This window comes from Lacibacter sp., from assembly GCF_057361365.1.
In genome coordinates this window covers 1-48,938 of record NZ_JBMQSG010000018.1, presented here as the reverse complement: position 1 = coordinate 48,938, position 48,938 = coordinate 1, and the positions used below count along the sequence as shown (strand labels likewise).

The following is a 48,938-nucleotide window of genomic DNA, read 5'->3' as shown; positions in this document are numbered from 1 at the left end:
TTACTCTCCCGCAAACAAGGCCTTCAACTCTGCTGCGTCATGTGGCTTCATTTTACCCCCAAGTATCAAACGCAGTTGACGGCGGCGTAATGCACCTTCAAATAATTTTTGTTCTTCTTCTGTTTCGGGAACTAATTCTGGTACTGGTTTAGGTCGGCGGTTAGGGTCAAGAGCCACAAACGTATAATAAGCTTCGTTACTCTTGTAGCGGTATTGCTGCACGGTATCTTCGCCCCACACTTTCATATGCACTTCCATCGAGCTGTTGAATGCTCTGGTAACTTTTGCTTCAATATGAACAACGTTACCCAGCTTAATAGAACTTTCAAACGAAATATTGTCGACGCTTGCAGTAACAACTGGAGAGTTACAATGTTTGCCTGCTGCTAATGCCGATGCAATATCCATCCAATACATTAAACGGCCTCCCATGAGATTACCAAATACATTGGTATCGTTTGGAAGTACCAACTCTGTCATTACGATAAACGATTCTTTTGCTGTTTTGCTGTTCATGTCAATAAGTTTGGCTGCAAAGGCGCTAAGCCGCAAAAATAATGGAAGAAACTTCTTTGTGTTGCATTAAACTGTGTAGAAAAAAAATCCCTCTCGCAAGGAGAGGGATACTATCATTAGATCACCAGCATCGCATCTCCATAACTGAAGAAACGGTACTTGTCTTTAATTGCTTTTTTATAAGCTTCCATTGTAAGATCGTAACCTGCAAAAGCACAGGTCATGATCAGCAAACTTGTTTTCGGCAAGTGGAAGTTTGTTACCAGTGAATCAGCGATATTAAAATTGTATGGAGGATGAATAAAGATATTCGTCCAGCCTTCGCTTGGTTTTAATAATTGCTGTGCAGTAAAAGATGTTTCTAAAGCACGCATAGTAGTGGTGCCAATAGAACAGATACGATGTTTCCCTTCTTTTGCTTTGTTTACAATTTTGCAGGAGAAGTCATCGATCTTATAATATTCAGCATCCATCTTGTGCTTGCTGAGATCTTCCACTTCAATTGGACGGAATGTACCCAGGCCTGTATGCAAAGTTACTTCTGCAAAACGAACACCTTGAATTTCCAAACGCTTGATCAACTCCTGGCTAAAGTGCATACCTGCAGTTGGGGCCGCAACCGCACCTTCGTGTTTTGCAAACACAGTTTGGTAACGCTCACGATCTTCATCATCTGGTTTGCGCTTAATATATTTTGGAAGTGGTGTTTCGCCCATGTTGTATAAAACAGCACGGAACTCTTCATCCGTTCCCTCAAACAGGAAGCGAATGGTACGGCCACGTGAAGTTGTGTTGTCGATAACTTCAGCAACCAGGTCTTCTGTATCGCCGAAATATAATTTGTTGCCTACACGAATCTTCCTTGCGGGATCAACAATTACATCCCATAAACGGTTTTGCTTATTTAATTCACGAAGAAGAAACACTTCGATCTTTGCACCTGTTTTTTCCTTGCGGCCATACATGCGGGCTGGAAATACTTTTGTGTTGTTCACTACAAAAACGTCTTTATCATCGAAGTATTCCATGATATCACGGAACTGGCGGTTTTCGATTTGGCCTGTTTTGCGGTGAACCACCATCAAACGGCTGTCTTCACGTTTTTTTGTAGGATTTTGGGCAATGAGGTTGAGGGGTAGGTCGAACGTAAACTGTGATAACTTCATACTGCGTTTTAGAATTTTAGTAACGGTGCAAACGCAGCCTTGAGAGATGAGTAGTTGGGAGTGACTCTCCAAACCCCGTCTTACGGCACCGGGTTTGAACCTGTTACTTTTTAATGGCTGCAAAGGTAATGGAAATAGCGGAAAACTGGTGAAACTTATCCACAGTAAGGCTGCCTCGGTTAACCGCATTATATTGGCTGAACTCTGCCCGGTATTGCAGCCAGAAGCTGCCGGGTGTAAGCCGATTGGGGACGTAACCAAATATCTTCGGCAGTTCCCATTTCTTCTATCTGGCCTTTGTTCATCACAATGATCCGGTCGCAGATGTACCGCACCACCGAAAGATCGTGGGAAATAAAGATGGAGGTGAAATTGAATTCTTTTTTCAGATCGTTCAGTAGATTTAATACCTGCGCCTGTACACTTACATCCAGGGCTGAAACGGATTCGTCCCACACAATAAAGGAGGGATGAAGTGCCAGTGCCCGGGCAATAACGATCCGTTGACGCTGACCACCGCTGAATTCATGCGGATAGCGGTTAAAATGCTCGGAGTTGAGATTCACTTTTTCCAGCAACTCAATCACTTTTTCTTTCGCTCTTTTTTGATTTGGCTGGAGTTTGTGTACCAGCATAGGTTCCGCTATAGCATCGCCAATACTGATTCGTGGATTCAAAGACGAATATGGATCTTGGAAAACGATCTGAAGATCTTTGCGTTGTTGCTTAAATGCAGACGTGGATTTTTGCAAAATGTTTTCGCCATTCAGCAGAATAGATCCTGAAGTAGCGTCAACCAAACGGAGTAATGCTCTGCCTAATGTTGTTTTGCCGCACCCGCTTTCACCCACAAGTCCTAAGGTTTCGCCATGGTAGACCTCAAAACTTACATCATTCACCGCTTTTATGAAAGATGATGATTCGCCAAATAGTTTCTTCTGTTCGGGAAACCAAACGTTGAGATTTTGAATTTGAAGAAGTGCTGTTGGGAATCGGGAATTTGGAATTGGGGTGTTGGGATTTGGGTTCTCGTTTTCCACTTTCCACTTTTCGTTTCCCACATCTAAGAAATCGCTCACCACGGGCAGGCGTTTTCCTTTTGGATGCAGTGCCGGCCGGCAGGCAAGCAGAGCCTTTGTGTATGGATGTTGAGGATGATCAAAAATTTCACTTACAGAACCCTGCTCAACAATTTGCCCCTTATACATCACCACAATTTTATCAGCAATATCATGCACCACGCCAAGGTCATGTGTAATAAACAAAACACCCATCCCTGTCTCTTGCTGTAACTCTTTTATGAGTTGAAGAATGGTGTTTTGTACAGTAACATCTAATGCTGTAGTTGGTTCATCGGCGATTAATAAAGATGGGTTACAACTCATCGCCATTGCTATCATTACACGTTGTTTTTGCCCGCCACTTATTTGATGCGGGTAACGGCTAAGCATAGCTGCGGGGTTAGGTAGCTTTACCTTTTCAAATAATTGTAATGTTCTTGTTTTAGCTTCTTCTTTATTTACTTTTTGATGAAGTTGAATTGCTTCCATTACCTGCATGCCACATGTGAACACGGGATTAAGTGAAGTCATTGGTTCCTGGAAGATCATGGCAATTTCATTTCCACGAATGTTTTGCATTTCTTTTGGAGATGCTTTAAGCAGATCAATAACAGTTCCGTCTTTTTTACTGAAATGAATTTGGCCGTTCGGGTAATAAGCAGGTGGTTGTGGAATTAATTTCAACGCCGAGAGTGCAGTAACAGATTTGCCCGAACCTGATTCGCCCACTACTGCAACCGTCTCCGCTTTACCAACGCTGAATGAAATGCCATGAATGGCTTTCAGCAAACCTTCTTCCGTTTTGAAGTTCACTTCAAGGTTTGTGATATCAAGGAGCGGTTTTGTCATTAATCAAAACGAAGATGCTTAACCGTGTTGCCGTTGTTGATGAGTTGTTTCAGCGAATCAATGCCGATTTTGATGTGCTTTTCAACATAATTGGTCGTTACTTTTTTGTCGCTCTCTTCTGTTTTTACGCCTTCAGGTGTCATAGGGCTATCGCTCACCAATAATAGTGCACCCGTGGGAATATGATTTGCAAAGCCAACCATAAACACAGTTGCTGTTTCCATATCAATAGCCATTGCTCTTATTTTTTCGAGATAGCTTTTAAACTCCACATCATGTTCCCATACACGACGGTTGGTTGTATATACAGTTCCCGTCCAGTAATCGCTGTCGTAATCACGAATAGTAGTGGAGACAGCTTTTTGCAATGCGAACGCTGGTAACGCCGGCACTTCTGATGGAAAATAATCACGGCTTGTACCTTCACCACGTATAGCAGCAATAGGAAGAATAAGATCGCCGATTTTGTTCTTTGATTTTAATCCGCCGCATTTACCCAAAAACAAAACAGCTTTTGGTTGAATGGCTGACAAAAGATCCATGACTGTTGCTGCAGTAGCACTACCCATTCCAAAATTGATGATGGTGATGCCTTCGGCAGTTGCACATTGCATGGGCTTATCAAGGCCCGTAACTTCAACATTGTTCCACTCAGCAAACAGCTTTACATAATTACTGAAATTTGTAAGCAGTATATAGTCACCAAATTCTTTGAGTTGTTTACCAGTGTAACGGGGCAGCCAGTTCTTTACAATGTCTTCTTTTGTTTTCATGTATTCTTGACGATTGATGACAGACGATTGACGATGATATCAGCCTGTCTTTTTATTAATCACCGATCTTTGAGATGAAAGATTGCAGCATTTTCACAAGCACTTCACATTCCAGGTAATGCTTTTGAAAAATTGTTTCATCAATGTAATTTCTACTTCGGGCTTTATGAAGGCAAGTTACAACTTCCAACGCTGACCGATTTGCAATTCTAAGGAATCTTTTCTGTTCCGCATTTGACCGACCTGTTGATCCTTCTGAAATATTAAGTGCAACACTATCGGCAGATCTTCGTATCTGCTGTTTCAAATTGAAATCTTCATTTTTTATGCAATTGATCTGCAAGAGAATCCATGTCTTCACCAAGGTCCATAGCAAGTTGCCCTACTCGAAGGTTTTCAAATTTGAATGACATTTTTTTTTCAAAATACAATTTTGGTGTCACTGTGGCAATATCGGCATCTAATTGTCTGTTGTCTGCTGTCTATCGTCCTTTTTTCATTTACTTTGGAGCATGGTTAAGGTTGATTTTCCAGCACCCTCATTTCGAATAAAAGACGAAGATGGTAAGGAATTAATTTTTGATGAGCTTCGTAAACAATGGTTGCGGTTAACGCCTGAAGAATGGGTGCGTCAAAACTTTATTCAATACCTGTTGCAGGTAAAGCAATATCCATCCGCATTTATTGGTATCGAAAAAGAAATTCTGTTGGGCGAGTTAAGAAAGCGTTTTGATTTGCTCGTTTTCAATCGTAATCACGAACCTTGGATGATGATCGAATGCAAAGCGATGGATGTTGATTTAACGCAAAAGGTGTTAGAGCAAGTCATTCGATACAACATGTCGGTTCCGGTAAATTACCTTGTGATCAGTAACGGAACTTACACCTACGCCTGGATAAAAGAAGAAAACCGGCTCGTCAGTATTGCTGAGTTACCGGTTTTTGATTAGCTTATCGTTGATTCTACAAGTGTTTCGGCGCTCGCTTTAAAAATAGGTGTGTGGAGCTTAAGGTTAGTAACGGCTTTTGGTAATGCAAATCTACTGATGCAGTAACCTTCGTAAAAAGGTGTTTTAACGGTTTCTTTCTGGAGCAAACAACCGTACGTCATTATAAAAACATTTTAACGCTGAGCGGAAATGTGCTTTGTTCCTCAAGTATCTTTGCTTTGTTGCTTTTCAGTTCAGTAGTAATACATCAATCATCAACATCATGGATGTAGAGATTCTTTCCCGCATACAATTCGCTTTTACCATTGCTTTTCATTACATCTATCCGCCAATGAGTATCGGGTTAGGATTGATACTTGTTATCATGGAAGGAATGTATTTAAAAACAGGGCGAAAAATATATGAAGATGCTACCCGTTTCTGGATAAAGATATTTGCACTCATTTTTGGTATTGGTGTGGCAACAGGTATCATCATGGAATTTGAATTTGGGACCAACTGGGCAACTTATTCAAAATATGTCGGCGATATTTTTGGGAGTGCACTTGCTGCTGAAGGAATTTTTGCTTTTGCACTCGAGTCGGGCTTTTTAGGTATTCTCATTTTTGGTTGGAACAGGGTTAGCTCTCGTGTGCATTTCTTTTCCACCATTATGGTATTTCTGGGTTCATTATTTTCCGCTATCTGGATCGTTGTAGCAAACTCATGGCAGCAAACACCGGCCGGTTATCATATTGTTGGTGAAGGCATGAATGCAAGAGCCGAGATCACAGATTTTTGGGCGATGGTATTTAATCCATCGAGTGTTGATCGTTTAACACATGTGTGGATCGGTGCATTTCTTTCGGGAGCTTTTTTGGTGTTGAGTGTAAATGCTTACTATATCATTCGCAAACGTCATCTTGAAATAGCAAGACCTTCTTTTAAAATTGCATTGATTGTTGCTACTGCCTGCTCTTTGTTTCAGTTGTTTGTTGGGCATAGAAGTGCAGATGGAGTTTCAAAATATCAACCAGCAAAACTTGCTGCACTTGAAGGGCACTATGATAGCTCGTCAAAAGCTGATATGTTTTTGCTGGGTTATGTCAATAACAGAACACAAGAGGTGAGTGGATTGAAAATTCCCGGTGGCCTTTCATTTTTAATTCATGGTAATTTTAATGAACCGGTGAAAGGATTAAATGCATTTCCTGAAGAAGATCGGCCTACACAAATCAATTCTATTTTCCAGTTCTATCATATGATGGTGGCATGTGGTATGAGTATGATAGCGCTCACATTATTTGCGGTATGGCAGTGGAAACGTAATCGCTTGTTTGAAACAAAATGGTTGATGTGGATTTTTGTGTTTAGTGTACTTCTTCCGCATATCGCCAACCAGGCAGGATGGTTTGCAGCAGAAATGGGACGGCAACCATGGGTAGTGTATGGTTTGTTGCGCACTTCGGATGCATTGTCGAAAACAGTAACTGCAAACCAGGTTTTGTTTTCACTCATTCTTTTTACTGTCGTATATGTAATGCTGCTGCTTTTATTCCTGTATTTGCTTAACAAGAAAATCAAACATGGCCCGGTTAGTGATCATGCAAAAGAAGAATTGGAAGAAAGCAGTAAACGTAACAATCCAATCATGCAACAATAATTATGGAAACATTTCTGGGGTTAGATTATAATGTCTGGTGGTTTTTGGTGTTCGGCGGCGTTATCAGCGGCTACGCCATTCTTGATGGATTTGATCTTGGTGCAGGTGCACTTCATCTATTGTTAAATAAAGAGCAAAGCCGCCGTATTGCCATGAATGCAATTGGTCCTGTGTGGGATGGTAATGAAGTATGGCTCGTAATTGGCGGCGGTGCATTATTTGCAGGTTTTCCTGTGGCATATGCTGCTATCTTTTCCGCATTTTATGTGCCGTTTATGATTTTTTTGGTGGGCCTGATCTTTCGTGCTGTTGCTATTGAATTCCGGAGTAAAGAGCCCATGCTTTGGTGGCGCAAAACATGGGATGTGGTTTATAATATTGCGTGCATCGTTATTGCACTTTCATTAGGATTGATGTTGGGCAACGTAGCTTACGGTATTCCTTTGAATGAAGAAAAGGAGTTTGCAGGGAACTGGATGTCATTCTTTCATCCATTCCCCATTATGGTATCAATTACAACCCTGGCACTTTTCTTGATGCATGGTGCTATTTATCTCACCATGAAAACGGAAAACAGGTTGTACACAAAAATGCATTTACTGGCAAATAACTTCACGGTGTTTTTTGTGTTGAGTTTCGTGATCACTACATTATACACTTTACTTTATATTCCTCACCTGAGTGATCAATTCAAACATAATCCCACATTATTCCTGTTGCCCGTGTTTATGATACTTGCAATTGCCAACATTCCTCGGCAGATCAAAAAGGGTTTATACCGGTATGCATTTATCAGTTCAGCAATTACCATCGCTTTATTGCTGATAATGGTAGCGGTTGAAATATTTCCTTATTTGCTTTATGCAAGTAACGATATCAATAACAGTATTACTATTCATAATGCGGCTGCATCGCCCAAAACAATGAAAATACTACTGATCATTGCACTTATTGGTACTCCGTTAGTAGCCCTGTACACCGCCTTTGTATTCTGGACCTTTAAAGGAAAAGTAAAGTTGGATGAGATGAGTTACTAAGGAAGTTCAATAAACAACTGCTTGCTGTTTGTTACAGTAAGAAAAAGTAAAAATGAAATAAGCAGTTGGAGTTGATTGTTTAATCAATCGTTATGATCGTAATGCAGGTGCTGTTTGTATGCTCCCGCTGCCACATGCAAGGCAAACGCTGCAATGGCAGTATCCTTTAAGAGATTGATCAATGCGAGTTGCCGCATTTCAGGCGCACCAGCATTCATCGAATTAGGGAAATGAATCACTAAAACAAAAAAGAGTAACATACCTGCCAGCAAGTAGCCTGCAATCTTTACAAATTTGTTTGTGATGAACGAGAGACCTGCAAGTATAAAAGCAGTGCCTACTACATATACCCAAAGTACTCCACCCGGTAAACTATCGGGTACATAAATCAACAGATCATAGGGATTTTTGTAATGAAAAATGCCAAAGGCAATCAGTATTACCGAAAGTAAATAAATGGCAATGCGTGAGACGATGTGGTAATGTTTCATAACAGAAGACTTTAGATGAAAAAAAATATGTCTGTCGTCAACTTTTTCTCTGTCAATGCTACTAGGTGCTGTAATGAAACCGTTTCTTATAGTAATTTAAGCATTTTATTCGATGAATAAAAAAAGGAATTGCTGTCTTCTGCAAAAAAAGAAAAAGTTAACAACCATCTTGACGGGGAATTGCAATCAATAGTTGGGGGGATCTATACACGTTTGGATCGCTGGATATTTTTATAACGACAGCAAGAAGGCCATCACATCAACTCCATCGGCATATTCCATAAGGCTTGGTTGCTGGGCTTGCCCAAAAGGCAGGAAACCTTTACCCACTATTGCCTGCACCTGGCCTTTTGTTTTAAGATCGTTTACGATAGTTGCCTGGTCATTATAATAACTGTAATGCAAAGTGCCAATGGGTGAGAAAACCTGTTCGTTCTCAATCAACACTATGCAATCGTTCGTCATGTAATAGATATTGTTCATAAGATAAATAGCTAACTGGTAATCGTAATTGTTCCGATACTTATGATGATCGAACATCCAGCTATATTTCTTCAAGGAATTTAGTAATGGAACAAAATCATAACCTGCCGGTACATATAGCTTGGTAATGTTGCGGCAACCTAATCCAAAATACTGCATCACGTCATCGGCCAGTAACGACAAGTCGTCTTCCGATTCATTGCCATCTAATATGGCAACAGAAGTTCTGTTTTTACGGATAATGGAAGGGTAGCGGCCAAAATAATAATCAAAGTAACGGGCACTGTTATCGCTGCCTGTTGCAATGTAAGCGTCGCAATCTTTCAGCATGCTATTGAATTGAACAACGTCAGCAACGGCAGGATTCCATTCTATCATTTTTGTTACAAGATGTTTCAGCAGCACATCATCTTTCGATGAAAGTTTAATCATTTGCTTGTGTCCGCTTACAAACACGCAAAGAAAATCATGAAACCCAACAAGAGGAATATTTCCCGCCATTACGATGCCAACTGTCTTCGGATTTATGTTGTCATCGAGATGATAGTAATCAGCCCACTTACGTAAAAGATCATTGTTTAAAAAATTTTCGGCAATGGCATTTGTTGCCATTTGTATAAACTTTTGTGTAAACCAATTGTTTAGTTGTTCTGCTTGCCTGCAGGCATTTTGCCACGAAGTTGGTTGTGCAGAAATATATTGATGGAGTTGCGATAAAATTTCCAGCCTTTGTTGTAAATTCATTCAGCGCTTTGCTTTACATTTGAAATGCAAATGTAATTCAAAACTAACCCTAAAATTTACTAAGAGTATGGCAATAAAAATTACGGAAGAATGTATCAATTGCGGTGCATGCGAACCTGAATGTCCGAACAATGCAATTTATGAAGGCGGAGTAGAATGGGCGGTAGCAGATGGAACAACAGTAAAAGGAACGTATACTTTAATTGATGGTTCTGTGGTAGATGCTGCTGCAAAAAATGCACCCGTGAGCATAGATACTTATTACATTACACCTAACAAGTGTACAGAGTGCCAGGGTTTTCATGAAGAACCGCAATGTGCTTCAGTTTGCCCGGTTGACTGCTGTGTGCCCGATGAGATGTATGTAGAAACGGTAGAACAACTCCTGGCACGTAAAGACAGATTACACGTTTAAACAATTTTCTCTCTGATGGATGAGTTCCCGTAAGAACGATTCCGGAATACAGCGGGTGATATTTCCCGTTAAAAAAAGGTGAAGGCTTGAAAACCTTCACCTTGCTTTTTATATCTTGCACGCATGAAGAAGTTATCGCTTGCAGTAGTATTTACGTTGGTTTTTATTTCGTGCCGCTGGGAATTCAATAAAAAGGAGAAGCCTGAAAATGCTGCCGCTACTGAACAACAATTGCAGGAATTGGTAGATGCAGACAAAGCTTTTTCCGCTGCCAGCGAAAAGAACGGCATGAAAAAAGCATTTCTTGAATATATTGCTGATGATGCTGTGTTGCTGCGTCCGGGCTTTTTACCAATAGTAGAAGGCGATGTTATTAAGTTTTTGAACGCACAGGAAGATACCTCTTTTACCATGAGCTGGGAACCACAGGGTGGCGATATTGCCGCATCGGGAGATATGGGTTTCACTTATGGTGTGTACAAAGTGGCAACTGCCGACACGACATTAAAAGGTACTTACCTAAATGTTTGGCGCAAACAGGAAGACGGCAAATGGAAATTTGTGATCGATACCGGTAACCCCGGCGTTGAAAAAGAAACGATCGAATAACATCAATTACTGGCAGGATTCTTGACAAATAAGACTGCCTGAAAATAAAAACAGCGGTTCATTAAAACCAGCTGAAGCAAAATAAACCATCCGGTAAATGAATCAACCATTGAATATCGCCCTCGTAACGGGCGGCTATAGCGGCGAAGCAGTCATTTCTTACAAAAGCGCAACTACCATTTACAATCATCTCGATAAATCAAAATTTAATGTTTTTGTCATTGATGTTACATCCGAAGGTTGGCATTACAAAGTAGGTGATGAAAAAGTAGCACCAGTAGATAAAAACGATTTTACGGTTACGGTTGACGGTAAGAAGGTCAGATTCGATTGTGTATTCATTGGCATGCATGGCACACCAGGTGAAGATGGAAAACTACAAGGCTATTTTGATGTATTAGGGTTGCCCTACACTTCCTGCAGTTCGGCAACATCTGCCATTACTTTCAATAAACGATATACCGTAGCCGTTGCTGCATTTGCAGGCATCAACGTTGCGAAAAGTATGCATCTTTTCAAACATCAGCCGGTAAATGCAGGCGATATAAAACTCAAGTTGCCGGTATTTGTAAAACCCAACAACGGCGGCAGCAGTATTGGTATGAGTAAAGTAAGTAAGCAGGAAGATCTGCCTGCTGCTATTGAAAAAGCATTTAATGAAGACAGCCAGGTATTGGTTGAAGAGATGATCACCGGCCGTGAGTTTACCATTGGTGTGTTTAAGCATAAGGCAGAAATTATAGCTATGCCGATGACTGAAGTAAAAGCCGATGCTGATATGGAGTTCTTCGATTTTGTTGCAAAATACCAAGGGAAGAGCACAGAAATAACACCGGCAGAAGCAAGTGATGATGTTTACGAAAAAATCAATGACACAGCCAAAAAAGTGTATGCAGTATTTAACTGTGCAGGTGTAATAAGGATCGATTTTATTTACAATGAAGAGCGCAACGAACCGTTTATGCTTGAGATCAATACCATTCCCGGGCAAAGCGATGCGAGTATTGTGCCCCAACAAGTGAGAGCAATGGGTTGGAAACTTGAAGATTTTTACGCAGCTTTAATTGACCAGGCAATGGCCGATCATCAAACAAGATAGTATTCATCAAATTCAATACCCGTGTTTCAATTCGTTACAAACCGTTCATTTTTTGTCAACCTGCTCATCGCCATCGTGGTGGGCCTGTTAGTGGTGTTGATATTTTTTCAGTTACTCGATCGTATAACGCAGCATGGCAAATATGTAAAAGTGCCGGAGGTGAAAGGAAAAAACATAAACGATGCCCGTGCTTTGCTGGAGCAACAGGGTTTCGAGGTGGAAGTGCAGGATAGCATTTATTACGACAGTCTTCCACGTTTATCGGTTGTAAAACAATCACCGGTTCCTGATGAATTGGTGAAGGTCAATCGCACCGTTTACCTTACCGTTAACCGTGCTCAGCCGCCATTAGTTACAATGCCCAATTTCGTTGGTCAAACGTACAGGAGTGTATTACTGCAATTAAGTGCACTCGGATTAAAACTGGGCGATACTTCTCAACGACCTGATTTTGCTGTGGGCTCAGTACTTGAGCAAAATTTCAATGGTAATATTATAAGGCAGGGAACAAAAATTCCTATGGGTAGTCGAATAAGCCTCGTACTTGGCGGTGGTATAAAACAAACAGAAGTGCCCGTGCCTGTTTTGCTTGGACTTACCTTTGCAGAAGCGAAAGTATTGCTGGAAAGTAATGACTTGTTACTTGGTGCGGTAGTAGTTGATGGAGCAATTGCAGATAGTTCGTCTGCATATGTTATAAGGCAAAATCCTCCCGTGCGTGACGATGAAGGCAGGCTGATACGCATAAGGGGAGGGCAATTGATTGACCTTTGGATTAGCATGGATCGTTCAAAAATAGATAGCATTCAACGCCCAAAACCAGTGGTGGTTGAACCAAAAGAAGGAAACGAGTATTAATCATAATAATAAAAAGATAGATGAAGACTATTACTGCTGAAGAATTAAAAGCAAGAATTGACGCCGGCGAGCAATTAAACATTGTTGATGTGCGTGAACCACATGAACACCAGGAATTCAATATTGGAGGAACATTGTATCCGCTTGGACGCATTTTATCAATGGATGTTGATGAGCTGGAAAATTTAAAAGACAAGGAAGTGATTTTTTATTGCCGTAGTGGTAACCGCAGCGGACAGGCATGCATGTTTGCTGAAACAATGGGTTTTACAAATGTTATCAATCTCACAGGTGGCATGTTGCAGTGGAGAGAAAAATTCAGCGTTTAATTTCTTGAACTGAAATAAAAAGAAAGGGCACTTATTTAAGTGCCCTTTCTTCATTTATAACTTAATATTTATCCCTGCCATGAAATTAGTTCCGGCCATTGGGTAATAATAATTCTCAGTAACGGTTTGTGCTGCATAAATGTAACTGAAGCTGTAGCCGTTTGTTTCATACATCTTATTAAACAAGTTGTTTAACTGGAAGGTAACATTGATTTCTTTTACTCCTTTAAAGCGCAAGGCATAGTTCAAGCGAAGATCACTCACAAAAAAAGGATCAATACTTCTTGCCTTGTTACCTGTATTATCGAGGTATTGACGTGATACATATTTGTTCAGCAAACTGATCTCGCCATTTTTAAGCGGAATAAAGTTGAAGGTGAAGCCTGCAACTGCAGTAGGAGAGAAAGCAAGTTTCGGATGTTCAAAGAAATTTTCTTTTTGTCCGCCGTTATCATAATCATCCACATACTCTGTGAAGTTGAGAATGCGGTTATCACTCAATGTAAGATTACCTGTAATGTTGAACCATGATGCTGGTTTTACTCCTGCCTGCAATTCAACACCGGCACGATAACTTTTTGGAACATTGATACGGTTATAAGCTCCTACATCATTCACTTTTCCCGTAAGCACAAGTTGATTCTTATAATGCATATAGTAACCGCTAACGCTCCAGTTATACATCGGTTTGCGCTGTTCAATATTTACTTCAAGATCATAAAGCGTTTCATGTTTTGGTTGTTGATTAACACCCGCTTCAAAATCATCACGGTTAGGTTCTTTATTGCCGATGCTGAATGATGCAAAGCCCAGCCAGCCACTGCCATCAGCATAAGAAATGCCAATTTTCGGATTAACAAAATTGAAGTTGCCACCCGATTGTAGTGATGGGTTTTTGCGGAATCCTTTTATCACATGATTCACATTGCGGTATTGCACATCTGCAAATGCTTCCCAACGGGTGTTGATGCGACGTTGATATTTTGTATAAAAATTGAAATCAGTTTTATAAGCCGTAAGATCATACCATTTATAATCTTTTGTAACTGGTTCTTCGCTCCAGATGATTTTGCCATAATGCTTTCCGTCATAACGGGTAAATGCACCGCCAAAAGTTAATTGATCATTATTGCGTTTGTATTGTGCTGAAAAAGTAGTTCCATAGAACCAGTTATCTAACCAGAGCTGACGAATGATATCCGATTCCACTTGTGCTAGTCCATAATCATCCAGTGATTCATTGCGTTTATATTCTTCGTAATAACCTAATCCACGTGTAGCAAATAATGCAGCATTGATATTCCAGTTCTTGTTCACTTCATGATTCAACAATAGTTGGTAATGGTCCTGCCGATAGTTGTCGGTTTGATTGTTATAACGGAAGTAATTATAAGTGCGGTTATTGTTCGGGTTGAAAAGATTCGCTGAGTCTTCAGGCGTATCATACAAATAATAATTGTTGTTGTAATGCTCCAACAGTTTTGGCTCGTTACCTCTTAATTTGGCTTCGGGAATTCCATTCCATGATTGGTAAGTTTTTTCTTTACCTGTGAATGCATTCAGGCGAAGAGAAGTCTTTTCATTAATGTATGCAGCAGATAAATAGGCTGAACGAAGATTGGATGAACCTCGGTCGATAAAACCATCGCTTTTAATTAATGATACACGACCATCAATGGTAAAATGCTTGCCAATTAAGCCTGAGCCTGCCTTAATCGTATGTCGCCAGCTGCTGAATGTTCCGAATCCATTGTTCAATTCAGCATATGCCTTTTCATTAAACTCATTTGTGCTAAGGTTGAGCGTGGCACCAAAAGCGCCGGCGCCATTTGATGAGGTGCCAACACCCCGCTGTATCTGGATAGAATTAACAGACGACGAAAAATCGGGAAGGTTCACAAAAAATAAACCCTGGCTTTCTGCATCATTATAAGGTATGCCATTCAAAGTTGCATTGATCCTTGTTGCATCGGTACCACGTATGCGAATGCCAGTGTAGCCAATGCCATTGCCCGCATCGGAATTAATAACAACTGATGGTGTTTGATTTAAAATGAAAGGGAGATCCTGCCCCAGGTTCATCTTTTCAATTTCTTTTTTATTAAGGTTGGTTTTAGCGAAAGGCATGCGATCGCTGGCACGAATAGCCGAAACCTCTACCGGCTTCAGGAATAAAGGCTGTACTTCCAATGTTGCCGCCAGTTTTGTTTCCCTTTCTGTAACGGTTACTGACTGCTCAAATTCTTTAAAAGCGACCGTACTAATACGTACAAGATAGGTTCCCTTCTGGCGGAGTAAAATGGAGAACTTGCCTTCGCCGTCGGTTTGTGTTGTGCCATTGCCTGCAACTTCAACGGTTGCGCCGGAAACTACCTGTTCGTTGTTTTTTTCTGTTACAGTACCACTCAGTTTGTACTGAGCCATTGCGAGTTGTTGTGAAGTAATCATCAACATTCCCAGCATCAATTTTTTCATTTCTAAATCACTTTTACGGTTGAAAATTGAATTGGAAATGCTGCGTAACGGAGAGAGGAATATGCATGTAGGAACCTCCTTCCCTGCGCAGGCATTACCCTGATCAGGTTCTACGGGTTTGATCTCAGCCTCCGTACTGGTTCCGGGCCCTGGAACCGACGGGTAAGCACCCCGGGGAATCTGTGTCAAAAACCGGCTAACCGCTTTTTTGACGGAGCAAAGATAAATTCTTTCAGGTTTGCTGTAACATTTTCTTAAGACTTACCGTATAACTATCAAATAACAGTTACGATGGTCGCTTTCGGCTTCACAATCCAGATCAATCAACCGTAAATGTTTTGCAGGCAGGCGCCATCGTTCTATTAACCAGTAAACCTTATTTAAAAAATTAGTTGTTATGCAAAAAGTATTCAGTTTAATCATCGCCATGATCGTGGCCATTTCGTTTGTTTCTGCACAGGAAACAACTGTCATTAATGATAAAAATGCAGAGCCGAGGAAGGTAACCAGCTTTCACGCCATTAAAATTTCAAATGCATTTGATGTTATTATTAAGCAAGGAAACGAGGAAGCAGTGGTTGTAAGTGCCAGTGAGGATAAATTCAAGGAACGTATTAAAGTAAACGTTACAAATGGTGTTCTGCATATTTCTTATGACAACGAGAAAGTATGGAAGTGGAGCAATGAAAACAAGAAGCTCCGTGCATACATTTCGGTAACAAATATTGATAAGCTCGACATTTCAGGGGCTACAGATATTAAGATTGATGGAGTTTTGAAAGGTAGTAACCTGAAAGTCGATTTGAGCGGTGCTTCAAGTTTAAAAGGTGCAATCAGTTATACAAGTGTAACTGTTGATCAAAGCGGTGCATCCAACTCAAAATTATCCGGCACAGCAACAAACCTCGATATAGATGTAAGTGGTGCAAGCGATTTTACAGGCTTTGATCTTATTACAGAAAACTGTAGGGCCGATGCTTCAGGAGCTTCAGATATCAAGATCACAGTCAATAAAGATCTGAAAGTTGATGCAAGCGGTGCAAGCGATATACAATACAAAGGCACAGCTTCTGTAAGTGATTTTAAAACCAGTGGCGCTTCCAGCTTAAAGAAACGTACCAAATAAATTTTCGATAATTATCCCGATGATGAGTATAAAGGCAGAAATTTTTTTCTGCCTTTATACTTTTTCTTTTGGGTGCTAACATGATAACCCTTAATTTTGCACTCCATTCCGCGAAGTAGAGCAGCGGTAGCTCGTCGGGCTCATAACCCGAAGGTCGGGAGTTCGATCCTCCCCTTCGCAACAACGGTCCCTCGCTAAAGCGGGGGACTTTCTTTTTTAGCTAATAGCTTGTAGCTTGCAGCAGGAGGCCTTTTTATGAAAGTTGGATTTGTAAACATATTTGGTAAACCCAATGCCGGCAAAAGCACACTAATGAATGCATTGCTGGGCGAAAAGCTGGCCATTGTTTCATCAAAAGTGCAAACAACCAGGCATCGTATAAAAGGTATTCTAACCACTGCCGATTATCAATTAGTATTCTCTGATACTCCCGGCATCATTGATCCGAAATATAAGTTGCAGGAAAAAATGATGGCAAGTGTAAAAAGTGCGTTGGAAGATGCCGATGTAGCATTATTGCTGCTAGATGTAAAAGATAACTGGCACGAAAATGATGAACTGTTTACATCCCTCAAATTAAAAGTGCCATCGATTGTTGTTCTTAATAAGCTCGATCTTGTTGACACAGTTAAGCTGGAGGAAGCAAAAACTTTCTTTGAAGGAAAGCCTTATTGTAAAAAAGTGGTGACGATATCTGCCTTGTCGGGCGTAAATAAGAAAACGTTCATCAATCATATTCTTGAGTTTGTGCCGGAAGGTGAGCCATTCTTTGAAGAAGACCAGCTAACGGATCTCAGCACACGTTTTTTTGTTGCAGAACTGGTTCGTGAAAAAATATTCGATTTGTTTTCGGAAGAGATTCCCTACCATACAACTGTGGTTGTTACGGCCTTTGAGCAAAAGCAAACGCTCATAAAAATTTCAGCCGATATTATTGTGCAACGTGAAACACAGAAGGGCATTTTACTAGGCACAAAAGGTGAAATGATCAAGAAGCTGGGTTCACTTGCCCGTGCGGACATTGAAAAATTTGTTGATTCAAAAGTGTTCCTTGAGCTGTTTGTGAAAGTGCGTCCGAAATGGAGAGACAGTGATCTCTTTTTAAAAGAATACGGTTACAATTAATCATTTTTTATCTATTGGTTAACGTGCTGATGAAGGCGTGATTCATATGCTTTCTGTTTAAATCAGTACCTTCGCCAACTTTATTTGTTTTATTATGGCTGGTTTTACAGTAGCAATTGTGGGCAGACCCAACGTGGGGAAAAGTACATTCTTCAATCGTTTATTGCAGGAGCGTAAAGCGATTGTTGATGATGTGAGCGGTGTTACCCGTGATCGTCAATATGGCGTAGCAGATTGGAATGGAAAATCGTTCAACCTGATCGATACCGGTGGGTTTGTACCTGACAGTACAGATGTATTTGAAACAGAAATTCGCAAACAGGTTAAAATTGCATTGGATGAAGCGAATGCAGTTGTTTTTATGTGCGATGCTGCAACGGGCATTACTGATCTTGATGAAGCAATGAGCGATGTGTTACGACGCACAACAAAACCTGTTTTTCTTGCGGTAAACAAAGTTGATAATCATGAACGTTTACTGGAAGCAAGTGAGTTTTATGCGCTGGGTATTGAGAAAATATTTTTCATCAGTAGTATGACCGGCAGCGGAAGCGGTGAGTTACTCGATGCTGTTGCAGAAATTATTCCTGACGACAAAGCCGAGGTTGAAGAATCAACGATTCCCAAATTTGCTATCATTGGTCAGCCCAACGTTGGTAAATCTTCTTTGTTGAATGCATTGCTGGGTGAAGAACGCACAATAGTAAGCGATATTGCAGGCACAACAAGAGACACTATTCATACGCATTACAATCTTTTCAATAAAGAATTTATATTGATCGATACTGCAGGTATTCGCCGTAAAACAAAAGTGAACGAAGATCTGGAATTTTATTCAGTGATACGTGCCATTCGTGCATTGGATGAAGCTGATGTTTGTTTGCTTGTGCTTGATGCGGAGAAAGGTATTTCGCAACAGGATCTTAACATCTATTCATTAGCAGTAAAGAAAGGAAAGGGCATTGTTGTATTGGTAAATAAATGGGATCTCATCAAAAAAGAAACCAACACAGCACGTGATTATGAAAAGGAGTTAAAACAACGTCTTGCTCCATTCAATGATGTGCCCATCCTGTTTATTTCTGCTGCAGAAAAAACACGAATCATGCAGGCAATTGAAATGGCCCTTCAGGTGGTAGAGAACAGGCAGCGAAAAATTTCTACTTCGGAACTGAATGAAGCAATTCAGAAGTCGATCCAGGCATATCACCCACCTGTAGTAAGGGGTGTGCCGGTAAGTATTAAATATGTAACACAGTTGCCAACTCCTGTTCCTTCTTTTGCGTTTTTCTGCAACCATCCCGATGATGTGAAACAGCCATACAAGAATTACCTGGAGAACCAATTGCGCAAAGCATTTCAATTTACAGGAACGCCCATGCGGTTGTTCTTCCGTAAAAAATAAGAACGGTTTTTGCTTAGTGATCATTCGAAAAATAAAATCATAATAAATGAAAAAACTTTTTATCATTTTGGCTGCTGCAGCTTTTTTAACTGCCTGCAACAACGAATCAGAAAAAACAGACAACCAAAAAGCAGATACATCCTCTGAGGCAGCCGACGCTGCTGATACTACCAGCTTAGTAGATAAGGCGCAGGAAGGAATGAATGAAGTGATCGATACACTTCAAAGCAAAGGAGGGAAACTTGCGGATACACTAAAAAAGAAAGTGGTGGAACCCGTAAAGACCGAAGTAAAGAAAGCTGCTGAAAAAATAAAAGAGAAAGTAGATGAGCAATAATTTGTTGAAATCTTAATAGGAAAGGGTTGCTGTCAGCAACCCTTTTTTGTTGATTTTGTTTTAGCATTTATAGAAACATGATGAAAATCAGTTTGGATAGTATTATAAAATAAAATTAATTTACGCCCAGATTGATTGCTGTGCCAAATAACAAATCCCATAAAAGTATCAAAGATCTTCAGCGACAGATTGCTGTTTATGAAGATGAAGCGGCCTACAAGGAGCTGTTTTTTATTCTCTTTAATTCACTTACCCGTTTCGCCACAGGCATACTTCAATCAAAAGAAATTGCTGAAGAAGTTGTATCAGATGTTTTCATCAGCATTTGGACCGATCGTGCCAAACTTAACGCAATTGACGATCTGCAGCTTTACATCTTTATTGCCGTAAAGAACAATTCTATTCATAAGCTGAAACAGCAAAACAGACGGACCACTGTTTCAATTGATGAAATAGATGTGGAGATGGAATCAATTTATCAAACTCCAGAAGAAAGAATATTATCGACCGAAAGCCTGGGCCGCATTGAAACCGCCATCAACAGTTTACCCCAACGGGCTCGTCTTATTTTAAAACTGGCTAAGGAAGATAAAATGCGTTATAAGGATATTGCTGTCTTGCTGAACATATCCGTAAAAACAGTAGATAACCAACTGGCAATTGCGCTAAAAAAACTTACCACTGCCTTGGGCACCCCGTTCAGAAAAAAAATCTGATTTGCTTTAGGGGATTTTTTCTTTTTCGTACTCCTTACTATTACCAAACTATGAGCAGAGACAAAATCTGGCATCTGTTTTCCCGCAAACTGGCTAAAGAAGCCAGCACAGAGGAGTTGCATGAACTGCAATTGCTACTGGAAGATAATCCCTCCCTTTTTCATGAAATGGAAGCTATTGAGCGTTTATGGAATACCGAAACGCAACAAGACGCCGACTACCTGGAAGCAACCTATCATCTTCACTACGAAAAAATGAAAAAGCTCGGAGTTGAGCCAAAGCATATTGAAGAGTATGAAGCAGCGGAAGAAGAAATAAATGCGTCTTTTTTTACGAGCAGGAGAAAGAAAACCATTGCAATGCTGAGTTTATTCACTGTAGCTGTGGCAGCTTTCTTTTTTGTAAAAAGGCCTGTTGCCGAAGTGCCCGTTGCCGATGTTGTCCTTATTCCAAAAGAAGTGGTAACCAAAAATGGCGTTAGTACTAAAATGGTTTTGCCCGATGGTTCAACTGTGTGGCTCAATGCCGGAAGTAAACTGGATTACACACGTATCGGTTCAACTGGAAACAGGGAAGTGCAATTAACAGGTGAAGCTTTTTTTGATGTGGTGAAAAATCCTGAGCGTCCTTTTATCATTCATACTTCAAAAATTGATGTAAAGGTATTAGGTACCAGGTTTAATGTAAAAGCTTACCCGGAAGATAAAACAGTTGAAACTAGTTTGGTGCAGGGTAGTGTGGAAGTGTTTGTAAAAAACAGACCGGGAGAGAAATATTTGTTGAAACCAAATCAAAAATTGGTGTTACTTAATAATACAGAAGCCGATGATGCATTACCAAAAGCGACGTTGAACAAAGCCACCAAACTCCCCATTATTGCAATAAACCATTTAACCTATAAAGGCAACGACACTATCTCAATGGAGACTTCGTGGATGCAGAACAAACTTGTTTTTGAAGACGAAGCATTTGCAGAAGTGGCACGAAAAATGGAGCGTTGGTATGATGTGCGAATTCAATTCCGCAACAGAGCACTGGAGAATGAATTACTGAATGGCGACTTTCGTAAAGAAACACTTAAGCAGGCGCTTGATGCATTGCGGATTACCACTGACTTCAGATATAAGATAGAAGATAAAACTGTGCTTATTTATTAATAACCAAACTGCAACTGATTATGATCCCACTTCAAAATTCTTCGTAATAAGCGGCAAAAAAACAGACGGGAAATGCGCCAACATCCCCCGTCGTAGTAGTACATTTTTCTTTCACCGGGAAGCCGATTGCTGTCTGTAAGAAACGGTTTCCTTTATTTATACTACCAAAGCTTAAAAGTATGAAAAAAAGGACTTCGATTGCTAAGGCCTTGTATGCCTTCAAAAAGCCGCTATTGATTATGAAACTAACGATCCTACTGGTTGTGTTGTGTACGTTTCATGCCTCGGCAGGGCTCACTGCACAAACAATTACACTCAAAATTCAAAACACGGAAATTTCGCAGGTGCTTAACAGCATCCAAAAGCAAGGAGATTTCAGATTTCTCTACAATTCAAAACTCAAAGACCTTAAACAAAAAGTAACTGTTGAATTCGAGAACCTGGGCATAAAAGACGCCATGCAACAATTGTTTGCTGGTACAAGTCTCACTTATGTTCAACTTGATAACAATCTTGTTGCCATACGTTCTTCAAATCCTGAAGAAAAAGATATACGTGTAACCGGGAAAGTAACAAGCGAAACCGGCGAACCGATTTCTGCAGCTTCAGTTATTTTAAAAGGAACGAACAATGGTACCGTTACTGATGGCGACGGTAATTTTGCTATTACTGTTCCTGAAAATGCAGTGTTGGTAATTTCTGCCGTAGGTTACCTGTCAACTGAGGTTTCGGTTGCAGGAACGCAACAACTTTCTATTAAGCTGGTGCAATCAACTCAAAAAATGGATGAGGTGGTTGTTATTGGTTATGGTACTGCTTCCAAAAGAGATTTAACGGGCTCTATTGTAAAAGTAAAAGGAAGTGATATCGCATCACAACCAAACACCAATCCCTTATCATCATTGCAATCAAAAGTAGCCGGTTTAAATATTGTGAATAGCGGTATTCCCGGATCAACGCCTGATGTGCGTATTCGTGGCACCATCAGTGTTGGTTCTATCAGACCGGTTTATATCATTGATGGTATTTTTAGTGATAACATGGATTTTGTTAATCCAAGTGAAATTGAAAGTGTTGAAGTATTGAAAGATCCTTCTTCACTTGCCATCTTCGGTATTAAAGGTGCGGCAGGTGCAATTGTTGTTACCACTAAGAAAGCGAAAGCAGGGCAGGTTAACATCAACTTCAATACAACTTATGGCGTAAAAAGCCTGGTTGATAAAATTGAACTTGCAAACGGCGATGAATTCAGAGCACTTGCAACATTTGAAGCGAATAACCGTGTGTTCGACGATCCTTCAGCAGCTTCATTACTGAGCTTTGTAAATAATGTTGGTGGTGCGGGTATGTCGGCTTTCACAGGTAATACAGATTGGATCGATGCAGTTACACGTACGGCTCAATTCAGTGCTACCAATTTAAGTATTGATGGAAGCACAGATAAGAATCGTTTTCACATGGGCCTTGGTTATAACTATGATGAAGGTTTGGTGAAACATGTACGTTACGATCGTCTTACACTCAATTTAAACGACGAGTTTAAAATAAATAAAACCTGGAAACTTGGTTTCAATATCATCAGCACTAAAGAAAGATTACCTTATAACAGCGGAGCGTTAGAAAATGCACGTCGCATTTTGCCGATCGTTTCAGCAAATACTAAGGAATACTATACAAAAAATCCATACGGTGTAGATTCTGGTAATTATCAATTGTACTCTGCAGTTCCTATTGTGCAGAACTCAGAAACAAATCCTTTGGCTTCATTGGAGAACAACTGGGATAAAAAGATCGATGACCGTTACCGTTTTGTAGGAAGTGCATTTGTTGATATCAACATCCTGAAAGATTTAAACTTCCGCAGTACATGGTATGCTGACATGAGCTGGAGAACAAATAGGGAATACACTTCTTTGTATGATTTGTATGATCCATCTTTAACCGGCGACCAGGTGATTGGACGCAATACATTAACGGCGGTACGTGAAGACCTGATCAATACAAGAGCATTTCAACAGGATTATATTGCAACTTATAAAAAGAAAGTTGCAGATCATTCATTTACTTTAACTGGGGGTTTTACAACCTACTATTCTAAATACGAGCAATCTTCTGCTACAGTTTCGCAATCAGTTGAAGGAAGAAATATCATTCCTAATAACAAGCGTTTTTGGTACATCAATACAGGTTTTGGTGAAGTGAAAAGTGTTATTCCTGCTGGTCAGAGTGAATACACTACTGTATCCGGTTTAGCACGTTTGCTGTATAATTATCAAAACAAGTATTACTTCAATGCGAGTTTCAGAAGAGATGGTGCAAGCCAGATCAGCAGAAATCATAATGATAAATTCCAGAATTTCTGGGCTGTAGGGGCTGCATGGGAAATCACGAAAGAAAAATTCATGGATAACCAGGATATCTTCCGCTTCCTGAAATTAAAAGCATCAACAGGCTTACTGGGTAACTTTACCGCTCAGGGCAAAGCATATCCTGCATATCCAACAATTTCTTCTAACTCATCAGCTGTATTTGGTGATAACCTTTTACCGGTTTACGAAGCAGATTACCTGTATGATCCAAATCTTCGCTGGGAAACTGTTCAGTCAAGTGAAGTTGGACTTGAAGCGCAATTATTAAAAGGCCGGTTGAATGTTGAAGTGAATTACTACGACAAGAAAACTGACAACCTCATCGTGCTTCTTCGCCCTTCAGGTATTTTACCAACACTTACAAATAACGGTTCAATCCGCAATAATGGTTTTGAGTTTATGGCTAACTATAATCAAAACCTCACACAGGATTTAACACTTACAGTTGGTGGAAACCTTACTACTTACAAAAACAAAGTACTGCATCTTGAGTATCCCAGCCGACCAAATATTTCATCGAGTGAGCAAACACCTAACCAGGCCCAGACAGGTTATCCAATCGGGTATTTTTATGGGTTAGTTGTAGAAGGTGTTTATCAATCTTATGCTGATATTCTTGGTTCACCTGTTAATACCATCAACGGTGGCGGTGCAAAACCTGGCGATTTGAAGTATAAAGATCTGAATGGTGATAAGATTGTAAACGATGGAGACAAAACCATTATTGGAAATCCTACTCCTGATTTTACATATGGAATCAATGCAACGCTTCGTTACAAATCGTTCGATCTTGGTATTGACTTAGCAGGAAGTTATGGTGCTGAAGTGTACAGGGTTTGGGGAACATCAGAACAAAAGAACTCTCTGTATAACTATCCTAAATATTATACACAAGGTTGGACAGGTGCTGGAACATCTAGTTCAATTCCTATTGTAAACCAGTTGCATCTTATTAACAGGGCTCCATCGACATATGGTATTGAAGACGGTAGTTATTTCCGTATTCGTAACCTAAGCCTCGGATACACATTCAATAATTTCCAAAAAACGTCAGCGATTAAAAACATACGGTTAGCATTAACTGCACAAAACCTGAAGACCTGGAAAAGAAACATGGGCTACTCTCCTGAATTTGCAGGTGATGCGTTAGGTTTTGGAATGGACTTTGGAAATGCGGGAAGCGCTATTCCCAGAGTGATCACATTTGGATTGAATGCTAATTTCTAATTAATGAACATTAAAATTATGGACATGAATAATATTAAGAAGCTGATTATCGGAACAATGATTGCGGTTCCTGCAATTGTTTCCATGTCTGGGTGTAAAAAGTTTCTGAACAGGGAGCCTTTAGCGGCTACACAAAATGATTTGAACATCGGTGCGCTTGAAGGAAAAGCCTTAGGTCTTTATGGTGCTATCCGTAATTCAAAAGCCGATCCGTATTGTGGAGATGGTTTTCAAAGTCTTCCTTATATAGCTATGAATGGTTTCCGTTCGGATGATGCTGAAATTGTTTCCGATCCCGGCGCTACTGCATGGCATCAGACGTACGATAATTTTCAATACACAAAAGACGATTGGGGTGCAGGTTTATATTGGGATAAGCACTATGTATTTATCGGCCTTTGTAACGATGCACTTGATGAAGCAGTAAAAGGAAATTATACCGACCCTGCATCTTTAATAAATGTTGCTGAAGCAAGATTTTTCAGGGCATATTCTTATTTCGATTTGGTAAGAACATATGGTGCTGTACCTAAAATCGATATTAAGATCGTAACACCAACAGATGGTCATAAAGAAAAATCAACCGTTGCCGAGATATATTCGTTTATTGAAGCCGATCTTACTTATGCTGAAGAACATTTGCCGATTAGTTGGGAAGCAAAATTTGCAGGAAGGCTTAACAAAGCAGCTGCAAGAACGTTCTTAGCAAAAGTGAAACTGTATCAGCAAAAATGGCCTGAAGCACTTGCATTGTGTAAACAAGTAATGGCTGGCAGGGCTGCTGGTGCAACTGCACCTTTGTATACTCCTTATTGGAAAATTTTCAGAACAGAAGGTGAATTGAGTGAAGAATCTATTTTCGAAATTCAATCTCGCAAAGTTGCCGGTGATGGTGATACTTACTGGAGCCGCTTGGGTCAAACCCAAGGTGTGCGTGGTTCGGGCACATGGGATCTCGGTTGGGGATGGAATACACCAACTCCAAGTCTTGCAGGTTCATACGAAGCTTCAGATTTACGTAGAGAAGCAACTATTCTTTACTCCAATCAATCTGATGGTGGTACCAACACAGGTGGTTTCGGACTCACACTTCCGAACCTTACCAATGCATTGTACTGGAATAAAAAAGTATATAACCGTTATACCGATTACCAGGCAGCTGGTTTAGGAACTCCAAACAACGAAGCGCAAAACACATGGGTGAATCAACGTGTGTTTCGAATGGCTGATGTTTACCTGATGGCTGCGGAAGCTGCCAATGAAATTGGTGGCGCCCAAAATACAACCGATGCTACAACATGGGTGAACATGGTGCGAACAAGGGCAGGTCTTCCAAATATCGCATTCGCCAGCCAGGCCCAGATGCGCACAGCCATTAAACAGGAAAGAAGGTCAGAGTTTGCAATGGAGTTTGAACGCTTCTTCGATTTGGTTCGCTGGGGCGATGCCGTTACTGTTTTGGGTCCACTGGGTTACCAAAACAAACACAGGTTTTATCCAATTCCGAATTCGGCTTTGAATTCAAATCCAAAGCTTTCGCAAAATCCTGAATGGCCATAAATAACATTTTTGTTCAAATCATAAACAATACAATTATGAAAAATGGTTTAAAAATATTTGTTGCTTCAGCAGTGCTGATGCTGGCATTGTTCAGCTGTCAGAAAATGAACAAGCCCGCACTTGGAAATTATCCAACCGACAGTAATCCTCCTGATGGTCCATTGGCGTTTTATGCTGCCTTCGATGGCACTTCTACTAATCCATTAATGAATGGAGTGGATAGCATTCGTGCACTTTTTCCGAGTGACAATCCATTCACGTCTGGTGATGGAGTACGAGGAAAAGCATTAATTGGTGTAAACCAGAAATATGTGAAGTATCCTTCTTTTAACACATGGACATCAAGCAGCAGTTTTTCAGTTTCTGTGTGGTTTAAAAAGAATGGTCAAACAAAAAACAATAGCGGAACCAACGGCCCGGAATATATATATTCTATGAGAGCGGCTGATAATTTTCATTGGAGTAACGCAGTTAGCTTTTTGTTTATTGAAGGTAATAACACTGGCGTCGCAATAAAAAGCATGTACATAAGTTCAAATAGTACTGGCGGCTCTGATCCCTGGTTTACTTGGGAAGGAAGCCAAACTATTCCCGGATTGCTGAATGACCAATGGCATCATCTTGCTCTTGTATATGATGCAACAACCAGCACCGTTAAATTATATGTTGATGGTGTGCAAAATCCAAATACGAAAACCTGGACAGGTCATGGCCCATTGGCTTTGGCGAGCAATAAAATCACCGATTTTAGAATTGGGGCGGGTCCGTCGAATAGCTTTAATTCCGATGATTGGCTGGCCGGTTCGTTCAAAGGGGGGATAGATCAATTCAGATTATACAGCAAAGCCCTTACCGCAGCTGAAGTTGAAACGCTGTTCGCTGGTAAAATGTAAAATGTTTCTTAGCAGTTGGTATCGATAAAAAAGGGCTGAACAAATTTTGTTTCAGCCCTTTTATTCTTGATTTGTTTTAATTCTTCTTTTTTGTATGGTTCATCAGAAACCTTTCTCTATTGCTTTGCTTGCAGTTGGGTTCATTGTTTTATTTAGTTCATGTAAAGGCGAGAAAGATAATCCTGTATTCGCAAGTCTTCCTTCTTCACAAACAAATATTCAATTTGTAAATGAAGTGAAAGACAAAGACATGTTTAACATCTTATACTATTTGTATTTCTATAACGGTGGCGGCGTAGCTACGGGTGATATAAATAAAGATGGGTTGCCTGATATTTATTTTACGGCGAATTCAAAAGGCAACAACAAACTCTATTTAAACAAAGGCAATTTCAAGTTTGAAGATATAACGGAGAAAGCAGGCGTAAAGGGAACTGCCGATTGGTGTTCAGGTGTTACCATGGCCGATGTAAATGCTGATGGCTTGCTGGATATTTATGTCTCTGCATCAAGTCTTCATCATGGTTTGAAAGGACAAAATGAACTCTTCATCAATAATGGCAACGGTACATTTACAGAAAGTGCGGAAAAATATGGATTGAATTTTTCAGGCTTTGGTACTCAGGCTGCTTTTTTCGACTACGATCATGACGGTGATCTTGATTGTTACCTGCTCAATCATTCACAAAAACCAAACGAAAATATTTTTGACACAACAGCAAGAAGAAAACCGGATATGTTATCGGGTGATCTGCTTTTTAGAAATGATATTTCATCAGGTGATAAGTTTAAAGATGTGTCAGCCGAGGCAGGTATTTATCAAAGTAGTTTGGGTTATGGATTGGGAATAGCTGTTGCCGATTTTAATAACGATGGCTGGGAAGATATTTATGTGGGGAACGATTTTCATGAGAATGATTATTACTACCTGAATAACGGCGATGGAACATTTAGTGAAAGCGGAGCAAAGCATTTCAAACATTATAGTCGTTTCAGTATGGGGAATGATGCAGCGGATATTAATAACGATGGACAATTGGATATTGTAACGGTTGATATGCTTCCTTATGATGAAAAAGTATTGAAGACATATGGCAGCGATGAAAATCCTGATACGTATAAGTATAAACTGATGAGTCACGGTTATCAAAATCAGTTTTCAAGAAATTGTTTGCAATTGAATAATGGTAACGGCTCAAGCTATAGTGAAACGGCTTTGCAAAGTGGCATCTCTGCCACTGATTGGAGCTGGAGTCCATTGTTTGCTGATTTTGATAATGATGGCAATAAAGATCTTTTTATTTCAACAGGAATTGTAAAGCGACCTGTTGATCTTGACTATGTGCGGTTTGTTTCTGATCTGGTGTTGAAAACAGATGCAGGCAAAGGAAATCAGTATGATAAAATGGCCATTGATAAAATGCCTGATGGTGCCTCGCATCCTTTTTTTTATAAAGGTGATGGTGTCATGAACTTTAAAGATGTAAGTAAAGAGTGGGGCACACTCGATATGAAAGGATATTTTAACGGTGCTTCCTATGCCGATTTAGATAACGATGGCAATCTTGATGTGGTGATCAACTGCATTAATGCACCATCATTGATCTTGAAAAACCAATCGCCTGCAAAACTTACAATCGACATTGCTTTTGTTGGCAACACTGCAAACACATATGGTATTGGTTCAAAGGCATGGGTTTATTCTGCAGGCAAAGTGCAATACCAGCAGTTGATGCTTACAAGAGGATTTCAATCGTCAAGCGATACAAAGCTTCATTTCGGGTTGGATAGCATCAGGTATATCGATAGCGTTCTTGTTGTATGGCCCGATCAAAAGTTCCAGGTGGTTAAAAATATTCCTGCAAGAGGTTTTATGGAAGTAAATCAATCTGCAGCAGGAGGAGTATTTAATTATGAAACATGGTTCCCTTCAAAACAAAAACAATTCAATGACATCACTACGCAGCTGATGGTGAATTACTCGCATGTTGAAAATGATTTTCTTGATTACAATAAGCAATATCTTATTCCTCACCAGCTGTCAACCAAAGGGCCTAAGATTGCTGTTGCGGATGTAAACAAAGACGGCCTGCAGGATTTTTATGTTTGTGGCGCATCGGGCCAACCAGGAAAATTAATGCTACAAACTGCAGCAGGAAAATTTACAAGCACGGACACAGCTATTTTTTCTAAATCAAAAATGAGTGAGGAAGTTGATGCTGTTTTTTTCGATGCTAATAATGATGGCAACCAGGATCTATACGTAGTGAGTGGAGGTAATGAATATAAAGATGGCGACAGTTCGTTGTCCGATCATTTATATATGAACAATGGCTCCGGACATTTTCTTCCAGCAAATAACAAGATTCCAAATTTGTTGAAGAATAAATCCTGTGCAAGTGCAACAGATATTGATAAAGATGGTGACATTGATCTGTTTGTTGGTGGATTGGTTGACGCAAAGCAATTTGGCAAAACACAACCTTCTTACTTATTGTTGAATGATGGTAAAGCAAATTTTACAACTGCATCATCTGTTGTAATTGACCTTGCAAATATGGGAATGGTTACCTCTGCATCATTTGCGGATATGAATAAGGATGGTTGGATGGATTTAGTTGTGACAGGCGAATGGATGCCGCTGAAAATATTTATCAATAAGAATGGAAAATTCACGTCGACTGATATTCCAACATCCACCGGTTTATGGCAAACAATTTATACTGCCGATATAAATGAAGATGGACATACAGATATATTGGCAGGAAATTGGGGACATAATTCGAAGTTATGGGCAGGCAAGGATGGTCCGTTGAAATTATATGTAAAAGATTTTGATGGCAATGGTTCAGTTGAGCAGGTGATGGCTTACACTGTTGCAGGTGAAGAGTATACTTTTCTTGCTAAAGATGAATTAGAACGTGCTTTGCCGGTTTTGAAAAAACATTATCTCCAATACAGTGAAGTGGCGGGTAAAACAGTACAGTATATGTTCTACGATCTGTTTAAAGATTACACTGAATTAAAAGCGGAAACACTAAGTTCTTCCGCTTTTATAAACGATGGCAAAGGAAACTTTACCAGAATAGAACTGCCCGTCGAGCTGCAACTGGCCCCGGTATTTTCATTTGCTTCAATTAAACCAGGCAACTTTTTAGCAGCAGGTAATTTTTATGGCACTATTCCTTATGAAGGACGTTATGATGCTTTGTGTCCCGGTTCGATTTCATTCGATAAAATAAAAAACAATTTCACCATAACTAAAAATATGATTGACGTGGATGGTGAAGTAAGAGATATGAAATGGCTCGCTGTGCAGGGAAATAAACCGGTGTTGATAATTGCCAGAAATAATAAGCCGCTGAGTTTTTATCAGCCGGTCAATAATTAATTAGTCATTAAGAAACCTTCTGAAATGAAAAAAAATAGTCTTTACACGATTATAGCAATCAGCACACTTTTTATTTATGGCGATTGCAGTAAAAAAGATAATGGCGGACAAACAAATCCTCCTACAACTACTGTTAATGAAGTTGATTTCTGGCTTACAAAAACAGATCAAACATCGTTGCTTCAAAAGCAAACTTCAACACTGGGTTTTACCACTACAAACAATGGTTATAATACGATTGATGTTGATTCCACAATTAAATATCAATCGATCGATGGGTTTGGGTACACGTTGACGGGGGGCAGTGCCTACCTCATTAAACGAATGGGCACATCCGAATCTGCTGCATTACTAAATGAATTATTTGGTAACAGTAACAACGCCATCAATGTGAGTTACCTGCGTATCAGTATTGGTGCGTCAGATCTCAGTCCATCTGTTTTTAGTTATAATGATTTGCCGGCAGGTCAAACCGATCCTACGCTTGCTAATTTTAGTCTTTCACAGGATACGGTTGATCTTATACCCGTGCTGAAACAAATACTTACTATCGATCCTTCAATCAAGATCATGGGTTCGCCATGGAGTCCGCCAACCTGGATGAAAGACAATAACAACAGCATGGGTGGAAGTTTGTTGCCGCAATATTATTCAGTATATGCGCAATATTTTGTGAAGTACATACAGGCCATGAAAGCAAAAGGAATTACAATTGATGCAATCACCATTCAGAACGAACCGCAGCATGGTGGTAATAATCCAAGCATGTTAATGTCTGCAACACAACAAGCTGATTTCATAAAGAATCATTTAGGGCCTGCTTTTGCAACTGCCAACATCACTACAAAAATTATTGTGTGGGATCATAATTGTGACAATCCAAATTATCCCATCACAGTTTTAAATGATCCTGCTGCAAAAGCATTTGTTGACGGATCTGCATTTCATTTATATGCCGGCGATATTAGTGCTCTGTCAACAGTACATAATGCGCATCCAACGAAAAATCTTTATTTCACAGAACAATGGACAGGAGCTAACGGAACGTTTGCAGGGGATCTTACCTGGCATGTAAAAAATGTGGTCATCGGATCAATGCGCAACTGGAGTAAAATTGCGTTGGAGTGGAATGTTGCAAATGATCCTTCCTTTGGTCCGCATACTCCGGGAGGTTGTACAGAATGTAAAGGAGCAATAACCATCAGTGGTTCATCATTCAGCAGGAACGTTGCTTATTACATTATTGCACACGCATCACGTTTTGTCCCACAAGGATCAGTTCGTATCGAGAGCAACGTCATTGCTGGCGTGAGCAACGTCGCTTTTCTTACACCCGCAGGAAAGAAAGTATTGATTGCTGTAAATGATGGCGGCACAACGGCCATCTTCAACATAAAGTATAAAGGGAAAGTTGCTGCCACGGGTTTGCCTGTAGGTGCAGTGGGAACTTATGTATGGTAATACGCTTAAAATAAAATGTAGATGAAAAAAATTTTATTCGCAGCAGTTCTGCTGCAAATGATTGGGTGTGCTGAAAAAAAGAATACAGACACAAAAAGTTCCGGCGCTAATGCTGCATCATTTTCTACAGAAGGGAAAAAAGTATTTGCTTTTACTACAGCAGATAGCAGCAGCTTAAGATTATCTGCAACCGACACAACAAGCTTTGCAGATTTCGGACAGCCTTTTGAAACACAGGTTTGCGTATTTGTTGATCCATCAAAAACCGATCAAACCTTTATGGGTATTGGTGCGGCCATTACTGATGCCTCTGCAGAAACATTAGCCAAGCTTCCTGCTGATAAACAAACCGAAGTATTGAAAGCATATTTTGATAAAGAGAATGGTATTGGTTATTCTATTTTGCGTACAAATATCAACAGTTGCGATTTCAGCAGTGATATGTACACCTATGTTACTGATGACGACAAAGAATTAAAGTCATTCAATATTGATCATGACAGGAAGTTTAAAATTCCCATGATCAAAGCCGCTATGAAAGCAGCTGGCGGGTCAGTAACATTCTTTGCAAGTCCATGGAGTCCGCCGGCCTGGATGAAAGATAACAATGACATGTTGCAGGGAGGAAAGTTGAAAGCAGAATTTGCGCCGGCCTGGGCAACTTACTATACAAAATTCATCAAAGCTTATGAAGCGGAAGGTATTCCAGTGTGGGGTATTTCTGTACAGAATGAACCAATGGCAAAACAACGTTGGGAAAGTTGTTTGTACACTGCCGAAGAAGAACGTGATTTTTTAAAGAATCATCTTGGTCCAACAATGCATAAAGAAGGATTACAGGATAAGAAAATAATTGTGTGGGACCATAACCGTGATCTCATTTATCAACGTGCATCAACTTATTTTAACGATCCTGAAGCATCAAAGTATGCATGGGGCATCGGTATGCATTGGTATGAGAATTGGAGTGGCGGTGATCCCATGTTTGAAAATGTAGGATTAGTGCACCAGGCATTTCCTGATAAAAATATTTTGTTCACTGAAGGCTGCGTAGAAAAGTTTGATTCAACAAAATACAACTGGTGGGCTTTGGGCGAACGTTACGGTCGCTCAATGATCAATGATTTTAATAATGGTATGGTTGGCTTTACCGATTGGAATATTCTGCTCGACGAAACCGGCGGACCAAATCATGCAGGCAATTTTTGTTTTGCACCGGTGCATGGTCATTCTAAAACAGGTGAACTGTTTTACACTAACTCCTATTACTATATTGGTCATTTTTCTAAGTTCATCCAGGCAGGTGCAAAAAGAATTATCAGCAGCCCCAGCCGTAGTCAATTATTGTCAACAGCTTTTCATAATCCCGATGGTAGCATAGTTGTTGTGGTAATGAACCAGGGAAATATTAATACTGATTTTGTTTTGTGGATCGATGGTAAGGCAGCGCAGGCGAAAGCATTACCCCATTCCATCAACACCTATATTATAAAATAAGCAGCTATAATGAAGAACGGTTTTGTCATATTGCTTTCTATGGTGATGTTTTCTTTTTATTCCTGTAAGAAGAAATCATCGGAACCAACAATTGTGCCGCCAGCTCCGAAGCTGATGTTAAGTACAATTCAGTTAAATGGTAACGGATGGGGAACAACGCTGTATGGCATCAACAGGCAACCAATTATACGCATGCGTTTTTCGAGCCCCGTTAAACAGAGCACGGTTGCAAATGCATTGAAATTATCAGATGGAACTAATTCTGCGTTAGCCCTGACTATATCTTATGAAAGTAAAGATTCTGTTGTGGTTGCGCAGCCGGTAGCAGCTTTGGCCGGGCTTACACAATATTTTTTTACGATTGATGCTTCTTTAAAATCAGCGGCAGGAGCCGATTTTGTTTCTTCTGTTGATCAACGATTCATCACACAAATCGATTCATCAAGAAAGTTTCCGTTAATAACAGACAATGAGTTACTTGACAAAGTACAACAGCAAACCTTCAAGTATTTCTGGGATTTTGCACACCCTGTAAGTGGTTTGGCAAGAGAAAGAAATACATCGGGCGATGTTGTAACATCAGGTGGTTCTGGTTTTGGTATTATGGCAATGGTAGCTGCCATCAGCCGCAACTTTATTACGAAGGCGCAAGGCTTGCAACGCATGCAAACTATTGTTGCCTTTTTAAAAACCAACACAAAAAAATATCATGGTGCATTTCCGCATTGGCTAAATGGAGCTACTGGTGCTACGGTTGCCTTTAGTACAAAAGATAATGGTGCAGATCTAGTTGAAACATCTTTTCTCATGATGGGGTTGTTAACGGCCAGACAGTATTTTAATGGCACTGACGCTGCGGAAGTAAATCTGAGAAATGATATTACTGCTTTGTATAATGCTGTAGAGTGGAGTTGGTTCCGGAAAAATAATGAACAGGTATTGTACTGGCATTGGAGTGAGAATTATAATTGGGAAATGAATTTGCCGATACGTGGCTGGAACGAATGTTTAATTACCTATGTGCTGGCTGCTTCTTCTCCAACATACGGCATTCCAAAATCTGTTTACACGGGCGGATGGACTGCCAACGGAACAAACGGATTTATCAACGGTAATTCTTATTACAATATTCCATTACCACTTGGTAGTGCTTATGGCGGCCCGATGTTTTTTTCGCATTATTCATTCTTAGGTATAAATCCGAATGGTCTTTCTGATGTTTATGCAAACTACGTGACACAAACAAGAAATCATTCACGCATTAATTATCAGCATAGTGTTGTTAATCCAAATAATCATTATGGCTACAGCGATTCTGTTTGGGGATTGACAGCAAGCGATATTCCTAATGGCTATACCGCAAGCTCGCCCACAAACGACATTGGTGTGATTGCACCTACTGCTGCACTGTCGTCAATGCCTTATACTCCCACAGAAAGTATGAAGGCGCTGAAGTTTTTCTATTATGTGTTGGGCGATAAGTTGTGGAAGGAGTATGGATTTGTAGATGCGTTTTCATTGAAACAACCTTGGTTTGCAAACTCATTCCTGGCAATTGACCAGGCGCCTATTATTGTCATGATCGAAAATCATCGAAGTAGTTTGTTGTGGAACTTGTTTACGAGTTGTCCTGAAGTAAAAGCAGGTATGTTATCCCTTGGATTTACGGCACCTTATTTATAAAGTATGAAGAAGAATTTGTTCATAGCCATTACAGCATTGTGCATGTTGCAAAATGTTTTTGCGCAAAAGACAACTGCTAAATTTGATCCAGCCACTCGTCCAAAGAATTTATCGGATTCTGCTTTGCTTGATCTCGTGCAAAAACAAACTTTTCGTTTCTTCTGGGACTTCGCACATCCTGTTAGCGGATTGGCAAGAGAGCGTAGTAATATTGCCGATTATGGACATGAAACAACGACAACTGGCGGAACTGGTTTTGGAGTAATGTCGGTGATAGTTGCAGCAGAGCGAAAATGGATAACAAGAGATACGGCTGTTGGTTTTTTGCTGAAGATGGTACGCTTTTTAAGAAAAGCTGATGTTTATCATGGTGCATACCCGCATTGGTTGAATGGTGAAACAGGAAAAACAATTCGCTTCAGTCCAAAAGATGATGGGGCTGATCTTGTAGAAACTTCTTTTTTGTTTCAGGGTTTATTATCTGCACGCCAGTATTTCAACCAGGATAATCCAAAAGAAAATGAATTGAGAAGGCGGATCAATTGGCTATGGAATGAAGTGGAATGGGATTGGTTTACACGTGAACAATCAAATGTAATCTTTTGGCATTGGAGTCCTAATCACGGTTGGGCAATGAATAATGAAATAAGAGGGTGGAATGAGTGTTTGATCACCTATGTTCTTGCAGCTTCTTCGCCTTCGCATCCAATTGATGCCAGGGTGTATCATCAAGGTTGGAAAAACGGTGTCGACTTTAAAAATCAACGTGAGTATTATGGTATTAAATTGCCGTTAGGTCCTGACTATGGAGGACCTTTATTCTTTGCTCATTATTCTTTTCTTGGCCTTGATCCCCGTGGATTAAAAGATCGATATGCTGATTATTGGGAGCAAAATAAAAATCACACGCTTATTAATAGGGAACATGCAATTCGCAATCCAAATAAATTTAAAGGGTATGGTGCAGATGCCTGGGGATTTACTGCAGGTGATACATTTAATAATGGATATGATGCCTATTCGCCAACAAATGACAAGGGTACAATAGCACCCACAGCTGCTTTATCATCTTTCCCGTACACACCTGAATACTCACTGCAGGCATTAAAATATTTTTATAACAAGCTTGGCGATAACATCTGGAGCGAATATGGTTTTACAGATGGGTTTAACGAATCAAAAAATTGGTATGCGCAAACGCATATTGCTATTGACCAGGGGCCAATCATCGTAATGATTGAAAATTACAGAACGGGTTTGTTATGGAAATTGTTTATGAATTGTCCTGAAGTGAAAAACGGGTTGAAGAGATTGGATTTTGTTAGTCCTGCAATAAAATAACAGGTTCAATTAAATCGGCAGACATGTCTACATTCTTTTCAGCATCGCCTTATAAACGGAATACAGGATTATTCATTGCACGTGCTGTTGTAGGTGTCTTTCTCATGTATCATGGTTGGGAAATATTCAGCAAAGCAAAAATGGATGAATACCTTACATGGGATGCCTTTAAGCAATCATCTGCAGCAACTTTTCTTGTATACGCTGGTAAGGCATCAGAATTATTTGCAGGATTGCTGCTTGTGCTCGGTTTGTTTACACGTATTGCAGCAATCATGATGATCGGTACATTGGGTTATATTGCTTTTAAAATTGGGAATGGCATCATCTGGTATAACGATCAGCATCCATTTCTTTTTGTACTGTTTGGATTTTTGTTTTTGTTCACAGGCCCCGGAACCATCAGTATGGATCACTTACTGTTTAAACGAAAGTAAAATGAAGAGCTATTTAATCGTTGCCATTTTTTTAATTGGATCTGTCAGCAGTAATGCGCAGCAAAAAACATATTGCAATCCAATCAATATTGATTATGGTTATACGCCTATTCCCAACTTTAGCGAGTGGGGCAGGCATCGTGCAACAGCCGATCCAGTGATCGTTACATACAAAGACGAGTATTATCTTTTCAGCACCAATCAATGGGGTTACTGGCATAGTAGTGACATGCTCAACTGGAAATTTATTTCAAGAAAATTTTTGCGGCCATGGAATAAAGCATACGACGAGCTTTGTGCGCCGGGTGTTGGTATTATTGGTGATACCATGATCGTGTTTGGTTCAACTTACACCCGCAACTTTAGTATCTGGATGAGTACAAATCCAAAAGCAAATGAATGGAAGCCATTGGTTGATTCGTTCGATATTGGCGGATGGGACCCATCTTTTTTTACAGATGATGATGGAAGATTGTATATGTATAATGGCAGCAGCAATAAATTTCCGATGTATGGCATTGAGTTGAACCGGAAAACAATGCAGCCCATTGGTACACGTAAAGAAATGTATTTGCTTGAGCCATGGCGATTTGGCTGGCAGCGTTTTGGAGAACATATGGATAATACTTTTCTTGATCCATTCATCGAAGGCAGCCACATGACAAAGTACAATGGAAAATATTATTTGCAATATGGAGCGCCCGGTACAGAATTTAGTGGCTATGCAGACGGTTTACTGGTTGGCAATGGACCGCTTGATTTTTTTGAAGCACAAAGTGATCCGTTAAGTATTAAGCTTGGAGGTTTTGTAAGAGGTGCAGGTCATGGTGCAACATTTAAAGATAAGTTCAATCAATACTGGCATATATCAACTACAGTGCTTTCGGTGAAGAATACATTTGAACGGAGGCTTGGCATCTGGCCAACCGGTTTTGATAAAGAGGGCAACATGTTTTGCAATACCACGTTTGGTGATTACCCGCATTATATTCCAACTGACAAAATTGATGGATCGAATTATGGTAAAGAAGGTAAGTCGCCTTACTTCACAGGTTGGATGTTGTTGAACTATAATAAACCTGTTCAGGTTTCTTCCACGCTTGGCGGTTATCATCCCAACAATGCAGTTGATGAGTTGATTAAAACTTACTGGAGTGCAACAACAGGAAATAAAGGCGAATGGATACAAACTGATCTTGGCAATGTATCAACTGTGAATGCAGTGCAAATCAACTATGCCGACCAGGATGTAAGTTTTCCGAAGGAAATGGATACGGTCTTTCTTGGTAAAACAATTGGCCTGTATCATCAGTACAAACTCTATTCTACCGTTGATGGTAAGAAATGGAATTTGTTGTTGGATAAAAGCAATAATAAAACAGATGTGCCGCACGAATATGTTGAGTTGGATAAGCCGGTGCAGGCCCGTTACATCAAACTCGAAAATATTCATATGCCAACCGGTAAGTTTGCCATCAGCGGCTTTCGTGTATTTGGCAATGGCAATGGCGAAAAGCCTGATGCAGTAAAAGGATTTATCGTGTTACGCACGGAGAAAGATAAACGGAGTGCATTTATAAAATGGAAACCTGTTGATAATGCCTTTGCTTATAATATTTACTACGGCACTCATCCCGACAAACTTTATACAAGCATAATGATCCATGCCAACAATGAATATTGGATGAAAGCAATGGATGCGTTAAAGACTTATTACTATACAATTGAATCAGTAAATGAAAATGGCGTGAGCGAACGCTCACAGGTTATTAAAGTTGAATAAGATGAAGAAACAAATTACAGCAGGCATTCTTTTTTTATTCTTTGTTGTTGTATCACACGCACAAAACAAAGAACCTTTTCCTTTTTGGAACGAGGTGCAGAAATTTAAAACGGCAGACAGTATTTCTTTTCCTGCATCAAATCAAATTCTGTTGATCGGCAGTTCTTCCTTTACATTATGGAAAGATGTGCAAACATATTTCCCCGATCGTAAAATATTAAACCGTGCGTTTGGAGGAAGTACTTTAGCAGATGTGATCCGTTATCGGTATGATGTAATCTTTCCTTATCAACCAAAACAGGTTGTTATCTACTGCGGGGAAAATGATTTTGCTTCAAGCGATACCATAACCGTTGAAACAGTTGTGAATCGTTTTGTCACATTGTTCAATTATATCCGTGCAAAATATAAGAATGTGCCAATGGTATATGTGTCAATGAAGCCGAGCCCAAGCCGTGTACACTTAATGCCCAAATACAAGGAAGGGAATAAGCGTATTCAATCGTTCTTATCTTCTAAACTAAACACAAAGTTTGTGGATGTGTACAGCGTAATGCTTACTGCAACCGGCGAACCAATGCCAGATATTTTTAAAGAAGACAGGTTGCACATGAATGCGAAGGGTTATGCTATCTGGAAAAAGAAACTACAGAATGTTTTACTCAAATAATAAATGTTGTTGTATGAAAAGTATTAGCAGCTTGGTTTTTGTTTTGTTCTGTTTTGTTACAGCGAATGTAACTGCACAGCAAACGAATGAAGCAAAGATGAATTTGTTCATTGATGCATTGATGAAGAAGATGACCGTTGATGAAAAGATCGGTCAGTTAAACTTACCGGGATCAGGTGATATTGTAACGGGGCAGGCAAGCAGTTCTGATATCGGAAAAAAAATTAAAGAGGGAAAAGTAGGTGGATTGTTCAACATTAAAACTGTTGCAAAAATTAAAGCGGTGCAGAAGGTAGCGGTAGAAGAAACACGTTTAAAAATTCCATTACTGTTTGGAATGGACGTTATTCATGGTTATCAAACAGTGTTTCCTATTCCTCTTGGGTTAAGTGCTTGTTGGGATATGCAACTCATTGAGCAAAGTGCACGCATTGCTGCTATTGAAGCAAGTGCCGATGGTATTAACTGGACGTTTTCGCCAATGGTTGATCTTACACGTGATCCACGTTGGGGTCGTGTATCAGAAGGTAATGGTGAAGATCCTTATCTCGGTGGACAAATTGCAAAAGCAATGGTGCGTGGTTACCAGGGGAAAGATCTGTCGTTGAATAATACAATCATGAGCTGTGTAAAACATTTTGCATTGTATGGCGCTGCAGAAGCTGGTCGTGATTATAACACGACTGACATGAGCCGCTATCGCATGTTCAATGAATATTTTTATCCTTACCAGGCAGCAGTTGATGCAGGGGTGGGAAGTGTGATGGCATCGTTCAATGAAATTGATGGAATTCCTGCAACTGCTAATCGTTGGTTATTGAATGATGTATTGCGCAGGCAGTGGGGCTTTAAAGGATTTCTTGTTACTGATTACACAGGCATCAATGAAATGATCGATCATGGTCTTGGTGATCTGAAAACAGTTTCAGCAAAAGCAATGGTCGCCGGTATTGATATGGATATGGTGGGCGAAGGTTTTTTACTCACACTCCAACAATCGTTAAAAGAAGGAAAGGTGACCCTGCAGATGATCGATGCAGCTTGCAGAAGAATTCTGGTGGCGAAATATAAACTTGGTTTGTTTGATGATCCTTATCGGTATTGCAATGAAGAGCGTGCAAGAACAGAAATATTTACTCCTGCTCATCGGAAAATTGCAAGAGAAACAGCAGCTCAGAGTTTTGTGCTGTTGAAAAACCAAAACAATGTATTGCCATTAAAGAATAGCGGAACCGTTGCAGTGATTGGACCATTAGCAAATGACAAACGTAATATGCCGGGCACATGGAGTGTAGCCGCAGAATTTGATAAAGCTACAGCGGTGCTGACTGGTTTGAATGAAGTGGTAGGTGATAAAGTGAAATTCCTTTATGCAAAAGGTAGCAATCTTGATTACGACGAAAAATTTGAAGAGCATGCAACAATGTTTGGCAAAAGCTTAGGAAGAGATAAACGTTCACCTGAAGAAATGATCAATGAAGCAGTTGCTATCGCCAATCAAAGCGATGTAGTATTAGCTGTGTTGGGAGAAAGTGCGGAGATGAGTGGGGAAGCTTCAAGCCGAAGCAATATTGAAATACCCCAGGCGCAAAGAGATTTATTGAAAGCTTTATTGAAAACGGGTAAACCCGTTGTATTAGTATTGTTCACTGGTCGTCCGCTTGCATTAACATGGGAGCAACAGAATGTGCCAGCTATTTTGAATGTTTGGTTTGGTGGAAGCGAAGCTGGTTATGCAGTGGCTGATGTGTTGTTCGGTAATGTAAATCCTTCAGGTAAATTAACCATGACTTTCCCGCAAAATGTAGGGCAGGTGCCTTTGTTCTATAATCATAAAAATACTGGTCGTCCTTTACCTGATGGACAATGGTTTCAAAAGTTTCGCAGCAATTATTTAGATGTAAGTAACGATGCACTCTATCCATTCGGTTATGGTTTAAGTTACACCAGCTTTAGTTATAGTGATGTAAAGATCAGTAACGCATCACCCAAAGGAAATCAAACGATCACTGCAAGTGTAACACTTACAAACACCGGCGCCGTTACTGGTAAAGAAGTAGTGCAGTTATACATTCGTGACGTGGTGGGTTCGGTTACCCGACCTGTAAAAGAATTAAAAGGTTTCCAGAAAGTTGAATTGAAAGCCGGAGAAAGCAAGACAGTTTCCTTCAACATCACGCCAAATGATTTGAAGTTTTACAATTACGATTTGAAATATGATTGGGAGCCGGGTGAATTTCACATCATGATCGGTGGAAATTCAAGAGATGTAAAAATGACAAAGCTTAACTGGAGCAAATAACCAGAAATGTTTTTAAGGAAGGGTGCGGCAATGCCGCACCCTTTTTTTTGGACTTGTGAGCGGCTAATAGTATTCCCTCGATGACGGGCTAAGAGAAAATACTTATTTTCTTAACTAAGATTTTATAACAGCTTCGTTTCAAGAGATTTTGAACGAAATTCACTCACATCCAAATCCTGTATCCATGAAACCTGTTGCCCACAATTTGTTGGTATACTTCGTTTTCCCGTTTCCGCAATCTCTTTACAGCAGAAATTCATTGGCTTCGTTGCAAACGACGGAGGTTTGTGTTGGCTATTATTCATCATTAATCATGAATGATAAATAGCTATGAAACGTTCATTTAAAAATATACTTCCTGTAAGCCGCAGCATTGCACTTATTTTTTTACTCGCTGTTTGTACCATTATCTTTTTCGCCCGTATTGTTTATTTAAGTGGTATCTACACAAGTAAGACCGATAAGATGGTAGCCCATACTTACCGGGTAATGGATCATCTCTCAAAAATAAAATCAGGTATTGCAGAAAGTGAAGCCCTTGTGAGCGGTTATCTTCTTCTGCCAAGGCCGGGTACTTACGATGAGTTGAAAAAAATACATGCGTTGATCAATCATTCTATTTCAACTGCCCGCCAACTGGCCATTGATCCCACGCAGAAGCTAATGTTATCCGAGCTTGAATTGCTGATTCTTAAAAAGCAACAGCAACAGGTAACGATATTTAAGCCGGCAAAAAGTAATCCGCAAGCGATAAAAGATTTTGCCCAAGCTCAACAGGAACTTTTATTTACCATCAATGCAAAACTCGTCCGTAGCACGCAGAGACAAAATTGGTTATTGCAGCAACGAACTCATACCAGCGATGCAGCTGAGCAAAGGTTGATACGAATTGCGTATGCAGGCGCAGTGATCATTATCTTGTTTATTGCTGTATTGCTCTGGCAATTGAACAAAGATATCCGTCGCAGGAAGAAAGCGGAACAGGAGATAAGAGAAAGCGAAATAAAATATCGCAAACTCATTGAAGGCCCGGGCATGATCACCTTCACTGCAAATCTGAGCGGTGAGTTTGAATTTGTAAGTGCTAAGTCAAAGATATTAACCGGCTATACACCGTTTGAATTGCAGGGACAATCGTTTTACAAACTGGTTCCTGAATCATGGCATAAAACTGTGCTGGAAAGTTTTGAACAACAGTTTCATGCTTATGCTGCAGAGAAGATCATGCGTTTCCCCATAGTTACAAAAGATGATGAAGAAAAATGGGTAAAACTTACGTCCCTCATTATTTCAAATGATGACCACATCGTAGGATTTCAATGCACGGTAAAAGATATTACCGATGAAATTGAAGCAGAATCAAAACTAAAAGAATCAGAAGAGTTGGTGCAAACATTGTTGAATAACACCAACGAGGGATTTTTTATGGTTGACCGTGATCTTACTATACGTGTAATGAATAGACCTTCACGTGAAGGCATGGAGTTGCGCACCAGTAAAAAGGTGGAAGTAGGGATGAATTTGCTGACGGTAATTCCGCACAGTGTAATTGAAGATGCAAAATTAAATTTTGAAAAAGTATTTAGTGGTGAGTACGTGGAATATGAAGCACGTTATGATACGGCAGAAGGAGTGCAGTGGCTTCGAATCAGTCATTCGCCCGTGCGTGAGCACAATGAAATTACAGGCGCTGCAGTTGTAACATCAGACATTACCTCAATTAAATTAAATGAAGAGAAGATAAGAGAAGCCGATCAAAAGATCAGGGCCATGCTTTCGAGTTCAAATGAAGGGTTTTACATGATCGCACCGGATTACATCGTCATCATGATCAATGAAGCCGGTAAGCAGATCGTAAAGCGCATTTGCGGCAATGCATGTAAGGAAGGCGATAGTATGATGGAGGTGTTGCAGCCTGAACGAAAAGACAAATTCAGGGATTATGTGGAGCGTGCTTTAAATGGCAATGCGGTTGAAGCTGATGTGTATTGTAATGATGAAGAAGGTGAACTGTGGATTCATAACACTTATTTTCCGGTGCGCAACGAGGCCAATGAAGTAATTGCAGTTTGTATTGCAGCAAAGAATATTACTGAACAAAAGTTGGTAAACAGGGCCTGGGAAAAAGTGCGTGAAGAACGTGAAGAAAATCAATTCAGGTTACAGTCAATCCTTGATCATACACCATTGATCATGTTCATTAAAGACCTGGAAGGACGGTATTTACTTGTGAATCGTTCATTTCGTGAAGCATTTAGCTTAACGGACGAAGTGGTTATTGGGAAAACGGATTTTGATTTTGAAGATGATGATGCAGCTATCCGTTACCGTGAAGCCGATGAAAAAGTAATTGCTTTCATGGAGCATGTGCAAACTGATGAAACCGTGCAGATGGCAGATGGCGAACATAATTTACTCATCGTTAAGTTTCCTTTGTTCGACAGGGATAATATTTTATACGGTGTTGGTGGTATTGCCACTGATATTACCGAACGTGTTCAGTCTCGTGAAAAATTGGTTGAAGCAAAACGTAAGGCTGAATCGGCCGAACAATTACAGGAGCAATTCCTTGCAAACATGAGTCATGAAATTCGCACACCATTGAACGGCATCATTGGTATGACAAATGTACTACAGCACACGGCGTTGTCGGAGGAGCAGGAAGAATTTGTGCAGATCATCCGCCAATCATCTGATAATTTATTGATGTTGATCAACGATATTCTTGATCTGTCAAAGATCAAAGCAGGAAAACTGTCAGTTGAGAAGGTGTCATTTGAATTACAGAAAGTGTTAGAACAGGCGGTGGCGCCATTTCGTTTAAAGGCAAAAGAAAAAGCTCTTGCATTGTCGATCTATGCCGACCGTTCGGTACCACAACAATTGATTGGCGATCCATTGCGTATTACCCAAATACTTTCTAACCTGTTGAGTAATGCCATGAAGTTTACTGAAACAGGAAGTATTGAAGTGAGAGTATGTGAACTGATGCAAAGAGAAAATGGAAAAACAAATCTTTCAATAGCTGTTACCGATACAGGCATCGGCATACCGAATGAAAAACTGGAACATGTTTTCGAAAGCTTTGAACAGGCAGCAAGTGAAACATCACGTAAATACGGCGGAACAGGCTTGGGATTATCCATTACAAGACAGCTCTGCGAGATGATGGGAGGTACTATTGCAGTCAGCAGCGAATTTGGAAAAGGAACAACTTTTCGTGTGCAACTTCCATTTGACATTGCCGAAAATATTCCTGTGGCTGCTCCTGTAATTGCATCAACGAAGAATCGTAATGATGATATCAGCGGTAAACGAATTTTGGTTGCGGAAGATAACGAGATCAACCAGAAAGTAATTATGCATGTATTGCAACGTGTAGGCATCAACACAACTATTGTAAACAATGGTAAGGAAGCGGTTGAATTGCTGGAAGCAGGTGAGGAGTTCGACCTGATCATCCTTGATCTGCAAATGCCAATTATGAATGGTTTTCAGACAGCCACTTATATCCGTAAGAAACTTGAAATAATTGTTCCCATTATTGCCATGACAGCAAGTGCACTACGTAATGAAAAAATGCGCTGCTTTGAATTGGGCATGAACGAATATCTAACCAAGCCATTTGTTCCGGCTGATCTTTATACGGAACTGCGTCGTTTCCTACTTGCTCAGCCTGCATCAGGAAAGTCGACAAACACAACACAAACGCAACAACAGGGAACTGAGCTGTACAATCTTTCTCATCTGTATGAAATGGAGGACCAGGAATATTTCTGCGAAGTGTTGCAGTTGTTCCTTGCTACAACGCCTGTTTTGTTAAATGAAATTCATGAAGCAACACTTTATGAGAACTGGGAGGAAGTGTATCGCAGAGCACATAAACTAAAAAGTAGTTTAGGCATACTGCAAATGAATTTGATGCTCGGTCTTATTTCAACCATTGAATTGCAGGCAAAAGAACAACAAAACATTGAGCGAATTCCGGATGGTTTAAAGAAAGCAACCGATCTGTTTGAACTGATACGTCCAATGATCGAAGCAGAACTTGAAAAAGCAACACAAATAAATACCTGAATAGAATATTACCAAACCTGAAAAATCAAAACATGAAAATTTTAGTAGCCGAAGACGAACCAATCATGCTTAAAACAATTGCTTTACGCTTACGTAAAGATGGACATGATGTAATTGTTGCTGATAATGGCCGTGAAGCCATGGAGCAAATTGATGAGCATAACCCGGATATGATCATCACCGATATTATGATGCCCTATTCATCGGGTCTTGAAATTGTTGGTAAAGTAAAATCGGCCGGCCAGCGAAACGTGCCTGTTATTGTATTGAGTGCAATGGGCCAGGAGAACGTAGTGGTGGAAGCGTTTAACCTTGGTGCTGATGATTACATTACCAAACCATTCAGTCCAAATGAACTTTCTATGCGTGTAAAGCGCCTGTCAAAAATTGCCTGACTAATGCACTTAATTTAAAAGAAAATTATTTTCATTAATCAGAGTCGGTAATTTTAGTTGAAGCGGGTTAAATTAGTTGTATGGAAACGGGGTATATTATGACTGCACAGCAACTAATGCTGGATGTATTTATACAACCGGTACACCTGATGCTTGCCATGTTCGTTTTCATATTGATTATTACCGGCGTTATTGTTTTCATTTTATTATACCTCATTCGCCGTACAGCACGAAGCTACCGGCGTGCACAATTACGGGAAACTTACAGTTCACTTATTAGTGAAGTTGCACTCTGTGAAACAGAAGACGAGTTGCAGGAGCTGATGTTTCAACCTTCCACGAAAGAACAGTTGCAGTTATTACTGGTTGATACTTATTCAAGAAAAGTTCTTGTTACAGAGTTAGTAAAGACTGCCAAAAACATGAGTGGCACAGCTGCCCTCAACATCTGTTGGTTTTATGAACAGATGGGTCTCGACAAAGATTCGCTTTTTCGTTTGCAGAACGGTGCATGGCATGTAAAGGCCAGGGCCATTCAGGAACTGAGTGGTCTTCAACAAAAAAAATATATCACCCGCATTTATCGTCTCACCAACCATCCTGATGAATTGGTGCGCAATGAAGCTAGAACTGCAGTAGTAAAACTCACTGGTTTTGAAGGATTACGTTTTTTAGATGTGATCACCTATCCTTTAACCGAGTGGCAGCAATTGTGTTTGTTGTATGAGCTTTCATTGCATGCTGATCGTTCTTTTGACCAAGCGCCTCGATGGTTGCAATCAAAGAACAGTAGCGTAGTAGAATTTGCACTGCGGTTGGTTGAAGTGTATAAACTCCATCAGCTGTATGCCGGTGTTATCAATTGTTTACAACATTCATCAAAGATCATCCGGAAGAAAGCGCTTGCAGCATTAAGAGAGATTTATGATCCTGCTTCAAATGAACTGTTGATCGCAATATTTCCAAAGGAAGATGCTGATATGCAGGTGGAAATATTAAAACTTTTGCAGGAATACGGAAGCGAAGCAGAACAATTCTTTTTATTGCAGCAGGTTTTTCATCCCGTTCAGGAAATTAAAGTGGCAGCAGCAAGAGCATTTTATCATACACAACCAAATGCTGAGCTTTTATTAAAGCAACAGGTAAATCAAGAGAGTTATCCCTGGACAGTTTTGTTGCCACAGTTAAAGCAGGAGGTGGCTTTATGAACTGGCAGCAACTCCTCGTTGATTTTTTGACCTACATTATTTTTACTTATTCCATTGTATTGCTGCTGTGTTATCTCTTCATCGCTTTTTATTCCATTGGGGAAACAAGAAGATATATCCGTAAAAGCAGTTTCACAGATTATTCTATCATGGCAGTATCGGAGCATACGCCATCCATCAGTATTCTTGCACCTGCGTATAACGAAGGTGCAACGATCATTGAAAATGTTCGCTCATTGCTCAATATCCATTATAACAATATGGAAGTAATTGTGCTGAACGATGGAAGCAAAGATGACTCCATGCAGAAGTTAATGGATGCGTACCAACTCGTGGAAGTGCCTTATATCTTCACCACGCATATTTCAACCAAACCTGTTCGTTCCATTTACAGGAGCAGCAATCCTGTTTATAAAAAATTGTTGGTGGTTGATAAACAAAATGGCGGCAAAGCAGATGCGTTGAATGTTGGTATCAACATCGCTTCAAATGATATTCTTGTTTGTATTGATGTTGATTGTATTCTTGAACAGGATGCCATGTTGAAGTTGATCAAACCATTTCTTGAAGAAAAAGAGAAACGTGTAATTGCTACGGGCGGCGTGGTACGTATTGCTAATTCATGCGAGGTAAAAGATGGAAAGATCATTCGGGTGCATTTGCCTGAAGAGTTTATTCCACGTGTGCAAACCTTGGAATATATCCGTGCTTTCTTATTGGGACGAATGGCATGGAGCAGGTTAAATGGTTTGTTGTTGATCTCTGGTGCTTTCGGTGCATTCGACAGGAAGATAGCGATCAAAGCTGGAGGTTACGATCACAATACAGTTGGAGAAGATATGGAGCTGGTGGTGCGTATGCGCCGCTATATGGAGGAAAAACAAATTCCTTACAAAGTAGCTTATATCCCTGATCCGCTTTGCTGGACAGAAGCACCGGCTAGTTATAAAATTTTGGGCAGGCAACGCAATCGTTGGACAAGAGGAACAATTGAAACATTGAAGCTGCATAAAAAAATGTTCTTCAATCCTTCGTATGGTGTGTTGGGTATGTTGAGTTATCCTTACTGGTTCTTCTTTGAATTTCTTGCGCCACTGATAGAGTTCACAGGCTTTATTGCCTTATTGATCTTTGCTGTATTAGGTTTTATGGATTGGCCATTCTTTTTTGCGTTGCTTGGTTTCATTCTCAGCTTCGGTTTTCTTTATTCAGTGTTTGCTATTTTAATGGAAGTTCTTACCTATAATCAATACCGAAAGCGAAAAGAGATTTTCAGTTTAA

At 40.1% G+C, this 48,938-nt stretch carries 38 protein-coding genes, 1 tRNA gene and 1 riboswitch; of the genes, 31 read left to right on the top strand and 8 right to left on the bottom strand.

Going from position 1 to position 48,938, the window contains the following annotated elements; genetic code table 11:
* The 5 genes from ACO1QW_RS16100 to ACO1QW_RS16080 all read right to left on the bottom strand — a co-directional run bounded on the left by ACO1QW_RS16100 (nt 1) and on the right by ACO1QW_RS16080 (nt 4,726).
* A complete protein-coding gene (locus ACO1QW_RS16100) occupies nt 1–516 on the bottom strand; it encodes an acyl-CoA thioesterase (protein ID WP_486260281.1) in 516 nt (171 codons plus the stop codon).
* Between the two features lie 116 nt (nt 517–632).
* Complete coding sequence (gene queA / locus ACO1QW_RS16095) at nt 633–1,682, bottom strand: tRNA preQ1(34) S-adenosylmethionine ribosyltransferase-isomerase QueA (protein WP_486260279.1); 1,050 nt, start codon at nt 1,680–1,682, stop codon at nt 633–635.
* A gap of 188 nt (nt 1,683–1,870) precedes the next feature.
* Nucleotides 1,871–3,592 (bottom strand): ABC transporter ATP-binding protein, encoded by a 1,722-nt coding sequence (locus ACO1QW_RS16090; RefSeq protein ID WP_486260277.1) that lies wholly within the window; start codon nt 3,590–3,592, stop codon nt 1,871–1,873.
* On the bottom strand, nt 3,592–4,365 hold the full coding sequence (locus tag ACO1QW_RS16085; protein WP_486260275.1) for an AMP nucleosidase: 774 nt from the start codon (nt 4,363–4,365) through the stop codon (nt 3,592–3,594). Before ACO1QW_RS16085 ends, ACO1QW_RS16090 begins: the two co-directional genes overlap by 1 nt.
* 55 nt (nt 4,366–4,420) lie before the next feature.
* Nucleotides 4,421–4,726, bottom strand: coding sequence for a four helix bundle protein (locus tag ACO1QW_RS16080; protein ID WP_486260283.1), 306 nt, complete (start codon nt 4,724–4,726; stop codon nt 4,421–4,423).
* 151 nt (nt 4,727–4,877) lie between these two features.
* Between ACO1QW_RS16080 and ACO1QW_RS16075 the strand changes: the two genes are divergently transcribed.
* The 3 genes from ACO1QW_RS16075 to cydB all read left to right on the top strand — a co-directional run bounded on the left by ACO1QW_RS16075 (nt 4,878) and on the right by cydB (nt 7,994).
* Nucleotides 4,878–5,315, top strand: coding sequence for a type I restriction enzyme HsdR N-terminal domain-containing protein (locus ACO1QW_RS16075; protein WP_486260273.1), 438 nt, complete (start codon nt 4,878–4,880; stop codon nt 5,313–5,315).
* Between the two features lie 262 nt (nt 5,316–5,577).
* Complete coding sequence (locus tag ACO1QW_RS16070) at nt 5,578–6,957, top strand: cytochrome ubiquinol oxidase subunit I (protein WP_486260271.1); 1,380 nt, start codon at nt 5,578–5,580, stop codon at nt 6,955–6,957.
* 2 nt (nt 6,958–6,959) lie between these two features.
* Nucleotides 6,960–7,994 carry a cytochrome d ubiquinol oxidase subunit II gene (gene cydB / locus ACO1QW_RS16065; RefSeq protein ID WP_486260269.1) on the top strand — a complete coding sequence of 345 codons (1,035 nt, stop codon included), beginning with the start codon at nt 6,960–6,962 and terminating at the stop codon, nt 7,992–7,994.
* Between the two features lie 83 nt (nt 7,995–8,077).
* Here the strand turns inward: cydB and ACO1QW_RS16060 are convergent, their stop codons facing one another.
* Together ACO1QW_RS16060 and ACO1QW_RS16055 are read right to left on the bottom strand one after the other, a co-directional pair.
* Nucleotides 8,078–8,485 carry a hypothetical protein gene (locus ACO1QW_RS16060; RefSeq protein ID WP_486260267.1) on the bottom strand — a complete coding sequence of 136 codons (408 nt, stop codon included), beginning with the start codon at nt 8,483–8,485 and terminating at the stop codon, nt 8,078–8,080.
* A 231-nt stretch (nt 8,486–8,716) separates the two neighbouring features.
* Nucleotides 8,717–9,712, bottom strand: a complete 996-nt coding sequence (locus ACO1QW_RS16055; protein ID WP_486260265.1) for an acyl-CoA reductase — start codon at nt 9,710–9,712, stop codon at nt 8,717–8,719.
* A 67-nt stretch (nt 9,713–9,779) separates the two neighbouring features.
* Here ACO1QW_RS16055 and ACO1QW_RS16050 point away from each other — a divergent pair, with 67 nt between their 5' ends.
* The 5 genes from ACO1QW_RS16050 (at nt 9,780) to ACO1QW_RS16030 (ending at nt 13,022) form a co-directional block, all read left to right on the top strand.
* A complete protein-coding gene (locus ACO1QW_RS16050) occupies nt 9,780–10,127 on the top strand; it encodes a 4Fe-4S dicluster domain-containing protein (RefSeq protein ID WP_486260263.1) in 348 nt (115 codons plus the stop codon).
* 123 nt (nt 10,128–10,250) lie between these two features.
* On the top strand, nt 10,251–10,736 hold the full coding sequence (locus ACO1QW_RS16045; RefSeq protein ID WP_486260261.1) for a YybH family protein: 486 nt from the start codon (nt 10,251–10,253) through the stop codon (nt 10,734–10,736).
* Nucleotides 10,737–10,833: 97 nt separating this feature from the next.
* Complete coding sequence (locus ACO1QW_RS16040) at nt 10,834–11,835, top strand: D-alanine--D-alanine ligase (protein ID WP_486260259.1); 1,002 nt, start codon at nt 10,834–10,836, stop codon at nt 11,833–11,835.
* Nucleotides 11,836–11,856: 21 nt separating this feature from the next.
* The gene (locus tag ACO1QW_RS16035; protein ID WP_486260257.1) at nt 11,857–12,693 is read left to right on the top strand and encodes a PASTA domain-containing protein; all 837 of its coding nucleotides are present in this window, start codon (nt 11,857–11,859) and stop codon (nt 12,691–12,693) included.
* A gap of 20 nt (nt 12,694–12,713) precedes the next feature.
* Complete coding sequence (locus ACO1QW_RS16030; protein ID WP_486260255.1) at nt 12,714–13,022, top strand: rhodanese-like domain-containing protein; 309 nt, start codon at nt 12,714–12,716, stop codon at nt 13,020–13,022.
* Nucleotides 13,023–13,076: 54 nt separating this feature from the next.
* Here ACO1QW_RS16030 and ACO1QW_RS16025 read toward each other — a convergent pair whose 3' ends face one another.
* Nucleotides 13,077–15,497: a TonB-dependent receptor gene (locus tag ACO1QW_RS16025; protein ID WP_486260253.1), complete on the bottom strand. Its 2,421-nt coding sequence runs from the start codon at nt 15,495–15,497 to the stop codon at nt 13,077–13,079.
* Between the two features lie 63 nt (nt 15,498–15,560).
* A riboswitch (TPP riboswitch) is annotated at nt 15,561–15,681 on the bottom strand.
* 213 nt (nt 15,682–15,894) lie between these two features.
* Here ACO1QW_RS16025 and ACO1QW_RS16020 point away from each other — a divergent pair.
* The 23 genes from ACO1QW_RS16020 to ACO1QW_RS15910 form a co-directional block, all read left to right on the top strand.
* Nucleotides 15,895–16,623 (top strand): head GIN domain-containing protein, encoded by a 729-nt coding sequence (locus ACO1QW_RS16020; RefSeq protein ID WP_486260252.1) that lies wholly within the window; start codon nt 15,895–15,897, stop codon nt 16,621–16,623.
* A 109-nt stretch (nt 16,624–16,732) separates the two neighbouring features.
* Nucleotides 16,733–16,804, top strand: a tRNA-Met gene (locus ACO1QW_RS16015).
* Nucleotides 16,805–16,878: 74 nt separating this feature from the next.
* Nucleotides 16,879–17,748 carry a GTPase Era gene (gene era, locus ACO1QW_RS16010; protein ID WP_486260251.1) on the top strand — a complete coding sequence of 290 codons (870 nt, stop codon included), beginning with the start codon at nt 16,879–16,881 and terminating at the stop codon, nt 17,746–17,748.
* A gap of 94 nt (nt 17,749–17,842) precedes the next feature.
* A complete protein-coding gene (der, locus tag ACO1QW_RS16005; RefSeq protein WP_486260249.1) occupies nt 17,843–19,153 on the top strand; it encodes a ribosome biogenesis GTPase Der in 1,311 nt (436 codons plus the stop codon).
* A gap of 46 nt (nt 19,154–19,199) precedes the next feature.
* Nucleotides 19,200–19,490, top strand: coding sequence for a hypothetical protein (locus ACO1QW_RS16000; RefSeq protein WP_486260247.1), 291 nt, complete (start codon nt 19,200–19,202; stop codon nt 19,488–19,490).
* Nucleotides 19,491–19,630: 140 nt separating this feature from the next.
* On the top strand, nt 19,631–20,206 hold the full coding sequence (locus ACO1QW_RS15995) for an RNA polymerase sigma-70 factor (RefSeq protein WP_486260245.1): 576 nt from the start codon (nt 19,631–19,633) through the stop codon (nt 20,204–20,206).
* Nucleotides 20,207–20,256: 50 nt separating this feature from the next.
* Nucleotides 20,257–21,363, top strand: coding sequence for a FecR family protein (locus ACO1QW_RS15990; RefSeq protein WP_486260243.1), 1,107 nt, complete (start codon nt 20,257–20,259; stop codon nt 21,361–21,363).
* 239 nt (nt 21,364–21,602) lie between these two features.
* On the top strand, nt 21,603–24,959 hold the full coding sequence (locus ACO1QW_RS15985; protein ID WP_486260241.1) for a TonB-dependent receptor: 3,357 nt from the start codon (nt 21,603–21,605) through the stop codon (nt 24,957–24,959).
* A 3-nt stretch (nt 24,960–24,962) separates the two neighbouring features.
* Nucleotides 24,963–26,519: a RagB/SusD family nutrient uptake outer membrane protein gene (locus ACO1QW_RS15980; protein WP_486260239.1), complete on the top strand. Its 1,557-nt coding sequence runs from the start codon at nt 24,963–24,965 to the stop codon at nt 26,517–26,519.
* 35 nt (nt 26,520–26,554) lie between these two features.
* The gene (locus ACO1QW_RS15975; protein ID WP_486260237.1) at nt 26,555–27,412 is read left to right on the top strand and encodes a LamG domain-containing protein; all 858 of its coding nucleotides are present in this window, start codon (nt 26,555–26,557) and stop codon (nt 27,410–27,412) included.
* A gap of 94 nt (nt 27,413–27,506) precedes the next feature.
* Nucleotides 27,507–30,803: a VCBS repeat-containing protein gene (locus ACO1QW_RS15970; protein ID WP_486260235.1), complete on the top strand. Its 3,297-nt coding sequence runs from the start codon at nt 27,507–27,509 to the stop codon at nt 30,801–30,803.
* Between the two features lie 24 nt (nt 30,804–30,827).
* Nucleotides 30,828–32,264 carry a glycoside hydrolase family 30 protein gene (locus tag ACO1QW_RS15965; protein ID WP_486260233.1) on the top strand — a complete coding sequence of 479 codons (1,437 nt, stop codon included), beginning with the start codon at nt 30,828–30,830 and terminating at the stop codon, nt 32,262–32,264.
* A gap of 21 nt (nt 32,265–32,285) precedes the next feature.
* Entirely contained in the window at nt 32,286–33,761 is a 1,476-nt protein-coding gene (locus ACO1QW_RS15960) for a glycoside hydrolase family 30 protein (RefSeq protein WP_486260232.1), read from the top strand.
* A 9-nt stretch (nt 33,762–33,770) separates the two neighbouring features.
* Entirely contained in the window at nt 33,771–35,444 is a 1,674-nt protein-coding gene (locus ACO1QW_RS15955) for a glucoamylase family protein (RefSeq protein WP_486260230.1), read from the top strand.
* A 3-nt stretch (nt 35,445–35,447) separates the two neighbouring features.
* Nucleotides 35,448–36,785 carry a glucoamylase family protein gene (locus ACO1QW_RS15950; protein ID WP_486260228.1) on the top strand — a complete coding sequence of 446 codons (1,338 nt, stop codon included), beginning with the start codon at nt 35,448–35,450 and terminating at the stop codon, nt 36,783–36,785.
* A 23-nt stretch (nt 36,786–36,808) separates the two neighbouring features.
* The gene (locus ACO1QW_RS15945) at nt 36,809–37,222 is read left to right on the top strand and encodes a DoxX family protein (protein WP_486260226.1); all 414 of its coding nucleotides are present in this window, start codon (nt 36,809–36,811) and stop codon (nt 37,220–37,222) included.
* 1 nt (nt 37,223) lies between these two features.
* A complete protein-coding gene (locus tag ACO1QW_RS15940) occupies nt 37,224–39,005 on the top strand; it encodes a family 43 glycosylhydrolase (protein WP_486260224.1) in 1,782 nt (593 codons plus the stop codon).
* Nucleotide 39,006: 1 nt separating this feature from the next.
* Nucleotides 39,007–39,675: a GDSL-type esterase/lipase family protein gene (locus ACO1QW_RS15935; RefSeq protein WP_486260223.1), complete on the top strand. Its 669-nt coding sequence runs from the start codon at nt 39,007–39,009 to the stop codon at nt 39,673–39,675.
* A gap of 13 nt (nt 39,676–39,688) precedes the next feature.
* On the top strand, nt 39,689–41,977 hold the full coding sequence (gene bglX, locus ACO1QW_RS15930) for a beta-glucosidase BglX (protein ID WP_486260221.1): 2,289 nt from the start codon (nt 39,689–39,691) through the stop codon (nt 41,975–41,977).
* Between the two features lie 330 nt (nt 41,978–42,307).
* Complete coding sequence (locus tag ACO1QW_RS15925) at nt 42,308–46,054, top strand: PAS domain S-box protein (protein ID WP_486260219.1); 3,747 nt, start codon at nt 42,308–42,310, stop codon at nt 46,052–46,054.
* Between the two features lie 32 nt (nt 46,055–46,086).
* Entirely contained in the window at nt 46,087–46,449 is a 363-nt protein-coding gene (locus tag ACO1QW_RS15920; RefSeq protein WP_486260218.1) for a response regulator transcription factor, read from the top strand.
* An 80-nt stretch (nt 46,450–46,529) separates the two neighbouring features.
* The gene (locus tag ACO1QW_RS15915) at nt 46,530–47,657 is read left to right on the top strand and encodes a HEAT repeat domain-containing protein (protein ID WP_486260216.1); all 1,128 of its coding nucleotides are present in this window, start codon (nt 46,530–46,532) and stop codon (nt 47,655–47,657) included.
* Nucleotides 47,654–48,938, top strand: a 1,285-nt coding sequence (locus ACO1QW_RS15910; protein ID WP_486260214.1) for a glycosyltransferase family 2 protein, incomplete at its 3' end; no start/stop codon positions are given. The genes ACO1QW_RS15915 and ACO1QW_RS15910, both read left to right, overlap by 4 nt.

Excerpts from the sequence above, each read along its gene's own strand:
- ACO1QW_RS16100 (WP_486260281.1), bottom strand. The coding sequence starts at position 516 with ATGAACAGCAAAACAGCAAAAGAATCGTTTATCGTAATGACAGAGTTG.
- queA (WP_486260279.1), bottom strand. The coding sequence starts at position 1,682 with ATGAAGTTATCACAGTTTACGTTCGACCTACCCCTCAACCTCATTGCC.
- ACO1QW_RS16090 (WP_486260277.1), bottom strand. The coding sequence starts at position 3,592 with ATGACAAAACCGCTCCTTGATATCACAAACCTTGAAGTGAACTTCAAA.
- ACO1QW_RS16085 (WP_486260275.1), bottom strand. The coding sequence starts at position 4,365 with ATGAAAACAAAAGAAGACATTGTAAAGAACTGGCTGCCCCGTTACACT.
- ACO1QW_RS16075 (WP_486260273.1), top strand. The coding sequence starts at position 4,878 with ATGGTTAAGGTTGATTTTCCAGCACCCTCATTTCGAATAAAAGACGAA.
- ACO1QW_RS16070 (WP_486260271.1), top strand. The coding sequence starts at position 5,578 with ATGGATGTAGAGATTCTTTCCCGCATACAATTCGCTTTTACCATTGCT.
- cydB (WP_486260269.1), top strand. The coding sequence starts at position 6,960 with ATGGAAACATTTCTGGGGTTAGATTATAATGTCTGGTGGTTTTTGGTG.
- ACO1QW_RS16060 (WP_486260267.1), bottom strand. The coding sequence starts at position 8,485 with ATGAAACATTACCACATCGTCTCACGCATTGCCATTTATTTACTTTCG.
- ACO1QW_RS16055 (WP_486260265.1), bottom strand. The coding sequence starts at position 9,712 with ATGAATTTACAACAAAGGCTGGAAATTTTATCGCAACTCCATCAATAT.
- ACO1QW_RS16050 (WP_486260263.1), top strand. The coding sequence starts at position 9,780 with ATGGCAATAAAAATTACGGAAGAATGTATCAATTGCGGTGCATGCGAA.
- ACO1QW_RS16045 (WP_486260261.1), top strand. The coding sequence starts at position 10,251 with ATGAAGAAGTTATCGCTTGCAGTAGTATTTACGTTGGTTTTTATTTCG.
- ACO1QW_RS16040 (WP_486260259.1), top strand. The coding sequence starts at position 10,834 with ATGAATCAACCATTGAATATCGCCCTCGTAACGGGCGGCTATAGCGGC.
- ACO1QW_RS16030 (WP_486260255.1), top strand. The coding sequence starts at position 12,714 with ATGAAGACTATTACTGCTGAAGAATTAAAAGCAAGAATTGACGCCGGC.
- ACO1QW_RS16025 (WP_486260253.1), bottom strand. The coding sequence starts at position 15,497 with ATGAAAAAATTGATGCTGGGAATGTTGATGATTACTTCACAACAACTC.
- ACO1QW_RS16020 (WP_486260252.1), top strand. The coding sequence starts at position 15,895 with ATGCAAAAAGTATTCAGTTTAATCATCGCCATGATCGTGGCCATTTCG.
- era (WP_486260251.1), top strand. The coding sequence starts at position 16,879 with ATGAAAGTTGGATTTGTAAACATATTTGGTAAACCCAATGCCGGCAAA.
- der (WP_486260249.1), top strand. The coding sequence starts at position 17,843 with ATGGCTGGTTTTACAGTAGCAATTGTGGGCAGACCCAACGTGGGGAAA.
- ACO1QW_RS16000 (WP_486260247.1), top strand. The coding sequence starts at position 19,200 with ATGAAAAAACTTTTTATCATTTTGGCTGCTGCAGCTTTTTTAACTGCC.
- ACO1QW_RS15990 (WP_486260243.1), top strand. The coding sequence starts at position 20,257 with ATGAGCAGAGACAAAATCTGGCATCTGTTTTCCCGCAAACTGGCTAAA.
- ACO1QW_RS15985 (WP_486260241.1), top strand. The coding sequence starts at position 21,603 with ATGAAACTAACGATCCTACTGGTTGTGTTGTGTACGTTTCATGCCTCG.
- ACO1QW_RS15980 (WP_486260239.1), top strand. The coding sequence starts at position 24,963 with ATGAACATTAAAATTATGGACATGAATAATATTAAGAAGCTGATTATC.
- ACO1QW_RS15975 (WP_486260237.1), top strand. The coding sequence starts at position 26,555 with ATGAAAAATGGTTTAAAAATATTTGTTGCTTCAGCAGTGCTGATGCTG.
- ACO1QW_RS15970 (WP_486260235.1), top strand. The coding sequence starts at position 27,507 with ATGGTTCATCAGAAACCTTTCTCTATTGCTTTGCTTGCAGTTGGGTTC.
- ACO1QW_RS15965 (WP_486260233.1), top strand. The coding sequence starts at position 30,828 with ATGAAAAAAAATAGTCTTTACACGATTATAGCAATCAGCACACTTTTT.
- ACO1QW_RS15960 (WP_486260232.1), top strand. The coding sequence starts at position 32,286 with ATGAAAAAAATTTTATTCGCAGCAGTTCTGCTGCAAATGATTGGGTGT.
- ACO1QW_RS15955 (WP_486260230.1), top strand. The coding sequence starts at position 33,771 with ATGAAGAACGGTTTTGTCATATTGCTTTCTATGGTGATGTTTTCTTTT.
- ACO1QW_RS15950 (WP_486260228.1), top strand. The coding sequence starts at position 35,448 with ATGAAGAAGAATTTGTTCATAGCCATTACAGCATTGTGCATGTTGCAA.
- ACO1QW_RS15945 (WP_486260226.1), top strand. The coding sequence starts at position 36,809 with ATGTCTACATTCTTTTCAGCATCGCCTTATAAACGGAATACAGGATTA.
- ACO1QW_RS15940 (WP_486260224.1), top strand. The coding sequence starts at position 37,224 with ATGAAGAGCTATTTAATCGTTGCCATTTTTTTAATTGGATCTGTCAGC.
- ACO1QW_RS15935 (WP_486260223.1), top strand. The coding sequence starts at position 39,007 with ATGAAGAAACAAATTACAGCAGGCATTCTTTTTTTATTCTTTGTTGTT.
- bglX (WP_486260221.1), top strand. The coding sequence starts at position 39,689 with ATGAAAAGTATTAGCAGCTTGGTTTTTGTTTTGTTCTGTTTTGTTACA.
- ACO1QW_RS15925 (WP_486260219.1), top strand. The coding sequence starts at position 42,308 with ATGAAACGTTCATTTAAAAATATACTTCCTGTAAGCCGCAGCATTGCA.
- ACO1QW_RS15920 (WP_486260218.1), top strand. The coding sequence starts at position 46,087 with ATGAAAATTTTAGTAGCCGAAGACGAACCAATCATGCTTAAAACAATT.
- ACO1QW_RS15915 (WP_486260216.1), top strand. The coding sequence starts at position 46,530 with ATGGAAACGGGGTATATTATGACTGCACAGCAACTAATGCTGGATGTA.